Below are 57,671 nucleotides of genomic sequence, written 5' to 3' on the forward strand. Positions count from 1 at the left end.
GGTGTAGTACGAATAGGGCTGAGGCAGGCGGATCCAGTCGGAGACGGTGCCGACCAATCCACCTTTCCGAGGCTCACCTCCTGAAAGTAGTCCCGCATGCTTCCCGTGGGATGGATGCCTCGCGAGAAGAGCAGATCTTCGAATTGTTCTTTGGGCCTGATGCCGGGTCTGTCGTCGAAATCGACGAGACGCACCTTGACCTGAACCTCGCCGATGACCGGCTGCGAGGTGGCCAGCAATTCGGGTCCACCCGGCGTTGCGACAAACTGGGCCGCGTCGTCCATCCCGATGGTGTCGGCAGCCGGATCGACGAACCCGATCGAGACAAGATACTCCTTGAAGCTGAGCTCGCGCTCTCTTCCGGACCGCCTGTAATCCAGGAAGAGATTGGCCATCACGTCTGGAGCGGGAGGAACCCGGCAGGCCAGATGGCTGCTTCCATTGCAGCGGCATCGCCAGCCAAAATTCCTGATGCGTAGCGACATTCGTCCTCTCCCAGGAGCCTGGTTCTCGGTTACGCCCAGCCTATCTATCCAAGCGGCGAAGTTCATTCCGAGGCAAGAATTTTGATCGAGGCCGTGAGCGCACCCTGAAGCAAGGCAGAGCATTTTCGGCCCCTGCCCTGCAGCCCATTGCCGGTCCCCTCGGCGTGCGCACGAAGGCTCCCGGCTATGACCTGAGATGGATTACCCCTTGATGGCTGAGGAAGTCTGAACCTCCATTTCCGCCCTGCCCTCATGACGCGTGCTGCCGATTTCTGTGGAGTGACCTCTCGCGCCCATGCCATGCTTGTATTCCGACGCAAGCAAAGGCTATGGCTGGCATGCTTCAGAGCACCCTCAATGTTCCGCTTGAGGTTAAGCCAGAAAGTTGCAGCCGCCTTTCCGCCCTGATTGAGGCCTTGCGCCAGCGAGAGGACACCGGCCCCTTCGGTCAGCCGGACAATTTTTCTCGCGTCATGCGCGACATCCCGACGCTTCACTTCATGTCCATGAGCGTCTTCACAGCGGCCGAGTATGACCCAATCTTCATCCTGGAAGCCAATTTTGATGGCCAGCCCGGTGTCTTCTGGGGCCAGCTGGAGGCCGCTTTCGGCCCGGATCTGCGCGAGATGTTGCGCTGCTGCAAACGGCCGCTCGACGAAGATGGGCCGCTTTACGACGCAGTCACTGCATCTGATTCACGTGCACCGCTTGCGCCCTATCTGGAGGCGCGCACGCAGCGGCCGAGTGTCTTCCACCACGGCAACCGCGGCCTGACGCGCGACCGCATCCTGCAGGAAGCCGCCCTCTTCGTCGCGGTTCGCGAAGAGCTGGACGATCCCGGCCGGCCCGGCCCATCACCGTATCGAGGGCGCAGTGCCACAGAGGTCCACGCGCTGTTGCGTAAGGCCATGGTCCCCGCTCATCCGTGGCTTGGGATGTCAGCTCCGCCTCGAATCTCAAGGGGCGAGCGGCTGCTGGATATCCTGCGCCTCGTCACTTTCGCCGTCCTCTTGCTGCTTGCCTTCTCCTTGCCAGCCATCGTCGTGGCCGCCCTTATGCCCTGGAAGGCTTATGTGCTGCTCCTGCTGCTGGTGGCCACCGCGACCGGACTGCTGATCTACGCCAAGCGTGCACCGCTGCCCGGAACCGAGACATCAGCGGGACCGAACCTCACAAGGCTTATTCTGCCGAAGGTGCCGGCCATCCTCGGCATCGTCGCCGCCTATGTTGTCGTCGCAGCGCTCGTTCTGACCCCGCTGGTGAGTGCCACGAGCCATCTGCTCGCCTGGCTCGGAGCCGGCAATCTTCCGGCGACCCCCGGCGACGCCTTCTGGCCGGTGGCGCGCGCCGTGCTGCTCGGGCTGCTTGGACTTCTGCTGGTCATCCTTCCGGGGCTGGTGCTCTGGCTGCGTTACCTCGAGCGCCACGACTCGTCGCACGACGCACCCCATGTCGATGAGCGCCTCCTCCGGGAGATGGTGCGACGGGAGGACTGGGTCGCGCAGAACCACATGGGCTCCATCGTGCTCATCAAGCCCGGCGTTCTGCGCTCAATCATCATCCGGGCCGGGCATCTTGGGCTGGGGCTGGTGCTGCGGGTGGTGGCGACCGATGGCTACCTCGGTACGATGCGCACGGTCCACTTTGCGCACTGGGCCTTCCTCAACAATGGCAGCCGGCTTCTCTTCTTCTCCAACTTCGACCACAGCTGGGACTCCTATCTCGACGACTTCATCGAGAAGGCAGCGGGCGGCCTGACCCTTGCCTGGGGTTGCGGCGTCGGCTTTCCGCCCACTCGCTTCCTGATCTACGACGGCGCGCGCCATGGCAGGAGGTTCAAGAACTGGGCCCTGGCCTCCCGCGCGGTGAGCCGCTTCTGGTACAGCGCCTACCCCACCCTCACCGTGGATCAGATCGAGCGCAACAATCGCATCGCGGACGGCCTCCGCCGGCCCGAGCTCAGTGAGGTGGAGGCCCGCGCGTGGATCAGCGACCTGTGACCCGAACGCCGAAGCCGTCCGCCGGCTGGAAGCTCGCGCCCGAGATCGCACGGGAGGTCCAAGGAATTGTGGTGACCGGCTTCGGCAGCTTGCCCACCGGCCGTGCCCTTTTCCTGGAGATTGGCGAGCCGGAGCGGCTCGACCTTGGCGGTGGCGCATGGCTGCGCACGCTCAACCGGGTCGCGCCCGTCACGCCCGCCATCCCACCCTCAGGCGCACAAGACCGTGCCGCGGCGTTGGCCTTCACATGGACGGGCCTCGCCCGGATGAAGCTGCCAGCCAATGCCCTGGCTTCGTTCTCGCGCCCATTCCGGGAAGGCATGTTCCAGGAGGACCGGCTGCGCCGCCTCGGCGACAGGCGCCGCGACGAATGGCAGGAGACGGTCCTTGATGGCGGCCCACTCTGGAGTGCAAACACGCCGCTGCGTGAGCCGACCAGTACGCGCGTTGGCGCCTATGACGTGGCCTTTGAGGGTGAGGAGAAGCATGTCCCAACACCCATCACTGTGCATGCGGTGTTGCTGCTTTACACGCTGGACGACGCCTCAGCGGACGCGCTCGCCCGTGATGTAGAGGACGCATTTCGCTCGCACGGCGTCACGGTCTCCCATCGCCTTCCCCTGGTGCTGGATGTCGAGGCGGCCGGGGTCAGCCGCGAGCATTTCGGGTTTGCGGACGGACTTTCCCAGCCCGCGCCCTTCGATGCAGCCGGTGCCGTCGAGATCGAAGGCCGGAAGGCTACCCAGGCCGAGCCGGTGCAGGGCGTCCCTCTCGGTGAGTTCCTGATCGGCTACGTCAACGGACATCACGAGAAGGCTCCTGGCCCTGTCGTGCCTGGCGAGGAGCACGGCACGGCTGACCCCCGGCCACAGGACGCCGGCCTGCCACCCCATCCGGAAGCTCAGGGCTTCTATGACCTCGGCCGCAACGGCAGCTACCTGGTCGTGCGCGAGCTGCGCCAGGATGTTGCGGCCTTCTGGACCTCGATGGACCGGAACGCCGCCGCCATTCGCGCACGTGATCCGGAGAACTCCGGGCATGTCACGGCCGAATGGATCGCCGAGCGTGTGGTGGGCCGCGACAGGGAGGGCCACCTCCTCTGCCCCGCCGGACGGCGCGCGCCGCATGCATCAGGGATGCCCGACAACAGCTTCCTATTCCATGCGGATGACCCGCACGGGATCGGCTGCCCACCGGGCAGCCATGTGCGCCGGGCGAACCCCCGGGACGCGCTCGCACCAACGCCTGAACAGCGCGAGAGCCTTCTGGCCGCGGCGAACAACCACCGCATTCTCCGACGTGGCCGCAAGTTCGGGCCACGCATTGAAGACGACCGCACGCCGGATGATGCGGACCGCGGCCTGCTTTTCATGTGCCTGAATACCGACATCGCGCGCCAGTTCGAGTTCGTCCAGCAGACCTGGTTGCTCAACTCCGACTTCGCGACGCTCTTCGATGAGGTGGACCCATTGGTTGGCCCGGATGGTCGCATGACAATCCGCGAAGAGCCGCTCCGCCGCAGCGTGCATGTGGAGACCTATGTCCAGATGGCGGGTGGCGACTATTTTTTCCTGCCCAGCCTACCGGCATTGCGCTACTTGGCCTCACTGTGAGCGCACTGCTTTCCCAGGATCCGATCCGGCCCGCAGCGTCTGGCCTCAAGGGAGCCATCCACCGCGCGTTCTTGGCGGCACTGCCGAGCGTCTTCGCCGTGGCGCGGCGTGTCTGGCCGATCCCGGGGTTAGGCTCCTTCCGGGCTGTCACCCGGCACGACGACGTGCGGGAAGTCTTCGGGACCGATACCGCCTTCCGGGTGCCCTATCAGCCAAACCTGAATGTCATCACGGGCGGCGAACCCTTCTTCCTGGGTATGGACGACACACCCGAATACCGTGCAGGTGTCGCCGCCATGCGCCGCGTGGTGCGGGCCGATGACCTCCCTGCCCTGGCACTCCGGACGGAGGAGGCTGCCAGCAATATCCTCTCGCACGCCGGCGGGCGGATCGACGTGGTGGATCTCGCTCGGCGCGTCGCCTTCGACGTTGTCGCTCCTTATTTCGGTGTACCACCGCCCGCACAGGGTCGGCTTGATGTGTGGGCCACGAGGCTCTTCGAGTTCCAGTTCGCGAGCTCGCCAAAGGACATTGCGCTTCGCCGGGAGGTCGACGAGATCGCCCCCGCCTTCCGAGCCCTCATTGACGCCGAGATCGCACGACGCAAGTCAGGCGGCGCCGGGGCTGGCGACGACGTGCTCGACCGCTGCCTGGCGCAGCAGGCGGCGGGTGACCCTTGGTACACCGACCCGCAGATCCGCACCTCGCTGCTGTGTATGGTGGTCGGAGGGCCTCCTCAGTGGCCCATGGTCGTGCCGCAGGCGCTGGAGCAGCTGCTCCAGCGGCCTGAGGCGCTGGAGGCCGCGCGTAGCGCTGCCCAGGCTAGTGATGATGACCGCTTGCGGCGCATCGTGCTGGAGGCGATGCGCTTTGATCCGCTGGGTCCCGGGCTGCCGCGCATTGCCCGACGGGACTGGAGTATCGCGCAGGGGACACGCCGCCAGACGAAGGTCCGCCAAGGAGCGACGGTCTTCGTTGCCTTCTCCTCCGCCATGATGGACGACCGCCGCGTCCCAGAGCCGCGACGGTTCGACACGGACCGCGGCGCACACGAGTACATCCATTTCGGCTACGGCCTGCATGAGTGCTTCGGGAAGCACATCAATCACGCCTGCCTGCCTCGCCTGCTGAAGCCGCTGCTTCGGCACCCGAACCTGCAACGCGCGGCCGGGAAGGAGGGCACGCTCACGAAGAACGGCATCTTTGCAGAACGGCTGGTCGTGACCTTTTGACGCTAACTGCTGTTCAAGGAGCGCCTGCCACTCCCGCCCGCTGTGTGAAAAGCGAGACTGTCTTCGAACCGGAGGCCGGCTTGATCCAAAGGTTCCCGCCTCCTGTCACTCCAGGGCGACCTCAGGCGCCATTCATGGCAAGATCCTTCACCGCCCAAGGTCTGGGAGGATTTCATGTCGAACAATTATGCCTCTCTGCGCCGCGACCTCGCCAAGGAGGACGGCGCGGCCGAACGCTGTGCGTCGCGCCTCCTCGCCATCCGTGAACGCCTAGCGTCCATCCGTGCCCGCAAGAGCGACGGCTCCCTTCTGCTCGCCACCTGGAATATCCGGGACTTCGACTCAAACAAGTTCGGCTGGGGCCCTCGCCTGCCTGAGACTTTCTACTACCTCGCCGAGATGATCGCCTGCTTCGATCTCGTGGCGATCCAGGAGGTGAATGAGGACCTCGGGCCGTTCCGCAAGTTGATCCGCATTCTGGGACGCGAGTGGGACTACATCGTCACGGACGTCACAGAGGGGTCGGGCGGCAACGGCGAGCGTATGGCCTTCGTCTACAACACCGAGAAGGTCTGGTTCCGGAAGGTGGCTGGCGAGATCGTGCTGCCCGACGGCCAGCTCGTCGTCGCGCGCAAGAAGGTCAAACCCAAGGACCAGCCCGACATCCCAGCGACCACCGTCGAGACCAGGCAGCAATTCGCCCGCAGCCCCTTCCTGGTCGCCTTCCAGTCAGGGTGGTTCCGCTTCTCGCTGTGCACCGTGCACATCTACTACGGCGACGAGTCAGGCGACAAACTTCAGCAGCGCATCGACGAGATCCGCAAGCTCATCGGCTTCTTCGCAAAACGGCAGGACAACGCTACCCCTGAATCTGATCAGCCCAGCGCGCCCGAGAGCTACATCCTGCTTGGGGACTTCAACGTCGTCAGCCCGGAGCATGAGACGATGGCCGCCCTCCAAAGCAAGGGGTTCAAGGTTCCCGATGAGATCGATGGCCACAAGGTGCGCCGGATGGGCGATCACTTCTATGACCAGATTGCCGTGCGCGTGAAAGACAAGCGCTTCAAGGTCATGGGCGGAGGCATGGTCGCGCTCTTCGAAGACGTATTTCGGGACGAGGACATGGCCACCTACTCCACTCACGTGCCGGAAGAAGACCCAGAGAAGAAGGCGAAGTTTCGGGCAACGACACCCGAAGGCCGCTACCTGAAGTGGCGGACTTGGCAGATGTCCGACCATGCGCCGCTTTGGATCGAGATCCGCACCGACTTTGCGGACGACTACCTGAGCGAAATCGCGAGCGCCACAGGCTGACGGGAGATATCAGGGAGGGGAAAGACTGTCCTACCTCAGCGGCAGATGGGGAGATACGCGGCCCCCAGTTTCACCGTCCGGCAGCAGCGAGCAGAGCACACGCATCGCCGAACCATTCCGCGGCTCGGTCGAGGTGGTCGCCATGACAGTGTAGTCCCCACGGGTTGCCGGTCCCTTGCCGGACGCTGCCTGCATTATAGGCCGCGGCGACAAGGATAGGGTTTGTTCCGGTCTTGGCCATGCCTCGCCGGATAAAGGCTGCACCGAGGTCAATCGCGATATCAGGCTTATAGATCGGCAGATCTTGGGGAGGTGGTTCCGGCTTGGCGTCGAAGGATGGAAAATCGCTGTCCTCGTAGCCCAGGCGCTCCTTACGGTTCACGTCGCGCGCCGTACTGGCCAGCATCTGCATGGGGCCGGCGCTATAATCGCTGATATGCGCTTCCCAGCGGAAGGTCCGTGGGCCGGTGAAGCCGACGCTGCGGTAGACGCCCACTTCCGTCGCGATGGTCATGACGATCAGTTCGGGCGGAACCCCATGCTTCGCCGAATACTTCGCAATCTGCGGCCCGAACGCCGCAATCACCGCCCCACAGGTTGTGGGGTTGCCTGCGCTGCGGATCGCTCGCTGCCCGCCCTCAAGATCCCGCAGGTAAATGCCATGCCGGTCCACGCGCCACGGACGCCCCTGGAAGGGGTGTGACCAGTCGCATTCCTCGATCGAAGGTAGCTTCCGCCAGTCGAGGGCACTCTCCTCTTGCGATGACGGATCGGCCGGCTTTGCCAGCGGGGCCAAGGGAGGACGCTCAAGTCGGTGCGGAGGCGGAGGCTTCGTCCCGCCCGGCCAGCGTGCGATAGCCTGTGACAGGTTGTCGGCCCAGCTTTCGTCGCCGCCATCAGGATAGCCACCCGCGAGCAGCGTGCGCGTGCTCAGGCCTGCTAACTGAATGTGCGGCTTCTCAAAGCTGAGCGGCTCCAGCCCCTGGTCGCGCGCCAGATCGTGGAAGGCCTGCCACCACCTCGCTGCCTCCGGCGTGCGATCTTCCCACGGGTTCACGCCGGGCATGTCGATCACCATGTCCACGGCCAGGCCATATTGATGGTAGGACTCGAAGGGCTTGGCGTGGGTCACCACGCGCCCGACGATGCGGCCCTGAGCGTCGCGCCCTTTCGCGTAAAGGTGCTGCTGCCGTTCCGGCGCACGGAACGCCTCAAAGACGCGCATCGGCACCGACTGGGCGTGAAGCGCCTCCTGCAGCTTTGCGAGGCGCTGCCGCATCTCGGGATGCAACTTTGCGAGATCCACGTCGCGCGCGTCCGGATTCACGACCATGCGGTCGGTCGCGCGAGGTGTCGGGGCAACCGTGGCCGCTGGCGCCCCGACTCCTTGTGGCGCGAACAAGGCCGACCAGGTGCGTTCGCCTACGATGCCGTCCTGACGAAGCCCACGGGAGCGCTGAAAATCCGTGGCTGCGGCGGCGGTTCGCCGCCCGAAGACGCCGGCGATGTCGCCCACGCGCACATTGGCCCTGTTGCGGGTGAGGTTGGCGCTGCGTAGATCGGCGCAGGCTAGCCCGAGTTCACCGAGGCGCAGCTGCACGGCAAGCACCGCCTCGCCGATCAAGGGTGGGGTCGATACCCTTAGCTGGACGCCGGGATAGGCCGGGCCGGCGGTGCTCACGCGGCGCATCCTCTTGCCCGCCGAGTGGATTCGATGGAGCTTGCCAGCCGTTGGGCCGGAGCCGCATAGGGAGTGCCGTCCGCACGAGCCTCTGCGAGCAGCCGGGCCGCTTCATCGATCCGCGCACAATTACCAGAGGTACCTGCGCGCACGACGTCGCTCATGAGGGCCTCGGCCGCGTGGTAGAAGCCGGCCGGCCGTGCGCTGGGGCCGCGCTGTGCCGCCGCAGCCCGGCGCTGCAGGGCAGCGTTCTGGGCAGCAGCATCGGCGGCACCCTCAGCGGCGTCACGCCGCTGGACGCTCATGTCCAGCAGAGCGATTTCGACGGCGCGGCGGTCCACAAGGGGGTCGGCACGCTGGCCAACTGCCACGAGCGCCGCCTCATAGTTCTCGATCGCGCAGTCGAGGCGCCCGCGGCGCCCGGGACCTGCTGCGCCGGCGACCCGGCGGCAGCTATCCGCCTTGAGATAGTGGAGCTGCGCGCAGCCCTCCTGCGCGGGCATGCAGGAGACTTGGCGGTCCACGACGGCGGCAAAATTTCCGTCAGTGTGAAGACCTTTGATTTCCTGCAGAGAGGCTACGGTCGGGTTCAGCAGTTGCCCGGCGGTCCTCGCGGCCGGATCACAGCCCCCCAGGAGCAGGGCTGTGACCGCCACGGACAACGCGAAGGCCCGCGGCCGGCCGCCGGTGGCGACGGGGTGCTTGATGCCTCTCATGGGTTTGTCCCTCCGGGATGCGCAAGACGAAGAGACGCCACCGGGTCGACCTCCCCTTCGTTCCGCAGCTCGTGCATCAGCTGCACAACTGTCTGCAGCGTTGCGCGGCCCTCTGGGTCGGACTGGACACGTGAGACGGCGTCCAGAAGCTGCGGGGGGCTGGCCCCGTCAGGAAGTTCGGCACGGGGGATGGACGCCGTATCCTCCTCCACCGCCCGGGCAAGGAGGGTGCGCCGCATAGCCTCGAGTCCGCGGTCGAAGGCGGCGCGGTCGCCGCTGAACCGCGCCTGCTCGCGGGACCACAGCTCCTCTGGATCCTCAACCACGAGCCGACCCATTTCGGTGATCGCGGCCAGGTTCTGCTGCTCACGCTCGGCGGCCCATGCGTCGGCAAATTCGGGCGCCCCTTCCATCGCGGCGAGCACCATGGTGGAGGTGAGCGCGGTTGGCTCCAGAAGACCGGGCGCGATAGGAGCTTGCAGCACGCGCGCGACCCATCGCCGGTAGGCATCCTCGCCAAGCCGTGCCCCGATCGCAGCGATGCCGAGGACCATCCCAAGCGGCGGGATCACCGTACCCAGCACCGGCGCCAGTCGGGGCAGCGCTCCGGTCAGCCATTGGCCGAGTGGATTCTCGACGCGGAGCCGCTCGGCAAGGGTCGCGGCCGCGGAGATCCTGGAGCTGACGGGGGCGTCGGAGTCGAGCGGCGCCAGGACCGTTGATATCTCCGAGGATAGCACGCGCGCACGTTCCCCATGCGGCGGCGGCAGCACGCTTGCCGCAGCATTCAGAAGAGGCTTCCACCGCGCCAGTTCGGCGGCCACGCTCCGGGTGGAGCCGCGCTCTGCTGTGGCTGGCGCACCTGCATTGCCGGCTTCTGTTCCCCCGCGGGGTGCCCCGCCTGTCTGTGGCGCCGCGCCGCCTGCCGACGAGCCCGCCTGGGCCGAGGCGCGTCCCCGCGCCTCGCGCAGGCGTTCCTCCAGGCGGTCGATCTGCTCTTGTGCGACCGCGAGCGCTTCGCGCCACTGCCGGTGCTCCGCCTGGAGTTCCTCCACAACGAGGTCGGTGAAGACCACGACCGCCTGTGCGTTTCCGCCGTGGATCTCCGCCGCCACGCGGTCCTGGCTCGCCGCGAGGATGCCGAGGCGCTCTGCCACCCGCTCATAAAGGTCGGCATTTCCGCGGTCACGGAGTAGGTTCTCCCGATCCACCGCGTAGGCCCCCACTGCAGCACCAATCACGCCAAGGACCAGGAGCCATTCGACGCTGAAATTCGCCAGGACAGCGACCGCGGTCGCGCTGGCAAGGGCGGAGAGCGCAAGGGAGATCCCGGTCCACACACCGGTGACACCGGCCGAGGCCCGGTGCTCGCGGGCGCGCCTGACGTAATAAGCGCGCTGATCCTCAAGCAGCTCCTTGCCCACTGCCTCCAGCGCCTCCAGCGCGGGACCGGGGCCAGCGGCCGCGGCGAGCCGCGCGAGGGTGGCGTACTTCTGCCCGCGCGCGACCTCTGCCTCGGAGCGAAGGGAGCGCCAACGCCCAAGCCGGTCGCCTCCGCGGATGAACTGGCCCAGCACGGTGGCGAGCACGCCGCAGACAGTGATCGCAAGCCCAGCGATCCATGTGGCGCGTGCGATGGCGGGTCGCCATTCGGCGACCCAGCCCGTCGCCCGGTCCCCAGCGATCGTCCCGGCGAGCACCAGCCCGCTCAGCACGCCGACGGAGAGGACCAGGAAGTTGATGAGGCGCAACATCCGGAACAGCGACCGTTGCTGTTCGACTGCCTCCCCGTCCTTGTCTTCGAAGGTCCGCTGCAGCGTCGTAAACGCTTGCGAGGCGCGGATATGTCGCAAGTTCTGAACTGGGAGAACGGAAACCTCGGAGTTGGCTTGTGGCCGCATCACGCACGCCACCTGGGCCTGTCGGCTCCGTCTGGGAAGCGCCAGCCGCTCAAGCGGGAGGCTCTCACCTCGCACGCCATTCCATTCGTCTCCCCGAGGCGGCCTGCGCCACCACCTCACTGGACGATAAGCAGTCCGCGACATGCAGTGCAAACACAAACATCTGGTGAGCATGGGTCGAGACCGCCCTGACCCTGCATGCTATCGACGATCCTAGGGACGAGGCGTCCACCTGCAGCCGAGCATTCAGCCCCGTTGCGGCTCCCCAGCCGGCGAGATGCTCGGCCCGACCGCTCCAACTGCGCGCAACACCATCTCCACCAGCTCGTCGGGCCGGTCGGTGCACCCCTGCCCGCCGCGCCGGAGCGTCCCAGCGACGAGTTCAGGCGCACGCGGCCCGGTGTAGATGAAATAAGGAAGGCCGTGCCCTTCGCTTCGCAACTTGGCGAGCAGGGTGAAGCCAGCTTGCTGGTCGGACGGCCGCCGCATGTCGCTGACGACAGTGTCAAAATGTGCGCCCGGCGCGGAAAGCTCGCGCAGCGCCGCTTCGGTGGAAGGCACCTGGGTTACGCGCATTCCATACTCGCGCAGCGCGCTCACCTCGTGGTGGTTCTTGTCGGGCTGGTCATCCACCCAGAGGACGGACCAGCGTTCCGTGGAGCGGGACCGCTCTCGCAACGCACCCTGCAGTCGGGCGCCTGCGACACGCAGGGAAAGATCCGGGCTGTGGTCCGGCGGCGATGGCTCGTCCCCATCAGCGGTCGTGTGGTGGTCCGGCCCGTCCGGCCACGGCGAGAAGGGATCGCTCCCCGGTCCACCGGTCTGCTCAGGGACGGCGCCCCAGGCTCCGGATTCGGTCGTCGCGGGCGGCGAGGGAGGGACCGGGGGCGGCGCCCCGGCAGTCCCTGCCGCCTGGCTCCGCTCAAGCGCCACAGCAATCGCTTCGCAAATCCGGCGCGCTGCTCGGCGCACCTGCACCTCGGTGAGTGGCAACTCTGCCTGCTCACGCCAGTCGAAGCGTTGTCGTGACGCGATCTCCTTTGCCAATGGGTCGCGGTCGCGCAGCTCCGGCTTCTCGAGCGACGGGACCGTGACGAAGTACAGTGGTAGCACCAGATCGTCGCGGCCGAGCGATGCCTCATGCTTCAAGAACATCACCAGTTCGTCCCGGCAGTAGGGGCTCCGGAAGAAAGAGGGAGTCAGGACCGGGATGAGCAGGTTCGCACTCGCGATCCCCTCTTCCAACCGCTTCTCCCACTTCTGCCCAAGTTCGATCGCGTCGCGGTCCTGGAAGATCTGGAACCCCCCCTCACCGGTCACCACGCGCACCCCAAGCTCAAGGAACCGTCGCAGCTCGGTGATCGCGCCACCGAAGAATTCGTCGTCGATATGGGCGTAGCTCAGAAAGCCCCGGGCCTGGTCCATCGAGTGCCGCTCCTAGAGGGTCCGCGGGTCGATGATAGCGGGTTCATGCCCCGTAAGATCACGCACAAGCGAGACCATGTGCTCGGTTCCGCCCGGCCCGTCGCCACCACCACCATCCCAAAGTGTGATGAAGGACACCCTCGCCAGACCCTGCGACAGCGCGGTGTGCATCATCCAGCGGTTGCAGCGCTCGTATTTCCCCACGCCCTCCGGCGCAGGGCCCAGCTCCTCGGGAAGAACGCGGAAAGTGGCATCTGCATTCGCCCGCACAGCCTCGTAGTCGGCCACCCAGCGTGGCCCGGCCCAGGAAACGGAATCCCGCAGGAAGGCCGCTTCCTCCTGGGGCAGCAGCACCCAGAGCCGCATACCGCGACCAAGGCAGGCGCGCGCGAAGAGAAGATCGCCTCCGCAAGCTGCCTGGCAGATACCGAGATCGCCCGCGTCCGCGCCTATGGCATCCAGCTCCGCGCGGATGCGCGAGCCGGCAGGGTCGGCTTTGCCGTCAGGAAAACGCGCCGGCTGGCGGCCGGGCCGGTCCACCATGTGCCCGCTGAACAGCACCACCCGCGCAGGCTCGGAGGGGCGGCCGGGCCGGGCGCCGAGCAGCAGGTCAAGCTGCTTCTCAGCAGCTGTGATGGCCGCCAACGCGTCGGGCACGATGTCAGGCCGGAAGCCCAGGGCAGAGAGGAATCTCAGCTGCTGACCCGTGGAGCCGAGGCCAAAGCGGTCCTTGGTCTCCACCGCCAGCGCCGCTGCCGCCTCAAAAGCTTCGATGGCCGCGTCGGCCTCGCCCTGCACCAGGGCGTGCTCCGCCTTGCTGGCGAGGGCCCAGTAGTCGCGCTTTGCAGTCAGGGCGCAGTCGATGGCCCAGGTGAGCCCCTGCGCGACCTCATTCAGCGGCAGTCTGCTCCGTCGGCCCGTCACATGCTCCCAAAGGCGCCCGAAGGTGAGGGCGTTGATGCCCGGGAAGAAATCCGCCGGCGCGGCGCGGAAGGCCTCGACATACGCGCTCGCCACGTTGGCCAGCGACGGCTGGGTTTCCTTGGCTGCCTTGAGGAAGTCTGAGCCCTGGCTCTGTTGCGCGTCCCATAGCTGACGCCAGCTGTCCTTGCAGGTCCGCGCCAGCAGGCCGAGAGTTTCACCGCTCGGCTGGCCCGCTTCCTTTTGCTCCTCGGCAAGGCGACGCAGTGCCTCCGCCGCCTGCTCGTGCTTCTCGACACGGCCAAGCGCGATCGCCTCGAGCTGCCGAGCGCGCACGTCTTCCGGATTTAGCGACCTGGCACGCTCCAGCACGGCCATGGCGTAGCGCGCCCGGTTCATCTTCAGCAGTGCATCGCCGGCCGTACGAAGGGCCTCAAAGGCGAGCAGGCGGTTGGGCGTCTCCTCGGCGAGCGTCAGGATGTCCCCCGGCCGCTGCTGCCGCCGCGCGATCTCGATGCGGGACTGCCAGTTCTCAAGGGTCTCCCAGAACTCGTTGACTTCGCCAACCCTGAGGGACTTCCAGTCGGGCTCCCTCAGGTTTGGCAGCATCGCATAGACGGGGCTGGCCTTCCGCCCGCGCCACGCCTCAAGCGTTGCGGCGATTGCGGCCGTCAGCACCCTGCGCTCGGCCTCCAGCCGGTCTGGATCCGGCGCGCCGTCCTTCAGCGAATAGCGGATCATGCGCTGATTGTTCAGGTCGAAGGGAAGCCGGTCGCGGAGAGCGTAGGCCAGCACCGCCCCGCTCGCGCGAAGCGCGTGGCGCACGCCGATCTCGTACCAGACATTGGGGTTGTCGATCGTGAGGTCCGCGACCACGAACTCGGCCAGCAGGAGGTCCTGGAACATGTCGCCCTGGATGTTGCCAGCGCGCAGATCGACGTCTGCCCGGTGAGGCCGTAGGCCGGCCGCCTCGATGGCCGGCTTCAGTAGGTCCTTGTAGACCTCGTCGAAGCAGACCGGTGCGCCGTCCGGAGCGGGCTTGATGCCGAAGGGCATCACGACGAAGCAGCGGCCTTTAGGCTCGGGCATCCATGTAACTCCTGCCGTGACGGCGCGGTGGGCGCCATACGCGAGGAACTACCGCGGGGCTTTTCCAGCTGGTCACAGTATGAAGCTAGCCGTGGCGAGAAGGCATAGTAGTGGACTTACCTGTGATGGTACGCGCGACCGCCCCCAGTTGCGCAAGTCTTCCCACGGGATCACCGACGCAAGCCGGGTTTCGGCGTGGTCGGTGGCACAATGTCGTCTCAGTATCTCGACTGGGCGCCGCCTTCTCCCGATATTTCTGCGGGTTCGATCGCCTGTTTCAATCCGGACCCAAAGCGCTCTGCCGACAAAGACGACCCACTCAACGGCTTCTAAGCAGTGCAGACCGGAGCAGGTAGAGAGGTCAGCAATCGTCCTGCCTCCTGTCACGCCCCCTCCGCGTCATCGCGCGTGTCGCTCTCCCAGCGCCTTACGCCTCGGCCGCACATTCCGGCGCGCGGGCACCCTGCGCACCGATGTCTGGTCCCCTTCAAAGCGACTAACCAAGGAGCAAGCAGGGAACGGCGGCTTCCGCACGGCAATGTAGCGGCAGCCTTCACACCAGTCTGATGCCACGCGGAGTCGGTTTTGGCCCGCCACAGTGGATTAATGTTCTGTTCCGCAGCATAGCGCTCGCCGGCACCCTCAAAAGAAGGTCAAGCTCCCCAGCTCACGTGGATCCACATCCGAGCGGAACGTCCGAACTGCGCCGTCCGCACAAATGCCTTTCCTCGCAATCTGGATTCCGCTTTATAGTTTTCTTCATACATAGATGGGTTGCCAGCCGATGTCGGCGAGGATCTTCATCTCTTATCGCCGCGAAGACAGCGCTGGGTGGGTTGGCCGCCTGGTAGATGACATGGGCGAGCATTTTGGCGCAGAGAATGTTTTTCAGGACATTCACAGTATCGCACCTGGTTCTGACTTCGTCGACGCGATCAATGAGACGCTCGAAGTAGCCGACTGCGTGCTGGCTGTGATCGGACCAAATTGGCTGTCTGGTCCCGATCCTAAGAATCGCCGCATCATGCACGACGGCGACTACGTTCGCCTCGAGCTTGCAACTGCGCTTGATCGGAAGTTACGTGTCATCCCCGTGCTCGTTGGCGGCGCGCAGATGCCCGGACCTGATGATCTGCCGGAGAGTATTCGTTCTTTATCACGACGCAACGCGGCTGAACTAAGCGATCGCCGATGGGACTATGACATCGGACGGCTCGTCGAAGTGATTCGACGCACCACCGGGGCTACGCCTCAATCCTCAACCCAGGTGGCGGAGAGTAGACGGAGCGTCGCGTCTGTTTTCTCGGGACCCCGACGTGCTGCGCTGCTCGGCGTGCTCGCCCTGGGCCTCCCAGTCCTTGGACTAGGAGCGTGGTTGATTTATCCAGCCCCTCCCCCTGACGGTGAAGGTGTCGCGGTGGATGCCGCCCGTCGTGCCGGAGGATGGCAGCGCACCGGGGCGCACTCAGTCGCTGATGTGGGCGCGGGAGTGGATGCGCGGATCTGGCTCGTGCAGGCCGATGGTGGAGTTGCCTGGACCACGGACGGCAGGAGTTTCGCGTCGATTCAGGCGCAAGGGTTTGCGAGGGTAGCTGCAGACAGAGGCGGAAGTGCTTGGGGGGTAGGACACAATAAGACGCTGTGGCGCTTTCCTGCTGATGGGGCACCCCACCAGATGGTTCGTTCGCCGCCAGTCGTTGATGTTGCTGTATCCGCGAAGGGCAGATTGTGGCTGGTGGGCGATGATGCAAGCATTTGGTGGACAGATGATGGGCAGACCTTCACACGCGACGCTAGAACTAGCGATTTTGCGAGGATCGCAGCCGGCCCCAACGAAACTGTCGTCGGAGTGGGACGGAATGCCACTGCTTGGATCCTGAGAGACTCGTGGGTTCAGATTCGCCCAGGAGGTATCGCGGATGCTGCTGTGGCGCCAAACGGCAGCGTTTGGCTTCTCACCGCTGATGGCAGGGCAGAGCGGAGCGAAGATGGTCAGCGGTTCGCGCCGGTGGAGAGCGCTGGCTTCCGCAGCATTTCGGTCAGTCGCGACGGAGCAGTTTGGGCAGTGGGAGCAGATGGGACACTTTGGTTGCGCCCTCCTGGGGAGACCAGTCTGGGCCGCATATCGGGCCCCCCGTCTTCAACTGAAGCGGTTACAGCGCTCGTTGTGTTCGGGTCCGATAACAGCTTGTCAGCAGCAAGACCGGAGGTGGAAAGGGCCCGTGGAGCAGGCTTCCCCAGCGCGACGATTTACCGGCGGGAGGGGCTGTACCGTAGTGTCATCGAGTTTCCGACGCAGCAGGCTGCGAACGAGGCCTTGGCCCGGGCCCGCGCCCTGAGCCGATCCGCAAGTGATGCTTATGTTCGGCAAGTCGCGGCCTGGTGTCCGAACGGCACCCGGAGCGCAGACGGCTTCAAGGACTGCCTTTAGCTGTAGCGGCATCTCGCAAGCTCTCTATGGACCCTTCGGGATGTTGTGGATCGGTCATTGGGCGTTGATGCGTTCGGTGAGGTAGTACGACCCCTGCCCTTCGCTGGCGTCTGGTGACGCAGGTAAGGCCGCCGCTTTCGCCCGAGCCACCGCGCGTATCGCGCTTCCACCTGGTGTTGTGCCGCGGATCCTTGGGCAGCTCCTCACCCCGGCCTGTCATTCGCGTCCGATCGGAGCTCCCGTCGCTACAGGAAAGTCTCGGTCTGGCCGAGAAATTGGTACACACTGATGTGACACAACGCTTCTGCGCCGCGCGGTGAGCCCCAGCTTTCCTGCGGTTCCGGCTGGTCTGTTTGGAACCCCTGGCATCACACCTATGCGGTGTTCGGCCAGTACGGCTCCGCTCATCGCAAGGCAGCACTGCGCCGTGACCATGAGGAGCGGTCCAGAGACTGCGTCATTGAACGAAAGGGCGCTAAGTTTGGCTGAGGTGAGGGCGACCTCGACGGGGTCGCGGGCGGCAAGGCCCCGCCGGCCGTCCCCGCATGAGCGAAGGAAGCCCGGCTCCGGCCTCATCCTGTTCTGCCAGGCCGGGGATGATGCCGCCCCATGTCGCAGCCGTCCGTCCGTTCTAATCCGCCTCGGACCTCAGTTGATCCGAAGGTTGAACTCCTGCACCAGCCGGCCGAAGCGCTCGTACTCGGCTGAGTGGAAGGCCGCGAACTCGGCACGGCCGCGAACCTGAATAGGCATGTCCATCCGGCGCAAACCTTCCACAACAGCCGGTGTCGTCATCATGCGCAAGCAGGCCGCCTCGAGGCGATCCAAAACCTCGGTTGGGGTACCGACCGGCGCGTAGAGCCCGGACCAGATAGTGAAAACAAGGTCGTGACCGAGTTCGCGCATCGTTGGCGTGTCGGGGAACTCCGCTGCCCGGGTCTCGCTGAACACGGCGATCGGGTGCAGTCCATATTGACGCACCAGATTGCCCTGGTCGGTGAAGAGCTGAACCTGCCCCCCTGCCATGGCCTGCATCACCTCGCCCGAGCCGCGATACGGGATGTGGTTCATCTCGATCCCGTCCAGCCGCTCGAGCGAGATCATGCTGATGTGCGGCGTGCCGCCGGGGCCGGTGCTCGCATAGGCGAGGCGGCCGGGGTTGGAGCGTGCCCGCGTGATGACGTCCTGCAGCGTGCGCATTCCGGAATCCCGCTGCGTCATCATCACCACGAGCGCGGCACTCACTTGGCATACTGGCGCAAAATCCGACTGGCGGAAAGGCGCGCCGCGGGTGTGCGGCGACAGGACCAGCGAGCCACCCGGCGCGAGAAGGATGGTGTTGCCATCCGGGCGGGAGCGGGCGAGTTCCAGCGCGCCAACGGTGCCATTCGCGCCCGCCGAGTTCTTCACAACGACTTGGACGCCGAGAGCCGCTGACAGCTCGGGTTGCATGACGCGGGCCATGAGATCGGAGGCGCCGCCGGGCGGGTAGCCCACGATCATGGTGACCGCGTTCTGGGCCCTCGCGAAAGGCGCGGTCGCGACCGCGCACACGAACGCGGCTGCAAAAGCGACAATGAAGCGCACTGCGTTTTCTCCCCTGATTTGTTCTCCCGTCATGCTGTGCCGGTTCTTGGGCTGGGCCAAGCCCCACAGCTGACCTCCTGGTCACGAGGAGTGGAAATCTCACGCCCCGGGGGACGCGTCGCGCACGCGCCGTGCCGGCGCCAGGGCGGCGCAGGCCGATGACGGCGCCGGGCGAGGAGAGCGACGTCGGATAGCTCTGTGCCGCTGACGCACCGGACGCCCAGCGGGTTGAACTTACCTTGGCCCCCCCGCATATCGTGCGCCGCTGGAGGCTGAATGGAGGAGCTGGCAGTGAACGAGACCCTGGAACGGCATGAGTTCGGCGCCGAGGTTGGGCGCCTCCTCGATCTCGTTGTTCACGCGCTCTACACCGAGCGCGAAATCTTCCTGCGCGAACTGGTGGCCAACGCCGCCGACGCTGTGGACCGGCGCCGCTTCGAGGCGCTGACCGACAGCACGCTCGGGCTGCCGGCCGAGGCGAAAGTCCGTATCGTGCCGGAGAAGGCCACGCGGACGCTGACCATTTCCGACCCCGGCATCGGGATGTCCAAGGCCGAGCTCGCGCAGCACCTCGGTACGATCGCCCGCTCTGGAACGCTCGCCTTCGCCAGGTCACTGAATGAGGCGCCTGCGGCCGATAAACCGAGCCTGATTGGCCAGTTCGGCGTGGGCTTCTACTCCGCCTTCATGGTGGCGGACCGGGTCGAGGTCACCTCCCGCCGCGCCGGGGCGGAGGAGGCCTGGACCTGGGCCTCGGAGGGCAAGGGGGACTACACCCTTCAGCCTGCTGCACGGGATGAGCCCGGCACCGACGTTGTCCTGCACATGAAAGCCGACGCTGAGGAGTTCCTCGAGCCATCTCGTGTGCAGGCGATCATCCGTAAGTGGGCGGACCACATCACTCTGCCGATCACCGTCGTCCGCGACGGCAAGGACGAGCCCGCCAACGACGGCACGGCGCTCTGGCGGAAGCCAAAGTCGGAGGTGACGGAGGACCAATACGCCGAGTTCTATCACCACGTCGCCCACGCCTTCGACAAGCCCTGGGCCACTCTGCACTGGCGTGCCGAGGGCACGTTGGACTTCTCGGCGCTGCTCTTCATTCCCGGAAGCAAACCTTTCATGGCGGTCGAGGAGGTGCGGGAAAGCCGCGTGCGCCTGCATGTCCGGCGTATGTTCATCACCGACGCAGCCGGGCTGCTCCCTCCCTGGCTCCGCTTCGTGCATGGCGTGGTGGACACCGAGGATCTGCCGCTCAATGTCAGCCGTGAGATGCTGCAGGCCACGCCGATGCTGGCGCGCATCCGAAAGGCTGTGACAAGCCGAGTGCTCTCCGAGCTGAAGGCGAAGGGCAAGGACGCGGAGGCCTATGCTTCGCTCTGGGAGAACTTTGGCCCCATTCTGAAGGAAGGTGTCTGGGAGGACGCCGAGCACCGGAAGGACGTAGCCGGCCTGCTGCGTTTCCGCTCATCGGCCGTGGACGGTTGGACCTCACTCGCGGATTATGTGGGACGCATGAGGGAGGGACAGGAAGCCATCTATGTCCTGGCGGGTGACGATGCTGCGGTGCTGGCCAAGTCGCCCCAGCTCGAAGGTTTTCGCGCCAAGAACGTGGAGGTGCTGCTCCTGGCGGACGGCATCGACGCCTTCTGGCCGCAGCAGCTGGCGGAGTTTGAAGGCAAGCCGATCCGCAGCGTCACCCAGGGCGCGGTCGACCTCTCGAAGGTCGCGGGGGATGAGCCGCCAGGCGAGGCGGCCGATGTGGCCACGCTGTTGCCGCTGCTCAAGGATGCGTTGAAGGACGAGGTATCAGAGGTCCGTGTCACCGACCGGCTGGTGGACAGCGCGGTCGTGCTCGCCGCACCTGAATACGGCCCCGATCTGCAGATGCAGCGCATGCTGCGCCGGGCCGGCCGCAGCTTTGGTGGCGGTCTTCCGGTGCTCGAGGTGAACCCACGTCATCCCTTGATCCGTAAGCTGGCGGAGGGTGCGGCGGCCGATACGAGGCTTGGCGAGAGCGCCGGGCTGCTGCTCGACATCGCGCGGGTGCAGGACGGTGACAGCCCCAGGGATCCGGCTTCCTTCGCCCGACGGGTTGCGGCGGCTCTCGCCTCTGGCTCGGTCTGATGTGACCTCGCCACCCGCGCTCCTTCGGACCGGGCGGCCTAGCTCCGCATGTCGGAGGCCAAAGGGAGGCTCGCGGCGTGGTTGCAGATCGAAGTCAGCCCCGACTTGCGCTGCCGGCATTGGCGGCTGCGCTCCTCATGTGCCTGGCCTCGGCACAGGCGAGTTCCGACACCGCTTGGGAAGAAACGCTGGGGTCTGATCAGGCCGGATACGGGGAGACTAGGCCGCTACCCGAGGAGGATACCGCCTCGCGGCTGCGCCGCTGGAGCAGCGGGTTCGCGGTTCCCTTCGAGGGTGGGGAGGTCGTCTTCGCCCTCGATCCGTCCACCCCAGGCTTCGTCTCCTCCGTGGCGCCCGAATTCGTGGCGGCTTTCTCCGACCCGCCGGGCTTCCTGATCCGCCGTCTCCATGAGCACACCGACTTCGTGTGGGTTGGTCACCGCTCCGGCACGCCGGTCGCGCTGGCCAGCCAGCCGCGCTTCTCGCCTGGGCTTCGCTGGATGCTCTCGGTGTCGCCGTCCGAGGCCGCCCACGTCTTCAGCGGCATCGAGCTGTTCGACGTTGGCGGGTCTCGGCTCCACCTCGCCTCCACGCTTGACTGGAGCCGGCACTAAGGGGCCTTAGCTGGCCACCTTAAGGCTTGTGGCTTGCACGTCATTGCGACCGATGGGCCCGTTTTATTCAAAGGCGCCGCAGTCAACTTCCCGCCCCATCACGCGGCTTCACGTAGCTCCGGGTCAGCAAGACACCGACCACCAGAGCTGGCACGCCGCAGAGCGCAAAGCCTAGGCCGTGGCTGCCTGTGGCATAGAGAAGCGCCGAGTATGCCAGCGGCAAGACCAGCCCTCCAATCTGCCCGTAGGAGAGCACGCCGCCGGTGGCCATTCCGCGCATCCCAGCCGGGGCCAGGCGTGCCGCCTCGGCGAGAAGAACCCCGTGCCAAGACATGGCCGTGGCGCTGAGACAGGACGCCACGATGCCGAGGAACAGGACTGGCCAAGCTGAGGTGTAGAAACCAATGGCCAGGGTGCTGGCCGCCATCCCTAGCGCTAGCCCTCCCAGCATGCTGCGCGGCGAAAGCGAAGTGCTGCCCAACCAGCCCCAAAGGATGCGGCAAGGCACGGCCACGAACATCGCGACGGAAAACACGAAGCCTGCAAGGCTGAGCGAGTAGCCGAGTTCCACCAAGTAGATGATGAAATAGGAGGTGAAAACGGTCTGTAGGCCGTTGAAGGCGAAGCATGCGATCGACAGATTTCGCAGATCCGCCGTGGCAAGAACCGATGTGAAGGTCGTGCGGAAATCCGAGACTTTGAAGCGACGGCTGGGCACGCGGTCCGCGTCGAACTCGGCGCGCGTGCCCTGCAGGAGAATCGCGAAGATCAAGCATCCCGCCGCGGCCACGTTGAGGGTCACGCTCCAGCTGGTCCATCGGGTCAGCGCCGGACCGAGCAGCCCGGCGAGCAGCAGCCCGGCCGGCACGGCCGTCTGCTTCACGGAGAAGACCAGAGGAGCGTATTTCGGCGGTGAGTAGCGTCCAAGCAGATGGGAACTGGCGGGGGTTGAAATCGCAGAACCGCCCCCACCGATGATCGCGGAAAACGCCAGCAGGGCGACCGAACCGGAGGATGCGGCAGTCAATCCAACGGCCAACAGCAGGAGCGCGACTTGGCTCATGCGCAGGGCACCGTAACGGATGATGAAACTGCCGCAGCCCAGCTGAAAAAGGAGAGCGGAAAGCGCGATCAGGCTCACGTAGACGCCGACCCATGTAGCATCCAGTCGGAGGTCGGTGATGATGGCTGGGGCGATCACGCTGGGCAGGCTGCGGCCCAGAGAAGCAAAGGTTTGCTGAAGAAACATAGCGCCGAGGGCCAGAAGTAGAAGGTTGGTCTCGCGGCCTCTGCTAATCATTGTTCGTTTCCCGGATCAGGCGTGTATCGCCCGCTGAACGGCGATGAGGTCCAGCGGCCTCTCGGCGCAGTCTGCCACGTAGTGCGGCAAACTCTGAAACGCAGTGCGCCCACTCAACTCGGCGGACCATAGCCTTCGTCGCCTGGAGGCGCAGCAGGCCAGCGTAAGAACCCGCTTCAGGACGGGGGCAATTGGATCCGAATGAGCTGAGCGGCGGGAGCCCCAGCGTTCGAGGGATGTCCGTCTGTCCTTCGATGCTGCCGATGTGGAAGAGGCGGATGAGCGCCTCGCGCGGGGCGACCTCGCGGCGCCTGTTCAAGCTCTTCACTTTTGCCCCGCTGGCGCTGATGCACATCAGCGCCATGCGATCGCGCTGAGTGACGTCCCTGGGCCGCAACCGGAGCACCTCCTCGATGCCTGCACCACCGTAGAGGGCGAGAAGCGGCGTCCAGTACATGCCGTCCCGGACCAGATGCACCTTCCATCCGCGCCCGCGCGCTCTCGTCCGCTGACCATCCTGTAGAAAATCCGCCGCGAAAAAGGGGCTCGAAGGGAGGTGCAAAGTGGTACACACTAATGTGACAAAATGCCCCTGCGCCGCGCTGTGAAGCAGAGGCTGCCGCGTCCCATGGCCTCCATCCCCCGGTCGTCAGGCACTTACTTCTCCGCCCAAAGGGGTGCGGCGGTTCATTCCCAATACCGCCGCGAAGTTACGTCGCGCTGAGCTATGGTCCACCGGAGGCCAAAACGACAGCCCCTCTCCTCACGCCCACGCTCATCGGAGCGCCATCATGGCGTCTGCGCGGCCGCCTTCGAAGCTGCGGCCGCCTTGGAAGTTGGAGTGCCTTCGCCAATCAAGTGCAGGACAATGTCCCGCCGGTGCGGCGCCACGCGGTGCTCATACAGGTAGATGCCCTGCCATGTTCCGAGAACCATCTCGCCATCTTCAATAGGGACCGAGAGATGGGTCTGGGTCAGCGCGGCGCGGATATGAGCGGGCATATCGTCCGGACCTTCCTCCGCATGCCGGTAGCGGCCCACCCTGCCGTCAGGCACCAGCCGTGCGAGGAAGGCTTCCAAGTCAGCCTGAACATCCGGCGAGGCGTTTTCCTGGACCAGCAGCGAGGCCGAGGTGTGACGGCACCAAAGGGTCAGCAGACCGGTGCCGATGCCTTGGTCCCCGGTCCATTCGCGGACGCGGCCGGTGAGGTCGAAAAGGCCGCGGCCTGATGTCTCGACGCGGAGATGGTGGAAGCGCTGCAGCATCACGTCCTTCCCATTCACGCCCCGCCCCATACCCCTACATTGGCGGCGCTAAGCGGGAACGGTTGATGAAGCCCTCCTGAAAGGTGCATCCGCTGCTGGCTCTGACGCAACAAGTGGCGCCTACTCCAATCTAATTCCAGCGCTGCGGACCACGCCGATCCATTGCACCCTCTCCCGTCCGATGAAGGCCTCGAAGTCCTGGGGCGTTCCACCACCCGGGGTGACGCTCATCTGCGCCAAGCGCTCCAGCACGGCTGGGTCGCGCAGCGCCTCGTTCGCTGCGGCATTAATCGCCGTCACCACCTCTGGCGGCGTGCCACGCGGGCCGAGCAGGCCGAACCAGGAACTCACCTCGAAATCTGGATAGCCAAGCTCGGTCATCGTTGGCACCTGTGGCAGTTGCGGCAGCCGGGCCCGCGCGGTGATGGCCAGCGGCTTCAGCTGCCCGCCCTGCACCAGCGGCAGGGTGGAGGGCGCAACGGCAAACATGAAGTCCACCCGCCCGGCCGCGAGGTCGCGCTGCGCGTCCGTGACCGTACGGTAGGGAACATGGACCACGTCGATTCCGGTAGCGCGACGGAACACTTCCGCCATCAGGTGCGTCAGGTTGCCGTTGCCGGCGGAACCGAAGGTCAGCTGGCCCGGCCGCGCCTTGGCCGCGGTCACGAGGTCCGCTGGGGTGTTCCATGTGTTGGAACCGGGCGCAACCAGGATGCCGGGCGTGCTCGCGATAAAGACGATGGGCTGGAAATCCGTCTCCGGGTCGTAGGGCAGGCGCGGATAGAGCGCGGCGTTGGCGGTCAGTGCGGTGATCGAGCCCTGGATGAGCGTGTAGCCGTCGGGCGTCGCGCGGGCGACCGCTTCGTGTCCGACGATGGATCCGGCGCCTGGCCGGTTCTCCACGACGATGGGCTGGCCCAGCGTCTGCGCCATGCGCTGCGTGACCACGCGCCTAACGAGGTCCGAATCCCCACCAGCGCCAAGGGCCACGATCACCCGGATAGGCCGGTTGGGGTAGCGCGCCTCCTGCGCCTGGGCGGCCGCTATAGGCGCCAGCGTCAGCAACAAGCGGCGCCCAATCACTTGGCGACTTCCTTCCGGGCCCGCTCGGCCTCCAGCTGCGCCACGTAGACCTCTTGCGGCGGCGCCGAGGGCGGGTTCTCGGCCCGCATGCGATAGAGCGGCAAATAGAGGCTGTACTCGTCATGGATACGCCGCAACTCCTCTACGGCGTGGTCGTGGAAGTCTACGCGCAGATCGAGTTCCGGGTGGTCGTCGCGGTGGTGCACCAGCAATGCGGCCGAACGTTCGGGCAAGTGGCCCGTGCCGCCGGTCTGGCCGCCGGCATCGCGGCCGGCTTCGATGGCACGCACCAAGCGCTCCGCAAGGTTGGCGCCCTTGCTGGCGAGGAAGGTGTCCTCCATCGCCGCCAGCACGGCCTCGCCGGTCAGCACATTTCCGAAGACCGCGTAGCCCTGCCCGGTGCGGTGGCCATGCCAAGGCCTGGTCTTGCTGCCGGTATGGGCGGCCGCCACTCCGTTGCGGTCCAGCAGCCCAAGCTGGCGGTAATCAGCGAAGGGGTCGCTGCGCAGGGCCTCGGCAAGCGCCGCCTCGACTCCATAGCCTGCCGACATTAGGTTGAGCCCAAGCCGCGCCAGCCGGGGGTTGGAAAAGGCTTGGCTGCTCACCGCTCCGAGGGAGGAGCGCACCTGCGGGCACTTTCCACCGACGCCGAGCGAGTATGTGGCGATGCCGACGCCGAGGCGCCCTGTCGCCTCGCAGAAGCCGAGGATGGTGTAGGTCATGTGCCTCTCCCCCGTATGCAGCCAGTGCGGCTGCGGAGAGCATGGCGCTCGCTTGCGAGGCTGCCAAGCCGCACAGCCCGGCCTACAGATGCAGGCGGCGCATCACCGTGCTGGCCACCGGCCAGGTCAAGCAGCCGAGCGAAGCATTTGCCGCTTTGCCCGAGCTTGGCTCCCTCGCAAATCTCTTGAGATCGCGCATGCCGCGCAAATAGGCTGCTTGGCTCGCAGGCACCGCGCAGGTCGCGAAGCAGCGGGCCAATGCGACGGCACCACGGGAAGGGAAACGACAAGGATGAATGATCTTGCGACTGCTCAGACAAGCGCCGCGCGCCTGAGGACGGGACGCCGAGGAGCCATGCTCGCCGGTGGCGGGCTCGCCGCCGCGGCTATCTGGCCATCCGAGCGTGCTCTCGCCCAGGTTTCCGACAATGTGGTCAAGATCGGGGTGCTCGACGACATGTCCGGCACCTTCGCAGACCAGCAGGGCATGGGCGACGTCGTCTCCGCACGCATGGCCATCGAGGATTTCGGGGGCCGGGTGCTGGGGAACCCGATCGAACTGATCTACGGCGACCTGCAGAATCGGCCCGATGTCGGAACGGCGCTCGCCCGCCGCTGGTATGACCAGGAACGAGTGGATGCGATCTTCGGCATCGGCAACTCTGCCGTTGCCCTCGCCGTGCAGCAACTCACGCGGGAAAAGAACCGCATCAACGTGGCGGTCGCGGCAGGGACGACTGATCTCACGGGCCGAGCCTGCACCCCGAACGGGCTGCACTGGACCTACGACAACTATGCGCTCGCGCGCGGCACCGTCTCCGCCATGATCAACCAAGGCAAGCGGCGCTGGTTCTTCATCACCTCCGACTACGCATTCGGGCACTCCCTTGAGGCCAATGGCACGGAGGTCGTACGCGCTCTAGGCGGCCAGGTGGTGGGCTCGGCCAAGGCACCGTTGAACGAGACCGACTTCTCCAACCATCTGCTGCGCGCGGCGCAGTCGGGCGCCGATGTGGTGGGCCTGGCCGTCGCTGGTGTGGATCTGATCAACGCCGTGAAGCAGATGGGAGAATTCGGCCTCATCCGGCGCGGCATCCAGCCCGCCGCCCTGCTCTGCCTACTCACCAATGTCAGGGCAATCGGCCTCGAAACCGCTCAGGGCCTCGTCTTCACCGAGGCCTATTACTGGGACCAGAATGACGAGACGCGCGCCTTCGCGGCACGTTTTGCCCGTATCCATGGCCGCCCGCCCACGATGTTCCAGGCGAGCATGTGGGGGGCGGTAACCCACTACCTGAAGGCGGTGCAGGCCGCCGGCACCGACGCAGCGCCGGCGGTCATGGCAAAGATGCGCGAGATGCCGATCAACGATTTCATGACGCGCAACGGCCGTATTCGCGAGGACGGCCGGATCATCCGTGACATGTACCTCATGCGTGCGAAGCGCCCGTCGGAAGCGCGGGGCGAGTGGGATCTGCTGGAGGTGGTCGGCACCATTCCGGGTGATCAGGCCTTCCGTCCGGCCAATGAGAGCGAATGTCCGGCGCTCCGCCGGATTTGAGAGGTCAGGCAGGGCAGATCCTTCGGGTCTGCTCTGCTTCCTCGGGATTCGCGTTTAAATCGGCCCGCTTCTCGCCGCCGATATCCGCGGCTGCTGCGGCCTCGCCCTTGTCGCCTCCTAGCTGGCAGCGACAGCCGCAAGCCGGTTCGCCAGGGCGCCACCTTGCGTAAGGGTGCCCTGCTCGATCCCGGTGATCAGCTCCACCAACTTGTCGGCAAGTGGGGTCGGAACGCCATGCCGCCTGGCTGCCGCACGCACCGGGGCAAGTTGCGCGGCGACGTCGGTCTGCCGCTTCCGCACAGCCAGGTCGCGCCAGATGCCGCTATGCGTCTTCGCTGATCCGCGGTTGTAGGCGACCATCTTCGCGATCGTGGCATCGACCGCAGCCATGTCATTGCCGAGGAAAGGCAGCGGATCGAAGCCATCGAAGCCGAGCGGCACGACCTTCTCCGCTGATGCGACTGCAAGGATCTCCCGCACGAAGGCAAGGATCAGCGCCTTGCGCGCGGGGTCGCCGATGAAGTCCGCGATGGAGTCATTGGTCAGCGCCGATGTCTTGAGGATCGCGCCATACGCTGCCTTGCCCCAAAGATAGCCGAAGATGTTGTCGCTCAGTACCGCATCGGGCTCGAAGACCTGCAGCTGGCGATGCAGGGAAGTGATGCGCGGCGTCCTCGCCCCATCGAGCTCGCCCACCACCACGGCGCCGCGGACGCCATAGAGGATGCGTCCGGGCTCAAGGTAATCCGCACCAAAATTGACGAAGGCACCGATCGTGCGTTCGCGCCCCACGATGTCCGCGATGACGAGTTCGTTCAGCCCGTTCTGACAGGAGACGACGGCACCATCCTCCGCCAGGTGTGGGGCAAGGGTGCGCGTGGCCGCCTCGGTGTGATGGGCCTTGACCGCCAGGATGATGAGCTTGTGCTTGCCCGTCACGTGCTCGGGCATGACGGCCCGGCCACCGGTCGTGAACTGCGAGATCGGCCCCTCGATCGTCAGCCGGCCCGCCTCAATCGCAGCGACATGCTCCGGGACGACGTCAACGAACGTCACCTCGTGACCCGCGCGGGAAAGATACGCGCCGATCGTGCCGCCGATCGCGCCCGCCCCCCATATCACGATCGGTTCCGGCATCTCGGCTCTCCTGTTCATTCCTTGTCAGTCATTCAGATTGACTAAGATCAGACAGGGCGGCAACGTCGCCAATGCCTTCCGAGCCCGCTGGCGCGCCCGCGGTGTGGCCGCAGGAACAGGAGAGGATCACCCGTGGATCTCGACTTCAACGGCCGCATCGTGGCGATCACCGGTGCGGCGACCGGCTTCGGTCAGGCCACGGCGCGCGCCTTCGCCCGTCGCGGGGCTCGTGTCTTCGCGGTGGACCTGGATGCGACGGGCCTCGCCGAAACAGCTTCAGGCTTGCCCCCCATTCGCAGCACGGCGCTGGACCTGACCGACCATGAGGCGGTCGCCGGCTGGGTCCGCGGCATCGAGGCCGAGGCTGGGCCCATCGGGGTTCTTGTGAACAATGCGGGCGGCGTGCTCGGCCGGAGTTTCGCGCCGATCGAGGAAGCCAGTTATGCGGACTGGCGGGCGATCCTCGACGTGAATCTCGATGCCGCCTTCGCAATGGTGAAGGCGGCGACCCCGGGGATGAAGCGCGCCGGAACCGGCCGCATCGTCAACATCAGCTCAGGCGCAGGTCTTCGCGCCTCGCGCACTGGGATCCAGGCCTATACGAGCGCGAAGCATGGGATGATCGGCTTGACGCGGCAACTCGCCCAGGAACTCGGGCCCTTCGGCATCACCGTGAATGCGGTGGCGCCCGGCCTGCTCGCGGTTTCCCCTGGCACACGCAAGCAGTGGGACAGCTACGGCGCGGAAGGCCAGAAGCGCGTCATCGAGGGCCTCGCCCTGCGTCGCACGGGCGAGGCCGAGGACATCGCCAAAGCAGTCATGTTCTTTGCGTCGAACCTGGCGGACTACGTCACTGGCCAGGTGCTTCCCGTCAATGGCGGGTCGTTCTGACGATTTGCTTGCGGCAGAGGCCACGGAACGCTTCTCTTTCTCTCGTTCTCTAGTCTGAAGGACCTTGGCGATGGCGCATGCACCCTCTGCGGCACCGACACGGCGTCGCATCCTGGCCGGCGGCGCGGCAAGCGCGCTTGGGCTCCCCGCGGTCGCGCAAGGCACTTGGCCGAACCGCCCGATCAAGGTGATCGTGCCCTTCGCCACCGGTGGCGGCACGGACGTGACCATGCGCCTCCTCGCCCCCAAGCTGGGCGAAGTCCTCGGCCAGAACGTCGTCGTCGAGAACCGCCCTGGCGCAGGAAGCACGCTTGGCACCGATTTCGTCGCCAAGTCGGCACCGGATGGCTACACCTTCGCGCTCGCCACGCTTTCCTCGACCGGGATCGCGGCCACGCTCTACCCGAACCTTCCTTATGACCCGGTGCGCGACCTGACGGCCATCGCGCCGACAGTCTTCATCCCGACCAGCCTCGCCGTCGCCACCCGCGGATGGAATGTCCGGACGCTGGATGCCTTCGTGGCCGCGCTGAAGGCGCGCCCGGGCGCATACTCCTATGGCAGCTCCGGCATCGGGACGACTGGCCATATCGCCAGCGCGAACTTCCTGAGCCACGTCGGCGCGCGGGCCGAGCACGTTCCCTATCGCGGTGCCGGTGCCAGCTTCACCGCGCTCATTGCTGGCGAGACACAGTTCACCCACGATATCCCGTCACTCCTGAAGCCGTTCCACGAGGCTGGGCAGGCAAAGGTGTTGTTCGTGAACCAGGCCGAGCGCTCGGTGCTGCTGCCGGATGTGCCGACCGCAGCCGAGGCAGGGCTGCCGGACTACAAGGCCTATTCGTGGTACGGGATCTTCGGTCCGGCCCAGCTGCCCGCGCCGATCGTCTCGCGCATGGCGGGGGCAATCGAACAAGCAATGTCCGATCCCGCGCTGTCCGCCCGCTTCCACGAGATGGGCACCCCACCGATGCTGGGATGGACCCCGGAGCGCTTCGCGCGATACGTCGCGGATGAGGTCGTGGCCTGGGCTCCACTGGTCCGCGCCTCCGGCGCGCGGGTCGAGTAGCGAGCTGGAAACGCGGAGGGAGCTTACCCACTCCAGCTCGGTCGGCCATGGACCGGCGCCGCCAGGCACCTACGCTTAAGCCTTCTAGCTGAGTGAAGCGTCAATCTGACTTCCTGTGATCAGGGCAAGGCAGGCCCGTGACGCGGGCTAATCGCATTAGCGCGCAATGTCTGACAAACTTACGAGATGCTTGTCACCTGTCTGACGACCGATTAGGTTTGCTGATAGGGCTCGACCTTGTCCGGGCCTGGGGACGTCTGAGTGGAGAGTGAGACAATGCCCATGCCAGCATGCGGCCTGCCGCAGATCGCCTCGTTTCGTCTGGTGCTCGGATGACTGCTTCTGCCTCTCGCAAGCCGCGTTCCGATGACAATTCGATGCGCTTCGGCACGTTTTGGCCGAAGGCGAAGACCATGCTGCCATCGGCCAAGATCGCATCGCTCAATCCCGATGCCATGGACCTTGCGAACCACATCGCCCTCGCCCATGCGTGCGAGGAGGTCGGGCTGGATCTGACCTTGATCGGTGATGGCTATGCGCCAAGCTCCGAGGAGGCGAGCGGGTTCGGCTTCCAGGACCCATCACTGCATGCCATCGTGCTCACGGCGCCGCTGATGCAGGCAACGAAGCATCTGGGCATCATCACCACGCTGCACACGCAGTTCTTCCATCCCGTGCAGATCGCACGCTTCGGCTCGCACTTCGACTGGCTGAGCGGCGGTCGCTGGGGCTGGAACATCGTCAATGGCTATCGTGACTACGAGGCGAGCCTGTTCGGCATCGACAAGCTGCCCGACAGCGCCAGCCAGTATGATGCGGCCGAGGACGCGGTGCAGATCATCGAGGGTGTGTGGAACGGCAAGGGCCGTGTTGACTACGACGGCGAGCATTTCCGCGCGCATGGCAAGATGCGCGGTCCCTTCCCTCCCGAGCGCCCCGTCTTCGTCTGCGCAGCGGCGTCCGAGCGTGGCCGGCGCTTCACCGCAAAGCACTGCGACTTCCTGTTCGCTTCGCCCTCCTCCATGGCAGACATGCCGGGGGTCAATGCATCCCTCGCAGAGCACACGAAGGAGGCGGGACGGGAGACACCCCCGCGCGTGCTGGCGCTGGCGGACATCCTGGTGCGCGATGAGCCCGGTGAGGCGGCGCGGCTGATGGAAGACCTGCTCGGCAGCATGGAGGGCGAGGCCGGCCGGAAATGGGCGGCGCAAATGGCGCTGCTGCGCAAGAACCCCGACACGCCCAGCAAGTTCCCCTACTTCGCCGGCACCGCGGCCGAAGTGGCAGAACAGATTATCGCCGCAAACCGCGATCACGGGGTGAACGGGCTGCTGTTCCGCATGCCGCTCTGGTCAGCGGAGGAGATGCTCCGGCTGAAGCCCGTCTTCGCACTACTCGAGAGGGCCGGAGTTTGGACCCCGCCGGCCGCCCGCGGCTATTGCTGGTAAGGGCAACGAGAATGGATATCCGGTTCGACGGACGTGCCGTGCTCGTCAGCGGCGGCGCCCAGGGCATCGGGCGGGCGATCTGCGTCGCGTTTCGCGACAGCGGCGCCCGCGTGCATGTGGTCGATCGCGATCCCCGTGTGGAGGAAGCCGCGCGGGAGATGGGAATCACCGCGCATGTCGCCGACCTGACGGACCAGGCGGCGGCTGCGGCGGTGGTTCAGGACGTCGTCGCGCAGGAGGGCTGCCTCGACGTGCTGGCCCTCGCCGCTGGCGGGCCGCTCGGATTCAGCGGACTCAGCCTGGCCGAGATCACGGACGAGAACTGGGACCGCATCATGGATGCGAATGTGAAGTGCGGGCTGTGGCTGTCGCAGGCCGCTGCACCCGTGATGGCAAGGGCCGGCTGGGGGCGGATCGTGCTCATCTCCTCGGGTGCGGCGATGCGCGCGAGCCGCACCGGGCTACACGCCTACACCGCTGCCAAGCACGCCGTGATCGGCTTGACCCGTCAGCTTTCGGTTGGGCTTGGGCGACAGGGCATCACGGTGAACTCCGTGGCTCCCGGGTTGATCCTGTCTGGTCCCGATGCGCGCAACCAGTGGGACGGCTATAGTGAGGAGAAGAAGGCACAGCTCCTCTCGGGTCTCAGCACCGGGCGGCTCAGCCGGGCTGAGGATATTGCCCATGCGACGCTGTTCCTGGCCAGCGAACAGGCGGCCTCGATCACCGGCCAAGTCCTGGCGGTCGACGGAGGGCGCATATGAGCCTCGGTCCCGTCCTCGCCCATATCGACGCCAACCGGGATGGCTTCGTGCGGCGCCTGATCGAGTATGTGCGGCATCCCTCGATCAGCGCGCAGAATATCGGCATTCAGGAGGTGTCGAAGCTCCTTGTCGGAATGCTGAAGGGTCTCGACCTGGCCGCGGAGGTCATCCCGACCCATGGGCATCCCATGGTGTTCGCTCGATGGGACGGCGCACCGGGCAAGCCCACCGTGCTCCTCTACGGTCACTACGACGTGCAGCCACCCGAACCGCTGGAGAAATGGACCTCCCCGCCCTTCGAGCCGACGATCCGCGACGGCCGGATCTATGCTCGCGGTGTTGGGGACAACAAGGGGCAGCATTTCGCGCAGTTGATGGCGATCGAATCCCACCTCGCCGTGCATGGGCGGCTGCCCTGCAACGTCGTGATGTTGCTGGAAGGCGAGGAGGAGATCGGCAGTCCTCACTGCGCCGAGTTCGTGCGCGCCAATCGCGACCTGCTGAAGGCGGATCTGGTGATCACGGCGGATGGGCCGATGCATCCCTCAGGCGTGCCGATCATTTCCTTCGGCGTGCGCGGCGTGGCGAAGTTCGAGTTGCGGGCGCGCACCGCGAAGCGCGACGCGCATTCGGGCAATTTTGGCAACATCCTGCCCAACGCGATCTGGAAGCTCGTGCATCTTCTCGGCACCATGAAGGATGCCACCGGCACGATCACGATCGACGGTCTTCACGACAACATCGTGCCACCGACCGACCTCGATCGGGCGGCAGTTGCACGCCTGCCGCTCGATCTGCCGGCGCTACAGGAAGAGCTAGGGTTCACGGAACTCGATGCGCCGCAGGACCGAGGCTTCTACGAACGCCTGATGTTCCATCCGACGCTAACCATCAACGGCTTCCACGGCGGCTATGGAGGGCCCGGACCCAAGACGGTTCTGCCGGCCGAGGCGACGGTGAAGTGCGACATACGCCTGGTGGAAGGGCAGACGCCGGACGATGTCCTCGCCAAGGTCGCCGCGCATGTGCGCAAGCACGCGCCGGATGTGACCTTTATCCCGGGCGGCGGGATGCTGCCCTCACGCGTTCCACTCGACATGCCTTTCGCGGCGAAGCTGCGCGAGGCTGTTGCGGTCGGACAGGGCGCGGAGCCGCTGATCTATCCAAGCCTTGGCGGCAGCCTGCCCGACTATGTGTTTACGAAAATCCTCGGCACACCAGCGGTGCAGATCCCTTATGCCAACGCCGACGAAGCGAACCATGCTCCGAACGAGAACCTGACGCTCGACTGCTTCCACAAGGGGATCCGCACTGGCGCGGCGCTGCTGGCGCATCTGGGGGATGGCGCGACCTGAAGAAGACGGGGGAGGTACCAGGCCCCTCCCCCTCCAGACTTTCCGCAGCCAGGAGGGGGACTGACCCCGCTCCTGGCACCGTCACTCGGCCAAGGCGCTCAACGCCTCCCGCAATGAATGCGCCACGCGGTTCCGGGCCTGCCGGGCCGACACCGCATACAGCCTTGCCTCATCTGTTCCCGGTGTCGCAGCCGCCAGGCGCCTGAGCGGTTCGAGCACAGGCCAAGCAGGCAGCGGCATTGCGGGGTCATGAGTGAAGCGGTCACCATTCGTGTAGTCGAGCGGCACGAGCGCGCGCGACAGCCGGATCAGCGCTGCGTTCAGGCGATCCTCAGGCCAAGTCGCATGGGCCCGAGACAGCGCCTCCACCAGCTTCGCGACGGCCGCCTGTAGCCCATCGATGGGCACGTCACGAATCGCCGCCGCGCCAAGCTTGCCGAGCTCCACCTGAAGTGCAGCGAGCTGCGCGGCATGGTCGATCGGCAGCACCGCATCGGTCAGCAGGTGATAAAGGATCTCGAGGTAGATGCGTGCATCGCGCGCGAGGTTTTCGGGATCGATCTTGTCGAGCAGATCATCCGGCGTGTGCCACCACCAGCCCAGCGCATGGCGCAGCTTTACCTTGCCTGGCATCTGCTCGCTGAAGGCCATGAACATCGCCGGGATGCCGATGCCCCAGAAGCTTTCGTCGCCGCCACGACCGATGCGCTTGGCGCGCAAGGACTGACCCGACTGCCTCGCAATGACGTCAGCGGCAAGCGCGTGCAACTCGATTGCCGTCGGGGCCTCGGAGAGGACGCTGGCGCCGGCCGCACCCACGCTGTCGATGTTCACATGCGCAGCGCAGCGACGCTCGAGTTCATCCCAATGCGTATCCGCATACCAGGCAGAGCTGGAGTAGCGGCCGTGGGAATGGCCGGACCAGAAACACAGCCGCAATCCGCGGCGCCAAGCCGTCCGCGACTGCGCACAAAGCCGCGCCACCTCCATCATGGTGATGTTGGCGGTGCCGTTGTCCATCACTCCGTGGTACCAGGTGTCGTGATGGCCAGAGAACAGGATGAAGGGCTCATCCTTGGCCGTTGGATCGGCGGGCAGTTCCGCAACCAGGATCGGCGTCTTGCGCCAGCCGGTGTCGACCTCCGCGAAGAGGATCACGGCAGGAGCTTCGCCTCGCTCCAGCGCCTCGCGCAACGTACTGCCATCGGCCTCCGAGACGGTACAGGCGATGGTAGTCGGCAAATTTGCAACGGTCTGGTCGGACGGATTGCCCCAGACCGGGGAAAGGCACATCTCGTGCAGATGCTCGTGCGGGCTGATATTCAGCTGACCGATAGCGCCAGCGCGCGAGGCACGTAGCGCCAGCGGCGGCGTCGCGATGCCCTCGGCGAGCACGATGCATCCCCGCACATCCTTGCCACGGAAATCCGCCTCGCTTCCCTCGCCGACATAGACCAGGGGGCCGGTCACGCCACCTGCCGGCGAGGGACGCGACATGGAATGCGTGATGGCCTTCAGCTCACGGCCATCGGCAAGGACACGCGCTGGGCCAGGCAGGCTGATATAGGCGTCGTGTTCGACCAGCGTGGTGGCAAATCCGTAGCCATCCATCACCCGACGGATATAGGCGAGGCTCTCGGCCTCTTCGGCTGTGCCGCTCAGCTTCACATAGCGCGCGATATGCGTCAGGTGACGCATCATCCCCGCTGCGTCCACACGATCGGTCGCCACGGCGCGCGTGGCCGCGGCCACAGTGCTGGCCATGCTGTGTCTCCTCAAGATAAGTCCTGCGGCCTCAGCCGCGTTACGTCAGACGAGAGGAAGGGCCGATGCGTCCGTGCTGCCGGGCAGCCGATAGCCGGCCTCCACGATGCCGCGCGCGCGCGTGCCGACCGCAGCGAGATGCTCGGTCCAGAGCCGTTCGGTGAGCGCCTCGTCCCCTGCGATGATGGCTTTCATCATGTTGCGCAGCGCTGCGAAGGTCATCCGATTGCGGCTGCGCTCATGCAGCGAGATGAAACGGATCAGCGCGATGCGGTTGTGCAGCGCCTGGAGGTTCTCCGCGAGATACGGATTGCCACTGCCCGACGCCACGGCGCGGTAATAAGCGCTGCCGGCTTCGAGAAGCTCGAGCGGAGTGCCGCTTTCGCGCAGATCCTCCAGCCGCTTCATCGTCGCCTTCAGGGCAGCGACGTCCTCCGGGCGGCGCAGCCGGGCGAACTGGCGCGCGGCGAAGCTCTCGAGCACGCCGCGCAGCGCATAAAGATGGTCCACTTCCTCGGGCGTCAGCACGGCAACGACGGGCCCACGATGCGGCATGGTGGAGATCAGGCCTTCCGCCTCCAGCACGCGCAGAGCCTCGCGAAGCGATGGGCGGCTGACGCCGGTCAGTTCGCACAGCTCTCGCTCGCGGAGCTGCTGCCCAGGACGGAACCGGCCGGTGATGATGGCGAGGCGCAGGCGATCGGCGACAAGCGAGCGCAGGCTGACGGCCTGCCCAGCGACAAGCAGCGCGCCGTCCTTCATGCCTTCGAGCTGATCTGCCGGTCCGTGCATGAACGCCCCTTAGCCGACTGCTCCGGAGACTGATACCCCGCGCGCCCTGTAAGATTGTCCTACAAACTTCAAATATGCTTGTCAATCTGTTGCGGCGACCCTAGCGTGCATCAATGCTGGATCACAAGCGAAGCGACCTGCCATGACTCGGTCCTACGGGCGCCTGCGCATCGGGTCCTTCGTGCAGCGATGGATTTTGGCGACATGCGCGAAAGAGCGCCTTCAGGGAGCGCCGGCCGACTGCGAGGCCAAGTGAGGAGACCCGAATGACCAAAGCGAGAATGCAGCCGGGCCGGCGCCAGGCTCTGAAGGGCGCCGCGGCGATGATTGGTGGTGTGGTATCTCAGCCTGCCATCGCACAGACCGACGAATTCCCGAGCCGTCCGATCCGTCTCGTGGTTGCCTATCCGCCCGGCAACGTGTCGGACCTTGTTGCCCGCTTCGTCGCCGAGCGGATGATGCCGGTCCTTGGACAGCCGGTGGTGGTGGATAATCGCGGTGGCGCCGGCGGAACCATCGGAACCGAGCACATCGCGCGCAGTGCGTCCGACGGCTATACAGTCGGCATCGCCAATGCCGGGCCGCTGACCATCGCGCCCAGCCTCTACCCCAACCTCCCATACGATCCGGTGCGCGACTTCTCGCAGGTCGGGCCGCTCGCCATCGGCGCGCATCTGTTCGTCGTGCATCCCTCCCTTCCCGTGAACGACATCCAGGGGCTGGTCGCCTATGCGCGGGCCAATCCTGGGCGGATCTTCTATGGGTCCTCGGGCAATGGCTCGACGCAGCATCTGGCCATGGCGCTGTTCCAGACGCTGACGGGAGTGGAGCTGACGCATGCGCCCTATCGCGGCTCGGCCGCTGCGATGAACGACCTGCTGGCCGGCCAGCTTCAGCTCGCCTCGGATACGCTTTCGGCGACCACGGGGCTTGTGCGGTCGGGCCGCCTCCGCGCCCTGGGCGTGACATCGAAGCAGCGCTCAGACTTCGTGCCGGACATCAAGCCAATCGCCGAGCAAGGTGTGCCGGACTATGACTTCTATGGCTGGATCGCGCTCATGGGTCCGGCTGGCCTACCAGCCAGGGTACGCCAGAAGCTGGCCGACGCCGTGGCGGCGGTGACCCGGCAGCCCGATTTTGCCGAGCGCATGGCGCAGTTCGGCCTTTCGCCGATGACGCAGTCGCCTGAGGAACTGGAACAGTTCATCCGCTTCGACGCAGATCGCTGGCGCCGGGTCATCACCACGTCGGGAATTCGGATCGACGGCTGAGGATTGAGGAACACCTTCCGCGCCAGATTCCGTGAGTTTGCAGCTCGTTGCTTCGCAGGACGCCGTGAAGCGCCGACGACGCAGCTGAGCGGACGGAGAACCTGACCATCCCGTCCTGGCCGTATTGGCAAAAGGGCGATCGTCAGAACACGGCTCCGTTCAGGGCTTAGGGCTGGAATTCCAGCCCCGAGCGATCCGGCATCAGTCCAGCGTATTGATCACTCAGATGCGAAATCAGACACGCCACATCTTGCCGCGAGGAAGTCCCGAAAGGCCCGTACCGGGGGGCTGAGATCGCGCTCTGGTGTGGTCACCGCCGCAATGGCCCGCGTTGATCGCGGGCGCAGAGGCACGGTTCGGCACCCGGCAAGGTCCAGCCCACTGAGCGCGGTACGTGGCAGAATGGTGGCGCCAATCCCTGCCGCGACCATCGCGACGACGGATGGGTTCGCCACCATCTCCTGTACAACACGGGGCATCAGGCCTGCTTCACGAAACAGGCCCTCGAGTGCCTCGCGCATCTCAATCCCCCGTGGATTAAGCACCAAAGGACGCTTAGCAACGTCGACGAGAGCCATGTGCCTGCTCCGCGCAGCGCCGTCGCCAGCTGGAAGCACGACCAGAAGCTCTTCATCGAAGAGCGGTGTGACGAGCAGCCCCTCCAGCCCATGACCGTGGGGCAGCAGCGCAATGTCCGTCCCGCCTCGCCGCAGCATCGCCAGGGCCGTGACGGAATCGGCGTCGCGCAGCCGAAGCTCGATCCCGGAATACTTGGCAGAGAACTCCAGCGCGAGGCGCGGCAGCAAGCTCGCCGCCAAGGAGGGCAGGACCACCACCGAGACCAGGCCGCGCTGCAGCGATGCCTCCTCACGCAGACCGGCCATGAGCCGCAGGAGGTCGCCACAGACGCGGCGCAGCGGCTCTCGCATCGCCTCACCTTGCGGCGTCAAGGTGACGCTCCGTGTGGTGCGGTAAAGCAACGCAACCCCTAACGCCTGCTCCAGCTGCCGGACGCGTGTGCTGAGTGCCGACTGTGAAATGCTCATCCGCTCAGCCGCGCCGCGGAAGCTGCCAACCTCGATGACCGCCAGAAATGTGGCAAGGTGGCTGAGGTTGATATCGCGGAACAGCCGCGGGAGATCTGCATCGGACATCGATCACAATTCCAGATCAATCTGCTCGAATGTAGCGTTTGACGCGACCCTCGTGCCATCCCTAGCCTGCCGAAAACCGCCCTCCGAAAGGGCGGATGGATGAGGGCAACGTCAGACACAGCCATGCACGCTCGGTTCCCACGAAGGGGCCTTCCGGGCCTCGCGCTCCTCGCCGCGACGGCGCCGGCTCGGGCTCAGAGCCCTTCCCAGGCGGGGCGGCCCATTACGATCATCGTGCCCTTCGGCGCGGGGTCCAGCACCGATATCCTGGCCCGGATCATCGCACGCCGCATGTCGGCCGAACTGGGCCAGACGGTGCTGGTCGAGAATCGCGCCGGTGCGGGAGGGACGCTAGGCAGTCTTGCCGTCGCCCGCGCTGCGCCGGATGGGCACACGCTGGTCATGGGCACCATCGCCTCGCACTCCATCAACGCATCGCTGATGCGAGACATCCCATACCGCGTACTGGAGGATTTCACACCCATCTCGCTGGTGGCGCAGTTCCCGAACCTGCTGGCGGCTGGACGGGACCTGCCGGCGGGCAGCATCCCGGAACTCGTGGAGTTGTCGCGCCAGGGACGTGGCTTGAACTTCGCCACCGGCGGCGTGGGCTCCTCGGGGCAGATGGCGGGCGAGTTGCTGCGGCTGCGCACAGGCGCGCACCTCAACCACGTTCCCTACCGCGAGGTCGGGCAGGCGATCAGCGACACCATTGCCGGCCACGTTCCGCTGCTGATCTATCAGGTGCCGGCGCTAGTCTCGGCCGTGAATGCCGGGCGCATCAAGGCATTGTCCGTGCTGGCTCCTCAGCGGACCCCGCTCCTGCCCGAAACGCCCACGCCGCGCGAGCAGGGTCTGGAGGATTTCGACGCGACGGCCTGGATGGGACTGTTCGGCCCGCCGCATCTGCCCGACCGCATCACCACCCTGCTGCAAGGCTTGGTCGCCGGGGCGGCGCGCGACGAGGCGCTGCAGGCGCAGCTGACACAGCAGGGCTTCACCTTCGTCGGCAGCGATCCGGCTGAGTTCCGGCGCTTCCTCCAGGCCGACATCACCAAATGGGCCGAGGTCGTTCGAGCAACGGGAGCAAGCAGTGATTGAGGATTCCATGCGAACGGTTCCGCTGCGCGACATCGCCCATGCGCGCTCCGGTGAGAAGGGCGACAGTGCGATGGTTTCCGTCATCGCTTTCGAGGAGGCGGATTATCCTCTCCTCGCCGCGCAGGTGACGGTGGAGGCGGTGCGGGAGTTGTTCGGGCCCATCGCCCATGGCGCCATCATTCGCCACGAGGTCCCGACACTCGGCGCCCTGAACTTCGTGCTCGACGGCGTCTTGGAAGGGGGACGTTCCCGCACATTGGCCTTCGAGGAGTCGGGGAAAGCGCTGTCCTCTTTGATGCTCACCCTGCCGGTGCGGGTTCCGGCCGGGCTTCCGCCCCGATGCGCCGTGCCACCCATGCCCGTCCGCGCCCCGCCACTGACAGGTCGATCGGTCCGCCTCGGGGCAGCCACCGCATGGTCGCGCGACCGCTTCGAGCACGCTACTGCGCTCGTGGAGCGGGGGCGGCTGGACTATTTGTGCTTCGAAAGCATGTCCGAGGTGACAATGAGCGCCGCCCAGGCTGCGTTCATGGAGGACGCGACCGCGCCGCCCTATGACCCCTATCTTGTGTCGCGGCTGAAGCCAATTCTGAGTCGATGCAAGGATCGCGGTATCCGCATCATCAGCAACCAGGGCTGGCTTGATCCTCGCGCCGCCGCCCGGCGCGTCGCCGCGCTCGCACAGGAACTGGGGATTGAGGATCTTCGTGTCGCGGCGGTGACCGGCGGCCTCCTCACCGATCAGATCGCCGATCTGGACCTCGCCTTCCAGGAAACCGGACGACCAGTCGCGGAGAGCCGGGAGGCGATCGTCTCGGCAGAGGCCTATATGGGAGCCGAGGGGATTGCGGCAGCCCTGGCCGGCGGCGCCGATGTGGTGCTTACCTCGCGCGTCGCCGATGCCTGCCTTTATCTCGGTCCTCTGATGCATGAGTTCGGTTGGACGGCGGACGACCCTGACCTCATGGCGCGAGGCATGATCATCGGCCACCTGATGGAATGCGGGACGCAGATCTGCGGCGGCTATTTTGCCGATCCCGGCCGGAAGGAGGTTCCGGACCTCGCTGATATCGGAAGTCCGATTGCCGAGGTGACAGAAGACCGCGTCGTGCTGTCGAAGCTGCCGGGCAGTGGCGGGCTGCTGACGCCAGCTACCTGCAAGGAGCAGCTTCTCTACGAGGTGGGCGACCCCGCCAATTATCTCTGCCCGGATTGCGTGGCCGATCTGACGCAGGCCCGCTTCGTGCAGCGTGCCCCTGACGAGGTCGAGGTCCTGATCGGCCCGACCCCCGGCAAGCCACGGCCGGCGACATTGAAGGTCCTGGTCGGGCTGCGCGAAGGCTTCATGACCGAGGAAATGGTGATCTTCGCGGGCCCCGCCGCCCTGGCGCGCGCTGAGGCCACACGCGCCCTACTCGAGGAGCGTTTCCGCCGCGTCGATCTCCAGGCCGAGGCGCTGCGCTTCGACCTGTTGGGCCTCAACGCCGTGCACCGGGAGGCGACGCCGCCCGCAACACACGAGCCCTACGAGGTCATTCTCCGCGTCGCTCTAAGGACGACGAGCCGCCAGGAAGCGGAGAAGCTGCGCCGTGAAGTGGACCCGCTCGCGGTGAACGGTCTGGCCGGCACCGGAAAATGGGCCACGAGTGCCTCGGGGTCCCGTATCCGGCCAGTCGTTGGGCTGCAATCCTGCCTGGTCCAGCGAGACGTGCCTCGGTGGGAAGTGACGACGATCTCTGTCGCGAAGGAGGCCGCATAACCATGCTTCGGCGAACGCTGCTGGCTGCGCTCACGCTCGGTGCGGGGCCTGCCTTAGCCCAGCCAGCCACCAATGCTTGGCCTGCGCGCCAGCCTATAACCATGATCCTGCCTGCTGGCCCTGGCGGCTCTTCGGACCCTTTGGCGCGGCTCCTGGCGGAGGAAATCGGCAAGCGCATCGGCCAGAGTATCATCGTGCAGAACCGGCCGGGCGCCGGCGGCAATATCGGCATGGCGCAGGCGGCCCGTTCGCGGCCCGACGGCTATACACTGGTGATCTCATGGACCGGGCCGCTGGCAACCAACCTCGCCCTCTACCGCGACGTGGGTTACGACCCGCGGCGCGACTTGGCGCCGGTGGGGATGGTGGGCTGCACACCTAACGTGCTGGCAGTGAGCGCCACATCACCTGCACGAGACCTTTCTCTTTTCATGGAGGGCACGCGTGACCGTGGTTCGCAGGTCTCCTACGGCACCACCGGCGTTGGCAGCTCCTGGCACATTGCCGGGGAGATGGTGAATCTGCGGATCGGCAACCGCCTCACTCACGTGCCCTATACAACCCCTTCCGCTGCGCTCAGTGATCTGTTGGGGGGGCGCCTGGATGCGATTTTCCCGGTCGTCCCGATGACGGTGCCACATGTGCAGGCGGGGACGATCCGGGTGCTGGCGGTCTTCTCGGAACGCCGCTCCAGCGTGCTGCCGGAAGTACCGACCACCGCCGAGTTGGGGCATCCCGAGCTGGTCAGCGAAACCTGCTTTGCCCTCCTGGCACCCAACGGGACCCCAGCGACGTTGATTGAGCGCCTGAACCTGGAGCTGAATGCCATCCTTGCCGAGCCCGACATGCGCGCCCGTATCGAAGCGATGGGCGTTTCGGTCTCCGGCGGCCCGCCGGCGGACCTGTCTCGGTACTTGGAACGTGAGATCCCGCGGCAGGCGGAGATTGTAGCGGCATCGGGTGCCAAGGCAGACTGAGGGCGGGCAACGCGGCATTCATGCTCCGCGGGGGTCATCGCCTTGGGGACGTCGTTCGGAGCAAGCGTGACCTAACCCACGCAGGATGAGCACCACTTGCGAGCCCTGCGGTGCAGCTGTGGCATTCGGTTGCGGTGCTTGAGCGCAGGCACTTATGCTCGTCCAGCGCCTGCAGCGCCGCATGTATACTCAGTCAGACCTTCTTTGTGATCCGCATGTGACCGAAGGAGCACCCGCATGATCGCACGCCGCCTCGCCCTTGCCCTTCCGCTCGCCCTTCCATCGGGCCGGGCTTCCGCGCAGGGAGGGGGCTTCGGACAGCGGCCTATTCGCCTCATCGTGCCGCGCGCGCCGGGCGGGGGCTCGGATATCCTGGCGCGGACACTCGCTCCGTCCCTTTCGGCCGAGTTGCGGCAGACCATCGTCGTGGAGAACCGGCCCGATGCGACGGCGATCATCGGTGCGGAGCACGTCGCGCGATCGGCCCCGGATGGCCACACGATCTACCTCGCGGACAACTCCTTCTACTTCAATCCATCCATCAATCCCCGCCTTCCCTACGACACGATCAACGACTTCAGCGGCATCACCATGATGGCCCACGCACCCGTGGTGCTCATCATCGGGCGGCAGGTGCAGGCGACCAACCTCCGGGAACTGATTGCGCTGGCAAAGGCCAATCCGGGGCGCCTCAGCTACGCCTCAGGCGGAGTCGGAGCCTCCACGCATTTCGCCGGGGTGCTGCTGGCGCTGCGCGCGGGGATCGAGCTAATCCATGTCCCCTATCGCTCCTCCGGTCCCGCGCTCACGGCGCTCATGTCGGGCGAGGTGACCATGAACTTCGGCGGCTTTGCCGCGGCGGGTGAACTGATCCGGGCAGGCACCGTGCGCGCCATCGCGAAAACCACCGAGGGCGTCGACCCGTCCATTCCCACCTTCGAAGCCGCGGGGCTGCCGGGCGTCGATGTCGCCAGCCTCTGGGGTCTGCATGCCCCCGCCGGCACCCCCCTCCCCCTGCGTCAGACGATCCGCGACGCGGTGAACAAGGTAATGGAAGATCCGGAACTACGCGCGCGCCTGAACCAGATGGGCTACCAGCCGATCAACAACACGCCCGAGGAACACGATGCGCAGACGCGCGCCATTGTCCAGCAATGGGTCGAGATCGGACGCCGGGTGAACCTGCACCAGTAACCGGGTCAGACCGTCTTCGACATGAAGCCGCCATCCACAAGCAGCTCCGTGCCGGTGATGTAGCGGGCCTCGTCGGACGCCAGGAACAATGCGGCGTACGCCACATCCCAGGCATCACCGCGGCGTCCCATCGGCACACGCCGGCGTGCCTCCTCCTGGATGGCATTGGCGTCGCCGCGGTTTCCCTGCCGCGCGATGCGGTGCGCGATGAGCGGCGTGTCCATCATGCCGGGGATGATCGTGTTGGCCCTGATCCCATCCGGCGCATGCCGGACCGCGATCTGCCGGGTCAGCTGAACCAAGGCGGCCTTCCCCGCCGAATAGCCGGCATGGTCATGCCCAAGATGGCGTAGCCCGCCGATCGAGCCGACGGTGTTGATCACGCCGCGCCCCTGGCGGACCATGACCGGCAGCACTGCCTTGCTGCCGATGAAGACGCTGGTGCAGTTGATGTCGAGCTGTGCCCGGAAGGTCTCGACCGACATCTCGATCGGCCCGCCCGGTGCGCCGCGGCCGACGTTGCAGTGCAGTATGTCCAAGCGGCCATGCCGGGCCACCGTCTCTGCCACAATGCGGTTGGTCTCCTCCTCATCCAGCACGTCAAGCGCTGCGACATCGCAGGCGCCGCCCTCCTCGCGGATGAGTGTCGCGGTGGCCTCCGCGGCGGGAAGGTCCCGGTCGGTCACCACGACATGGGCGCCGGCGCGGGAGAAGAGGACAGCCGTCGCGCGCCCGTTGCCCCATCCTGGCGCACAGCTGCCGGCACCGGTCACCAGGGCGACGCGGCCTGCGAGACGCCCAGTCACCGGCATGTCAGGAGGGTTCATGGTGCAGTCTTCCTTGGGGAGCGGATTCAGGATGCTGCCTTCGCCCGCGTGCGGAACTCCTGTTGCACCTCGTCGAGGGTCAAGAACTCGGCACCCTGCCGCGTGAGCTCATCGATCAGCTTCTCAAGGATCAGCATGCGGTGGCCACGCCCGATGACGTAGGGATGGAAGGTGTAGACGAGCATCCCCCATTCGGTCGTCCGGCGCATGTACTCGAAATCCGCGATCCAGTTCTCGAGCACTGCGTTCGCATTGGCGAGGCCTGGAAGAATCTGCTCCTTGGTCCGGATGAACTCGAAATGCGGGTGGTCATCGAGGCTCCAGGAGATCGGCATCTCGACCAAATCAATGGTCTCGCCAAACACCATGGGCTGGTCAGGCTCCACCTTGTCGCCACGCCGGGCGAAGTAGGGCTCGCAATCGTGCCCCATCATGGAGCTGTCATAGCTGCAGCCATGCTTGAGGCAGAGGTCGAGGGTGCGGTCGCTGATATCCCAGGCGGGCGACCTGTAGCCCTGTGGCCCCTGCCCCGTCAGCTCCTTGATAGCGGCGACCGCGCGCTCGAACTCCTCGGCCTCGCGCTTCGCCTCGAGCTGGGCCGGCGGGACATGGCTCCAGCCGTGATGGCCGATCTCATGCCCTTCGCGCACCAGGCGCTCGCACGCCGCGGGGTAGGTCTTGATGACGACGCCGGGGACGTACCAGGAGGATTTGAGACCCCGGCTGCGGAGCAGGTCCAGGATCCGTCCCGCGCCGATCACGCCGAACTCGCCGCGCGAGATTGGCGTGGGTGTCGTCATGCCGCGCGCCGCGAAACCGGACCAGGTGTCGAAGTCGAATGAAAGGCAGGCGATGTGACGCGGCATTCGCGGAGCCTCCTGGGGTGCGGGGACTCGCCGCCGCTTGCAGTCATGTTACCGTTCCCGAGGATGACTCCGCGCCACCACCCCTGCAAGGCCCCGCATATCGTCCAAGGAGCAAGCCACACGTGACCAAGCCCCGCCTCCTGCTGGTGAACGCCTTTCAGCTTTCCCCTGGTTCCGGCTACACGCTGCGCCCTCCCAGCGGCGACCGCGAGACGCTGGTGATGGACTATGAAAATGTCGCCCATCACCTCGCCGATGTGGATTGGGATGCGCATCCCGGCGCACCTGCGAGTCACGGCGACCACCCGGTCGAAACGCGGGAGGAGTTCCTGATCGTTGGCGCCAACCGCATCCGTGTCGTGCGCGAGGCCTGCGAGAAGGGCGGATGGGACGCCATTGTCCTCCTGGGTGGTGGCGATCCGGGCTTCACGGAGAGCGTGGAGATCGGGCGCCGCTTCGGCATCCCGGTGACAAGCTGCGCCCATGCCCAGATGCATCTTGCAACGATGCTGGGCCACCGCTTCGGCATCGTGGATATCTCCGAGACGCACAACGTCCAGATGGCGCGTCTGGTGGTCGAATACCGCTTCACCGAGCATTGCTCTGGCATCCGCAACATTGACTTCCCGCTTCCACGCCCGGCCAACAAGGGCCGCCCGAGCATTTCAGAAGAGCGCGCCAAGGCCCTGCGCGGCGAAGCCTCCGCAATGCTGGACGCGGCGGTCGCCGCCGCCGAGGCCGCTATCGAGGAGGACGGGGCAGAAAGCATCATCCTTGGCTGCTCGGCCGCATATTGGATGCGGCCTTTCCTGCAGAACCGGTTGACGGAAGCAGGCTGGGACGTGCCGGTCCTCGAAGGCTATTCCAGCGCCATCGAGATGGCCAAGCTTATGATACGCATGAAGCTGACGGCAAGCGGCCTCGCCTATCCGATGGACCCGCCGAAGCGGTCCCGCCGGCGGAAGCTCGTCTAAGGCTGCGCCCGCGGGCGGCATCGCCCAGCCCTGATGGCACGCAGACAATCATGGAGGCTCGTTCAAGCGGCCTCCGTGCTGAGGCGAAGCGCCCTGGCCGATGGCGCCGTTCGTCGGGCCGAGCACATCCGAGCCCATCGAGAGCCCCCCGCAGACGAAGAGCGTCTGGCCCGTGATGTAGCCGCTGCGCGGGTCGAGCAAGAAGGCGACAGCGTGCGCCACCTCCTCGGGCCGGCCCAGACGCTGGGCGGGCACGCCGCGCGTCAGGCGCAACACGTCCGGCGAGTTTGGCGGGTTGTTGCGGCGGAACAGCTCCGTGTCGATCATGCCCGGCCCCACGGCGTTCACCGTGATGCCATCGGCCGCCAGCTCCCGCGCCCAGCTTCGGGTCATGGAAGCCAACGCCGCCTTGGTCGCGGCATAGGCGCTCCGCGTCTCGCGCCCGAAGACGGCCCGGCTGACGAGGTTCACCACCCGGCCGGAGCGGCGCGCACGCATGCCAGGCAGCACGGCCTCCAGTGCCGCCACGGCGCTGCCGATGTTCAGCCGGTTCAGCCAGGCCTGGCTGCTGCCGTCGCTCTCCGCCACCATCTCCCGCTTCGATGAGCCGACATTGTTGACCAGCCCGCTCACTTCGGCCTGGGCCGCGACCAGCTCGGTGATGACCGCCCTCGCCTCCTCCACGTTGGAGAGGTCCGCCTGGCGGAACACGGAAATCCCAGGGGGCGGGTCGTCCAGCATGTCGAGGCCGATGACGCGGTGCCCATCGGCCACAAGGCGCTCGCAGATGGCACGACCGATGCCGCGCGCGACGCCCGTCACGATCGTGGTGGGCTGGCTCATGGAGGCATGCTCCCGGCTGACCGGCCGCCGCAGACGGCCAGAACCTGACCCGTGATTGGTAGCGCAAGCGGGTCGCAGAAGAAGGCAACGGCGTGCGCCACGGCGGCCACATCCGGATGGGCGACCAGCGCATCAGGACGCGGCATCCGCGGATCCTCCGGCAGCGGCCCGGTGAGAATGACATTGGCGGTGGCGCCGAGCGGGGCAAGCTCGAGTGACCACGAGCGTGCAAGGCCAATCATCCCCGCCCCGACCGCGCCGGCGGCGCCAGCCTCGGCGAGACCGCGGGCGGCCCAGTCCGTCAGCACCACGATGCGCGTATCGGCAACGGCATGGCGCGCCACAAGGTCCCGTACAACCAGTCCTGCCGTGATGAGACTCTCATCCAACGCCGCAACCATCGCCGCCGCATCGAGGGCGTCCTGCCCCCGTCCGGGGCGCGAGGGAGGCGCGAGAACGAGCGCGGATGGCGGCAACTGCGATCTGAAGGCCTCGCTGTATACGAAGCGACCGGTCGCGGCGAGGAAACCGTCCTGCTCCATGCGCTTCGCGATCGTGGCGAGCCAGGGCTCGGCCTCTCCAAGCAGGAGCGCTCGCCGGCTCGTCACGGCAGCGGTCCGATGGACGGGGGGTAGAGCGGCTCGGCGAGTGGAAAGTCAAACCGCCCAAGTGGAACCGATCGTGATCTCAAGCGCATGGCATCGTCACCTTCGCCTCTGCATTGAATGGGATGCCTGCTGCGCCAGCAAAGCCACTGCCACGGAAGTGTCGCCTCGCGATTGAACGACTAGACATTGCCACCTCAGCCCCGAGCACAGCGATAGGGTCAATTTGTCAGAGCGCAGTGCGGCATCAACACTAGGCTTAGGCAGATCTCCGCCTGCACGCGCAATGCGACACCCACGCTAAACCCTGGCTGCGAACTCTATGCACCATGCCAGCGAGCCGCCGCGTGCGCCCACGGCCCTCACGCCGCCTTCACCCCGGCGAAGCGCAACTCCGTGTCGTGATCCAGATGACGCGGGCGACCTCCTCGCCAGGATTGTCGAACATGTGCGGGACGGAAGAAGGAAAGCGGAAGGTGTCGCCTGGGTCCAGCAGCTCCACCACGCCGTCCAGCGTCAGCCGCAACCGGCCCGCCAGCACGTATCCGGCCTTCTCGCCCTCGTGCTGCATGAAGTCGGTGCCGGAGGCGCCACCAGGATTCAGCGCCAACTCGTACATCTCGAGCAGGCCCTTGCCGGGGGGCAGCAGCGCCTCCTTCAGTACTCCGCTGCGGGTCAGCCTCAGCAGCCGCCGGTTCCCGCGCCGCACCACGTAGCGAGCAACCGCATCCTCCTCTCGCGCCTCGAAAAAGTAGGAGACGGGGACGTCGAGCGCGAGGCCGAGCAGGCGCAGGGTTCGCAGCGATGGCGTGGCGCGGCCGCGCTCCAGCAGGCTCACCATGGCGGTGGAGAGCTGCGCCCGTTCCGCGAGGGCGCCGATGGTCAGCCCAGCCCGGCGGCGCAGCAGGCGGATCGCCTCGCCCAGCCGGCGATCGTCCTCCCCCTCGTCGGGGCGGGCCAGAGCCTCTCCATCCACCGTATGCTCCATCCCGCGTCCCTCCGACCCTCTCACGCCTATGCCCCGCCCAGAAAACGTAATCCAGTTAAACTTGCTTGCAATGATGCGGAGCTTGCTTAACACTCAGCCTCAAATAAGACTTCGCATTGGGGGCGAGCATGGTTGATTTCCGCATCGATCGTCGTGCCGTGCTGGGGCTCGGGGCAGCCGCTGCGCTCGCTCCTTGCACCGGGCAAGCCCAGCCCCGGCCGCCGGAGCGCCCGCGCGGGCAGGTGATCGTCGGCCTTTCACAGGAGCCCACGGTCTTCAACCCGCTGATGCCTGGCATCGAAGTGGACCAGGGCGTCTGGTGGAACCTGTTCTCGCCGCTCTGGTACACTGACCCCGAGGGCAATCTCGTTCCCGACTTGGCGAGGGAGGTGCCGACGCTGGACAATGGCGGCATCTCCACCGACGGTCTGACCTGGACTGTGAAACTGCGCCAGGGCGCCACTTGGCACGACGGCACGCCCTTCACGGCCGAGGACGTGAAGTTCACCCTCGAACTCATCAACAACCCATCCTTCCGTGCGCGCTCGCGCATCGGCCATCAACTGGTGCGCGATATCCGCGTGACGGCTCCTGATGAGATCACCTGGCGGATGGAAGCGGCCTATGCGCCCTACCTCTCCATCCTGTCGTTGACCTTCATGGTGCCCCGGCACTTGCTCTCGGGCGTTGATCCGAACACGGCGACCTTCAACAGCGCGCCCGTGGGCACCGGCCCGTTCCGCTGGGGCGCGCGCCAGCCGGGCGACAACATCACCCTGACGGCTAGCCCGGCCTATCACGGGAACGGGCCGTTCCTGGAGCGGGTGGTGTTCAAGTACATCCCCGACCTCACGGTGCTCTACACGCAGTTCCGCACCGGGCAGGTGGATCACACCTCCATCCAGGGCATCTCGCCACCCTTCGTGCGGGAGGCGCGGACGCTGCGCGGGCGGGTGATCCACGTGAACCCCTCTGCCTCCATCGAGCACATCGCGCCCAACCTGGAATTTGGCCCGCTAGCCGACAAGGCCGTGCGACAGGCGCTCTACATGGCGGTGAACAAGCGCGCGCTGATCGACGCCATCTATTACGGCCTGCCTGCGCCCACGGAATCCTTCCTGCCGCGCCAATCCTGGGCCTTCAACGCGGACTTGCCAGCACACAAGCACGACCCCGCGGCGGCGAACGCCCTGCTGGACCAGGCGGGCTGGCGCCGCGGTGCAGGTGGCGTGCGTGAGAAGAACGGGGTGAAGCTGGAGTTCACCAACAGCACCACCACCGGCAACCCCGTGCGCGAGCAGGCGCAGCAATTGCTGATGCAGGACTGGCGCGGCATCGGCGCCACCATGCGCGTGCAGAACATGCCGGCGGCCGTGATCTGGGGCGAGTTCTGGCAGCAGTCGCGCTTCCAGTCAGTCATGGTCGGCGTGAACTTCACCCTGGGCGCCGACCCGGACGTGACGCCGCGCTTCCACTCCTCCGCCATCGGCGCCAAGGGCGGGCGTGGACAGAACAACTACCAGTTCGTCAATGCGGAGGTGGACGGCCTGCTGGTGCAGGGCGCGACGCAGTTCAATCAAGCACAGCGCAGGGCGACCTATCAGCGCATCCAGGCCTTGGTGCGAGAGGAGCTGGCCATCCTTCCACTATTTCAATCAGCCGCCGTGGAAGGGGTGAAGGAAGGGCTGAACGGCTATCGGCCCAACCAGAACACCTCCTCCAATTGCTGGAACATCCGCGAGTGGTTCTGGACCGCGTGAGGTGAGCGGCTTCCTTGCCCGCCGCCTCGGGCAGTCGCTCGTGCTGCTGGTGCTGGTCTCGATGGTGGGCTTCGCCATCCTGCACCTCGCACCGGGCGGGCCGATGTCGCAATTCGCCAGCGGCTCCGACATGACCCAGGAGGATCTGGACCGCATCGCCGAGCAGCTTGGGCTGAACCGGCCGCTGCCGGTGCAGTATGCCGAGTGGTTCTGGCGGATGCTGCAAGGCGACTGGGGCCGCTCCTACCGCGATGGCGAGGCGGTGCTGAACGTCATCGGCTCCCATCTGGGTGCCACGCTGCAATTGATGCTGACGGCAACTTTGCTGGCCATCATCATCGGCGTCGTGATCGGCACGCTGGGGGCTATCCGCCGCCATTCGATTTTCGACACGCTGGCGACGGTCGGCGCGATGATCGCGCTGTCCATCCCCACCTTCTGGTTCGGGCTGGTGGCGATCTACGTGTTCTCGGTCTGGCTGGACTGGCTGCCCTCGGGCAACCGCTTCACTCCCGGCGATGGTTCGCCATTGGACCTGCTGCGCCACCTGATCCTGCCGGCCATGGTGCTGGCGCTGGTGGAGACAGCGATCTGGAGCCGCTTCATGCGTTCCTCCATGCTGGACGTGGTGAACCAGGACTACATCCGCACCGCGCGCGCCAAGGGCGTGCCGGAAGCGCGCATCCTGCTGCGCCACGCCTTCCGCAACGCCGCCCTGCCGATGATCACCGTGCTGGGGCTGCAACTGCCCACCTTGCTCGGCGGCGCTCTGGTGACGGAGACGGTGTTCACCTGGCCGGGCATGGGGCGGCTCTTCCTCGATTCCATCTCCTACCGCGACTACCCGGTGGTGATGGGCATCCTGATGTTCAGCGCCACGCTGGTGCTGCTGGGCTCGCTGCTGGCAGACCTGCTGCACGCGGTGGCCGACCCGCGGATCCGCCTCGGATGAGCCTCGCCCTTTCCGCCCCGGCCTTCCGCCGCTTCCGTCGGCACCGGCTGGCCGCCTTCGGCGCGGCCACTATCGTCCTTTTGACGCTGGGCTGCTTCCTCGGCCCCTTCCTGCTGCCCTTCGACGACACCACCATCGACGTGATGAACCGCTTCGCCCCGCCGCTCTCGGGCGCGCACGTCCTGGGCACGGACGAGTTGGGGCGGGACATGCTGGCACGACTGATGATGGGTGGGCGCGTGTCCCTCATCGTCGGCTTCACCGCCATGGCCATCGGCATGGCGCTGGGCATCCTGGTGGGCGCCGTCGCCGGTTTCCATGGCGGCTGGCTGGGCGCGGCGCTGATGCGCTTCGTGGATGCGGTGCTGTGCTTTCCCACGATCTTCCTGCTGCTGGCGCTGGCCGCGCTGGTCTCGCCCGGGCTGCTCTCCATCATCATCCTGATCGCCGCCACCTCCTGGATGGACGTGGCGCGCATCGTGGAGGGTCAGGTGAAGTCCCTGCGCGAGCGGGACTTCGCCGTGGCGGCGCAGGTGCTCGGCGCCTCGGATGCGCGCATCATCGTGCACGAGCTGGTGCCCAACGCCGTGGCACCGATCGTGGTGGCAGCGACGCTGAACGTGGCACGCGCCATCCTGCTGGAAAGCTACGTTTCCTTCCTCGGCTACGGCATCCAGCCGCCGGTGCCCTCCTGGGGGAACATGCTGAACAACGCGCAGATCTACCTCACCTCCGCCCCCTGGCTCGCCATCCTGCCGGGGCTGGCCATCACCCTCGCCGTCACCTCCTTCAACTTCCTGGGCGATGGGCTGCGCGACGCGCTGGACCCGCGGATGCGCGCACGATGAGCGGCGCACCCATTCTCGACGTTCGCAACCTATCCGTCCGCTTCCGGACGGAGGGCGGCGATGTGCCAGCGGTCAGCGACCTGTCCTTCACCCTTGATCGTGGTGAGACGCTGGCGGTGGTGGGGGAAAGCGGGTCGGGCAAGTCCGTCACCTCGCTTGCGCTGATGCGTCTGCTGCCGAAGGACTCCGCCGTGACGGTGACCGGCCAGGCGCTTCTGGAGGGGCGTGACCTCCTAGCGATCCCGGAGCCCGAGATGCGCAAGCTGCGCGGCGGTGCCATCTCCATGGTGTTCCAGGAGCCGATGACCTCGCTGAACCCCACCACGCCCGTCGGCGCCCAGGTGGCGGAGGCCGTGCAGTTGCATCGTGACCTGGACCGCCGCGCGGCGCGCGAAGAAGCAGCGCGGCTGCTGGATCTGGTGGGCATCCCGGCGGCACGGCAGCGCATGGACGACTACCCGCACCACCTTTCGGGCGGGATGCGCCAGCGGGTCATGATTGCCATGGCGCTTTCCTGCGACCCCGGCGTGCTGATCGCCGACGAGCCGACCACCGCGCTGGACGTGACCATCCAGGCACAGATCCTCGACCTGCTGAAACGGTTGCAGGAGCGCACCGGCATGGCGGTGGTCTTCATCACCCACAATCTGGGCGTGGTGGCGGAGATCGCTGACCGTGTGCTGGTGATGTATGGCGGCCGCGCCGTGGAGCAGGCACCGCTGCGCCCGCTCTTCAGCCGGCCACTGATGCCCTACACCGCCGGGCTTCTGCGCTCCGTGCCGCGCATGGAGTTGGCCGGGCGGCGCGCTGGTCCGCTGCCAGCGATTCCCGGTAACGTGCCGGACCCGCGCCACATGCCCCCGGGATGCGTCTTTCACCCGCGCTGCGCACACCACCAGCCCGGCCGCTGCGACGCCGCCGCCCCCGTGCTTGAAGCGGCGGACGAGGCGCGCGAGGTGCGCTGCCTGCGCTGGCGGGAACTCGCCGCATGACCGCCCTGGTGGAGCTGCGCGAACTGCGAAAGTGGTTCCCGGTCGGCGGCGGGCTGTTCCGGCGCAAGCAGCAGGTGAAGGCCATCGACGGCGTCACGCTGGATATCCGGCGGGGCGAGATCCTGTCCCTCGTGGGTGAGAGCGGCTCGGGAAAGACCACCGTGGGCCGCGCCATCCTGCGCCTGCTGGAGCCCACCAACGGCACCATTCGCTTCGACGGGCAGGACATCACTCACCTGGGCCGCGCCGCCATGCGCCCACTGCGACGTAGGATGCAGCTGGTCTTCCAGGACCCGTTTGCCTCGCTGAACCCGCGCCACACGGTGGAGCGCATCGTCGCCTCGCCCCTGGCCATCCAGGGCGAGAGCGGCGGGCGCGAGCGGGTGATGGAGGCGCTGGAGATGGTGGGCCTGCAGCGCCACCATGCCGCGCGCTACCCGCATGAACTGTCCGGTGGGCAGCGCCAGCGCGTTGGCATTGCCCGCGCGCTGATCCTGCGGCCCGAGCTGCTGGTGGCCGACGAGCCGGTGAGCGCGCTGGACGTCTCCATCCAGGCTCAGGTGGTGAACCTGCTGCTGGAGCTGAAGGAGCGGCTGGGGCTGACCATCCTGTTCATCTCCCACGACCTGTCCGTGGTGGGGCATATCAGCGACCGCATCGCAGTGATGTATCTGGGCCGGCTGGTGGAGGTGGCCGAGACGCGCGACCTGTTCCGCACCCCGCGCCACCCCTACACGGAAGCGCTGCTCTCCGCCGCGCCAGACCCGGATCCGGATGCGCGGCGCCGGCGCATCATACTGCAGGGCGACATTCCGAGCCCGCTGGACCCACCGCCGGGCTGCGCCTTCGCCGGGCGCTGCCGCTTCGCCCTGGACGCGTGCCGTGCCGCGCCGCCTCCCCTGCGGCAGGTCGCGCCGGGGCACCTTTCCGCCTGCATCCGTGACGACATCCACCTGCAATCGCCCCTCGACGAAGGAGCCACCCATGTCCCCGCCGGTTGACCGCATCCCCAGCGACGAACGCCTACCGGAGGCCGCAGACGTCGTCATCATCGGGGGCGGCATCATCGGCGTCTCCGCCGCGCTGCACCTCGCGCGGCAGGGACGCTCGGTCGCGCTGATCGAGAAGGGGCAGGTCGGCGCCGAGCAATCCTCGCGCAACTGGGGCTGGTGCCGCGTCCAAGGGCGCGACCCCGATGAGATCCCGCTCGCCCAGGCCAGCCTGCGCCTATGGGGCGACATGAACGAGGTGATCGGCGGTGAGTCGGGCTTTCGCCGCACCGGCATCATCCGCGCCACGCGCGACCCGGCGCAGATGGCGGAATGGGAAGGCTGGGCTGCCGAGGCGCAGGGAATGCAGCAGCACACGCGCGTCCTTTCCGCCACCGAGGTGAAGGAATTGCTGCCCGGCAACACGGAAGACTTCATCGGCGGGCTGCACACGCCGACCGACGGCCGCGCCGAGCCCTCCATGGCCGCGCCCGCCATCGCCGCCGGCGCGCGCAAGCTGGGAAATGTTTCCATCCACCAGAACTGCGCCGCGCGCGGGCTGGAGACGACGGGCGGGCGCGTCAGCGCGGTGGTGACGGAGAAGGGGCGCATCCGAACCGATGCGGTGATCCTGTCCGGCGGCGCCTGGTCGTCGCTCTTCCTCAAGCGCCATGGGGTCACGCTGCCGGCGGCGGTGGTGAACGCTACGGCCTTCCGCACCCAGCCGGGCCTCGATCTCACCGAGGGCAACCTGTCGACCTCCGCCTATTGCCTGCGCCGGCGCTTGGATGGCGGCTACACGGTGGCGCTGAGCGGCGTTGGCACGCTGGAACTGACCCCCGAAAATCTGCTGAACGCGCGCGCCTTTTGGCCGATGTTCCAGAAGCGCCGCAAGAATTTGCGCTTCCGCCTGGGCCGACGCTTCCTGGACGGGCTGCGTCAGCGCGCCGACTGGGCCATGGACGCGCCCAGCCCCTTCGAGGCCGAGCGCGTGCGCGACCCTGCGCCCGACCCCGCGCTGGTGAATCGTGCGCTCTCCTCGCTGCGCGCCGCTTATCCCGGCCAGCGCATCGAGGTCGCGGAGGCCTGGGGCGGCGCCATTGACAGCACGCCGGATGCGGTCCCGGTGATCTCCCCCTGCGAGGGTTTGCCCGGACTGACGCTGGCCACGGGGTTCAGCGGCCATGGCTTCGGCATCGGGCCCGCCGCCGGCACGCTCGCGGCGAACCTCGCCACCGGGGAGGCGCCGATCGTGGATCCACGCGCCTTCCGCCATTCGCGCTTCCTGTCCGGCGAGCCGATCCGGGCGTCGCGCTCGCTCTGATGGCCTTCGTCTATAAGGCTGACCCGGCGCGCGGCGAGGTGTGGAAGCGCCACTTCGCCGAGCGACGCCCGGACCTGCCCTTCCACCTCTGGCCCGAGACGGGCGACCCGGCGCAGGTGCGCTACCTATGCGCCTGGATGCCGCCCGAGGATATTCCCGGCACCTTCCCGAATCTTGAGATCCTTTTCTCCGTCGGTGCCGGGGTGGACCAGCTTCCGCTGGACAGCCTGCCGCCGGAGTTGCCCGTCGTGCGCATGATCGAGGAGGGGCTGACCGCCGGCATGGCGGAGTACTGCGCCGCCGCTGTGCTGGCCCTGCACCGCGACCTGCCTCTGTACCGCGAGCGCCAGGCGCGGGGCGAATGGACGACGGAGCCGGTGCGCCTCGCCATGCAGCGCAGCGTCGGGGTGATGGGGCTGGGGGTTCTGGGGCAGGCCGTGCTGGGGGCGCTACGCCCCTTCGGCTTCCGCCTGCATGGGTGGAACCGTTCACCACGCGCCATCGCAGGCGTCACGGTGCATGAGCGCCTGGAGGACATGCTGCCGCAGGTGGAGATCCTCATCTGCCTGCTTCCGTTGACCGAAGAGACGCGCGGCATTCTGAACGCACGGCTGTTCGGAATGCTGCCGCGCGGCGCGAGGATCGTGAACGTGGCCCGTGGCGGGCACTTGGTTGAGGCGGACCTTCTGGCAGAGCTGGATTCCGGCCAGCTCGCCGCCGCAGTGCTGGATGTGGCGGAGCCGGAGCCACCGCCGCCCGGCCACCCCTTCTGGACGCATCCGCGCATCTGGCTGACGCCGCACATCGCCAGCATGACTCAGCCCGAGACGGCGGTGGAGGCGGTTTTCGCCAATCTGGAGCGCCACGCGCGCGGCGAGCCACTGGTGGGGCTGGTCGAGCGTGGCAAGGGGTACTGAGACGTATCCGTTGCCGTGATGCGCCATCCCCAGCGTGTCCTCTTCCTGTCTGGTCGCAACGTGCCTTCCTGTGAATGTGCTTTGACTTTCGCCAGTCAGCACCTCCATTGCGCGTGTTCTGATGCCATCGCGTTGATCCGCGCAAAGGAAAGCGGCTGACCTGGTTTCGCATCTGCACAGCGGTTTGTTGCAGGGCGAACGGCAAACTCGGCAGGGTTTGGCGAGATCAGAGGATGCTCGCGATGACATTGCCACGCCGCGTAACCCTGCTGGCCGCCCTCGCCGCCCCGTCGCTGGCGCTGGCGCAGTCCCGCTTCCCCAGCCGGGCCTTGCGCGTCTTTGTTCCCTGGACACCGGGTGGCGCGACCGACTTGCAGATGCGCGCGGTCTGCGAGGTCGCCTCGCGCCATCTGGGCCAATCCATTGTTGTCGAAAACAAGCCTGGCGCTTCGGGCACGCTGGGCGCGCAGATCCTGGCCCGTGAGGCGCGGCCGGACGGGTACACGCTCAGCCAGATGCCCAACGGCGTCTTCCGCATGCCCGCGATGATGCGCGCCCAGAACATGACGCCACCCTTCGACCCGATGACCGACTTCACCTGGATCCTACGCATGGTGGGCTACATGGGCGGCGTGGTGGTGCGGCCTGATGCGCCCTGGCGCAGCATGCCTGAGCTTATCTCACATGCCCGCGCAAATCCGGGCACGCTCTTCTACGGCACGCCCGGCGCCAACACGACCGACGTGACGATGACGCGCCTCGCCCAGCTTCTCGACATCCAGTGGACCGCCGTTCCCTTTCGAGGCGCCGCGCCCAATCTGCAGGCCCTGCTTGGCGGGCAGATCGATTTCTCGGCCGAAACTTCCGCCTGGGCCGACATGGCGCTGGAAGGGCGGGTGCGGCCCCTGGCGCTGTGGATGGCGTCGCGTGCGGCGCGCTTCCCGGATGTGCCGACCTTCCGCGAACTTGGACACGACATCGTCTCGGAGAGCGCCTACGGGCTTGCCGCGCCGCGCGGCACGCCCCCGGCCATCGTCAAGAT

At 66.5% G+C, this 57,671-nt stretch carries 47 protein-coding genes (1 of these 47 running past the window's edge); 27 read left to right on the forward strand and 20 right to left on the reverse strand.

The annotated features are described in order from the left end of the window. The coding region (locus JTJ31_RS08690; protein ID WP_207538260.1) for a hypothetical protein at window positions 1-485 on the reverse strand (485 nt) is incomplete at its 3' end. Window positions 486-823: 338 nt separating this feature from the next. On the opposite strand from JTJ31_RS08690, the gene JTJ31_RS08695 reads away from it, so the two are divergent. The 4 genes from JTJ31_RS08695 to JTJ31_RS08710 all read left to right on the forward strand — a co-directional run bounded on the left by JTJ31_RS08695 (window position 824) and on the right by JTJ31_RS08710 (window position 6,644). Beyond that, on the forward strand, window positions 824-2,485 hold the full coding sequence (locus JTJ31_RS08695) for a hypothetical protein (RefSeq protein ID WP_207538261.1): 1,662 nt from the start codon (window positions 824-826) through the stop codon (window positions 2,483-2,485). A gap of 266 nt (window positions 2,486-2,751) precedes the next feature. Continuing rightward, window positions 2,752-4,098, forward strand: a complete 1,347-nt coding sequence (locus tag JTJ31_RS08700) for a Dyp-type peroxidase (protein ID WP_207538262.1) — start codon at window positions 2,752-2,754, stop codon at window positions 4,096-4,098. A 71-nt stretch (window positions 4,099-4,169) separates the two neighbouring features. Beyond that, window positions 4,170-5,330 carry a cytochrome P450 gene (locus JTJ31_RS08705; protein ID WP_207538263.1) on the forward strand — a complete coding sequence of 387 codons (1,161 nt, stop codon included), beginning with the start codon at window positions 4,170-4,172 and terminating at the stop codon, window positions 5,328-5,330. Between the two features lie 174 nt (window positions 5,331-5,504). Then, window positions 5,505-6,644: an endonuclease/exonuclease/phosphatase family protein gene (locus JTJ31_RS08710; RefSeq protein WP_207538264.1), complete on the forward strand. Its 1,140-nt coding sequence runs from the start codon at window positions 5,505-5,507 to the stop codon at window positions 6,642-6,644. A 70-nt stretch (window positions 6,645-6,714) separates the two neighbouring features. On the opposite strand, the gene JTJ31_RS08715 is transcribed toward JTJ31_RS08710, so the two are convergent. From JTJ31_RS08715 to JTJ31_RS08735, 5 genes are all read right to left on the reverse strand, one after another. Next, a complete protein-coding gene (locus JTJ31_RS08715; RefSeq protein ID WP_207538265.1) occupies window positions 6,715-8,325 on the reverse strand; it encodes a D-alanyl-D-alanine carboxypeptidase family protein in 1,611 nt (536 codons plus the stop codon). Continuing rightward, entirely contained in the window at window positions 8,322-9,041 is a 720-nt protein-coding gene (locus tag JTJ31_RS08720; RefSeq protein ID WP_207538266.1) for a hypothetical protein, read from the reverse strand. Before JTJ31_RS08720 ends, JTJ31_RS08715 begins: the two co-directional genes overlap by 4 nt. After that, window positions 9,038-10,795 carry a hypothetical protein gene (locus JTJ31_RS08725; RefSeq protein WP_207538267.1) on the reverse strand — a complete coding sequence of 586 codons (1,758 nt, stop codon included), beginning with the start codon at window positions 10,793-10,795 and terminating at the stop codon, window positions 9,038-9,040. The genes JTJ31_RS08720 and JTJ31_RS08725 overlap by 4 nt, the downstream gene beginning before the upstream one ends. A 393-nt stretch (window positions 10,796-11,188) precedes the next feature. Beyond that, window positions 11,189-12,367 (reverse strand): TIR domain-containing protein, encoded by a 1,179-nt coding sequence (locus tag JTJ31_RS08730; protein WP_207538268.1) that lies wholly within the window; start codon window positions 12,365-12,367, stop codon window positions 11,189-11,191. 12 nt (window positions 12,368-12,379) lie between these two features. Then, entirely contained in the window at window positions 12,380-14,377 is a 1,998-nt protein-coding gene (locus JTJ31_RS08735) for a tetratricopeptide repeat-containing protein (protein ID WP_207538269.1), read from the reverse strand. Window positions 14,378-15,161: 784 nt separating this feature from the next. Here JTJ31_RS08735 and JTJ31_RS25345 point away from each other — a divergent pair. After that, a complete protein-coding gene (locus JTJ31_RS25345; RefSeq protein ID WP_207538270.1) occupies window positions 15,162-16,808 on the forward strand; it encodes a TIR domain-containing protein in 1,647 nt (548 codons plus the stop codon). Between the two features lie 648 nt (window positions 16,809-17,456). On the opposite strand, the gene JTJ31_RS08745 is transcribed toward JTJ31_RS25345, so the two are convergent. Next, window positions 17,457-18,455 (reverse strand): Bug family tripartite tricarboxylate transporter substrate binding protein, encoded by a 999-nt coding sequence (locus JTJ31_RS08745; protein WP_207538271.1) that lies wholly within the window; start codon window positions 18,453-18,455, stop codon window positions 17,457-17,459. Window positions 18,456-18,671: 216 nt separating this feature from the next. On the opposite strand from JTJ31_RS08745, the gene htpG reads away from it, so the two are divergent. Beyond that, window positions 18,672-20,522 carry a molecular chaperone HtpG gene (htpG, locus tag JTJ31_RS08750; protein WP_207538272.1) on the forward strand — a complete coding sequence of 617 codons (1,851 nt, stop codon included), beginning with the start codon at window positions 18,672-18,674 and terminating at the stop codon, window positions 20,520-20,522. Between the two features lie 137 nt (window positions 20,523-20,659). Continuing rightward, the gene (locus JTJ31_RS08755; RefSeq protein WP_207538273.1) at window positions 20,660-21,136 is read left to right on the forward strand and encodes a hypothetical protein; all 477 of its coding nucleotides are present in this window, start codon (window positions 20,660-20,662) and stop codon (window positions 21,134-21,136) included. 82 nt (window positions 21,137-21,218) lie between these two features. On the opposite strand, the gene JTJ31_RS08760 is transcribed toward JTJ31_RS08755, so the two are convergent. The 4 genes from JTJ31_RS08760 to JTJ31_RS08775 all read right to left on the reverse strand — a co-directional run bounded on the left by JTJ31_RS08760 (window position 21,219) and on the right by JTJ31_RS08775 (window position 25,507). Then, window positions 21,219-22,436 carry an MFS transporter gene (locus tag JTJ31_RS08760; protein ID WP_207538274.1) on the reverse strand — a complete coding sequence of 406 codons (1,218 nt, stop codon included), beginning with the start codon at window positions 22,434-22,436 and terminating at the stop codon, window positions 21,219-21,221. Between the two features lie 789 nt (window positions 22,437-23,225). Next, complete coding sequence (locus JTJ31_RS08765; protein ID WP_207538275.1) at window positions 23,226-23,702, reverse strand: secondary thiamine-phosphate synthase enzyme YjbQ; 477 nt, start codon at window positions 23,700-23,702, stop codon at window positions 23,226-23,228. Between the two features lie 120 nt (window positions 23,703-23,822). Further along, a complete protein-coding gene (locus JTJ31_RS08770) occupies window positions 23,823-24,785 on the reverse strand; it encodes a Bug family tripartite tricarboxylate transporter substrate binding protein (RefSeq protein ID WP_207538276.1) in 963 nt (320 codons plus the stop codon). Continuing rightward, a complete protein-coding gene (locus tag JTJ31_RS08775; protein ID WP_207538277.1) occupies window positions 24,782-25,507 on the reverse strand; it encodes a DUF1028 domain-containing protein in 726 nt (241 codons plus the stop codon). The genes JTJ31_RS08770 and JTJ31_RS08775 overlap by 4 nt, the downstream gene beginning before the upstream one ends. A 355-nt stretch (window positions 25,508-25,862) precedes the next feature. Between JTJ31_RS08775 and JTJ31_RS08780 the strand changes: the two genes are divergently transcribed. Next, entirely contained in the window at window positions 25,863-27,068 is a 1,206-nt protein-coding gene (locus tag JTJ31_RS08780; RefSeq protein ID WP_207538278.1) for an ABC transporter substrate-binding protein, read from the forward strand. Between the two features lie 117 nt (window positions 27,069-27,185). On the opposite strand, the gene JTJ31_RS08785 is transcribed toward JTJ31_RS08780, so the two are convergent. Continuing rightward, a complete protein-coding gene (locus tag JTJ31_RS08785) occupies window positions 27,186-28,205 on the reverse strand; it encodes a ketopantoate reductase family protein (RefSeq protein WP_207538279.1) in 1,020 nt (339 codons plus the stop codon). Between the two features lie 132 nt (window positions 28,206-28,337). Between JTJ31_RS08785 and JTJ31_RS08790 the strand changes: the two genes are divergently transcribed. The 5 genes from JTJ31_RS08790 (at window position 28,338) to JTJ31_RS08810 (ending at window position 33,732) form a co-directional block, all read left to right on the forward strand. Next, the gene (locus JTJ31_RS08790; protein ID WP_207538280.1) at window positions 28,338-29,096 is read left to right on the forward strand and encodes an SDR family NAD(P)-dependent oxidoreductase; all 759 of its coding nucleotides are present in this window, start codon (window positions 28,338-28,340) and stop codon (window positions 29,094-29,096) included. A 70-nt stretch (window positions 29,097-29,166) separates the two neighbouring features. Next, a complete protein-coding gene (locus JTJ31_RS08795) occupies window positions 29,167-30,165 on the forward strand; it encodes a Bug family tripartite tricarboxylate transporter substrate binding protein (protein WP_207538281.1) in 999 nt (332 codons plus the stop codon). A gap of 377 nt (window positions 30,166-30,542) precedes the next feature. Next, window positions 30,543-31,613, forward strand: a complete 1,071-nt coding sequence (locus tag JTJ31_RS08800) for an LLM class flavin-dependent oxidoreductase (RefSeq protein WP_268957033.1) — start codon at window positions 30,543-30,545, stop codon at window positions 31,611-31,613. An 11-nt stretch (window positions 31,614-31,624) separates the two neighbouring features. Further along, window positions 31,625-32,377: an SDR family NAD(P)-dependent oxidoreductase gene (locus JTJ31_RS08805; RefSeq protein ID WP_207538283.1), complete on the forward strand. Its 753-nt coding sequence runs from the start codon at window positions 31,625-31,627 to the stop codon at window positions 32,375-32,377. After that, complete coding sequence (locus JTJ31_RS08810; protein ID WP_207538284.1) at window positions 32,374-33,732, forward strand: M20/M25/M40 family metallo-hydrolase; 1,359 nt, start codon at window positions 32,374-32,376, stop codon at window positions 33,730-33,732. The genes JTJ31_RS08805 and JTJ31_RS08810 overlap by 4 nt, the downstream gene beginning before the upstream one ends. Before the next feature lie 81 nt (window positions 33,733-33,813). On the opposite strand, the gene JTJ31_RS08815 is transcribed toward JTJ31_RS08810, so the two are convergent. Together JTJ31_RS08815 and JTJ31_RS08820 are read right to left on the reverse strand one after the other, a co-directional pair. Next, window positions 33,814-35,496, reverse strand: coding sequence for a M28 family peptidase (locus tag JTJ31_RS08815; RefSeq protein WP_207538285.1), 1,683 nt, complete (start codon window positions 35,494-35,496; stop codon window positions 33,814-33,816). A gap of 45 nt (window positions 35,497-35,541) precedes the next feature. Beyond that, window positions 35,542-36,288 carry a GntR family transcriptional regulator gene (locus JTJ31_RS08820; RefSeq protein WP_207538286.1) on the reverse strand — a complete coding sequence of 249 codons (747 nt, stop codon included), beginning with the start codon at window positions 36,286-36,288 and terminating at the stop codon, window positions 35,542-35,544. Between the two features lie 266 nt (window positions 36,289-36,554). Between JTJ31_RS08820 and JTJ31_RS08825 the strand changes: the two genes are divergently transcribed. Continuing rightward, complete coding sequence (locus tag JTJ31_RS08825; RefSeq protein WP_207538287.1) at window positions 36,555-37,559, forward strand: Bug family tripartite tricarboxylate transporter substrate binding protein; 1,005 nt, start codon at window positions 36,555-36,557, stop codon at window positions 37,557-37,559. A 218-nt stretch (window positions 37,560-37,777) separates the two neighbouring features. Here JTJ31_RS08825 and JTJ31_RS08830 read toward each other — a convergent pair whose 3' ends face one another. Next, a complete protein-coding gene (locus tag JTJ31_RS08830) occupies window positions 37,778-38,713 on the reverse strand; it encodes a LysR family transcriptional regulator (protein ID WP_207538288.1) in 936 nt (311 codons plus the stop codon). A gap of 123 nt (window positions 38,714-38,836) precedes the next feature. Between JTJ31_RS08830 and JTJ31_RS08835 the strand changes: the two genes are divergently transcribed. The 4 genes from JTJ31_RS08835 to JTJ31_RS08850 all read left to right on the forward strand — a co-directional run bounded on the left by JTJ31_RS08835 (window position 38,837) and on the right by JTJ31_RS08850 (window position 43,744). Then, a complete protein-coding gene (locus tag JTJ31_RS08835) occupies window positions 38,837-39,814 on the forward strand; it encodes a Bug family tripartite tricarboxylate transporter substrate binding protein (RefSeq protein ID WP_207538289.1) in 978 nt (325 codons plus the stop codon). A gap of 7 nt (window positions 39,815-39,821) precedes the next feature. After that, complete coding sequence (locus tag JTJ31_RS08840; RefSeq protein ID WP_207538290.1) at window positions 39,822-41,573, forward strand: acyclic terpene utilization AtuA family protein; 1,752 nt, start codon at window positions 39,822-39,824, stop codon at window positions 41,571-41,573. Between the two features lie 140 nt (window positions 41,574-41,713). Beyond that, entirely contained in the window at window positions 41,714-42,550 is an 837-nt protein-coding gene (locus tag JTJ31_RS08845) for a Bug family tripartite tricarboxylate transporter substrate binding protein (protein WP_207538291.1), read from the forward strand. A 237-nt stretch (window positions 42,551-42,787) separates the two neighbouring features. Continuing rightward, on the forward strand, window positions 42,788-43,744 hold the full coding sequence (locus JTJ31_RS08850; protein ID WP_207538292.1) for a tripartite tricarboxylate transporter substrate-binding protein: 957 nt from the start codon (window positions 42,788-42,790) through the stop codon (window positions 43,742-43,744). 5 nt (window positions 43,745-43,749) lie between these two features. Here the strand turns inward: JTJ31_RS08850 and JTJ31_RS08855 are convergent, their stop codons facing one another. Continuing rightward, entirely contained in the window at window positions 43,750-44,571 is an 822-nt protein-coding gene (locus JTJ31_RS08855; protein WP_236020034.1) for an SDR family NAD(P)-dependent oxidoreductase, read from the reverse strand. A 26-nt stretch (window positions 44,572-44,597) separates the two neighbouring features. Next, the gene (locus JTJ31_RS08860) at window positions 44,598-45,437 is read right to left on the reverse strand and encodes a polysaccharide deacetylase family protein (RefSeq protein ID WP_207538293.1); all 840 of its coding nucleotides are present in this window, start codon (window positions 45,435-45,437) and stop codon (window positions 44,598-44,600) included. A 122-nt stretch (window positions 45,438-45,559) separates the two neighbouring features. On the opposite strand from JTJ31_RS08860, the gene JTJ31_RS08865 reads away from it, so the two are divergent. Further along, window positions 45,560-46,411, forward strand: a complete 852-nt coding sequence (locus JTJ31_RS08865) for an aspartate/glutamate racemase family protein (RefSeq protein WP_207538294.1) — start codon at window positions 45,560-45,562, stop codon at window positions 46,409-46,411. A 48-nt stretch (window positions 46,412-46,459) separates the two neighbouring features. Here the strand turns inward: JTJ31_RS08865 and JTJ31_RS08870 are convergent, their stop codons facing one another. The 3 genes from JTJ31_RS08870 to JTJ31_RS08880 form a co-directional block, all read right to left on the reverse strand. After that, window positions 46,460-47,254, reverse strand: coding sequence for an SDR family oxidoreductase (locus JTJ31_RS08870; protein WP_207538295.1), 795 nt, complete (start codon window positions 47,252-47,254; stop codon window positions 46,460-46,462). Continuing rightward, window positions 47,251-47,862 (reverse strand): SDR family oxidoreductase, encoded by a 612-nt coding sequence (locus tag JTJ31_RS08875; protein WP_207538296.1) that lies wholly within the window; start codon window positions 47,860-47,862, stop codon window positions 47,251-47,253. Before JTJ31_RS08875 ends, JTJ31_RS08870 begins: the two co-directional genes overlap by 4 nt. Window positions 47,863-48,232: 370 nt before the next feature. Beyond that, complete coding sequence (locus JTJ31_RS08880; protein WP_207538297.1) at window positions 48,233-48,847, reverse strand: helix-turn-helix domain-containing protein; 615 nt, start codon at window positions 48,845-48,847, stop codon at window positions 48,233-48,235. 128 nt (window positions 48,848-48,975) lie between these two features. Between JTJ31_RS08880 and JTJ31_RS08885 the strand changes: the two genes are divergently transcribed. The 8 genes from JTJ31_RS08885 to JTJ31_RS08920 all read left to right on the forward strand — a co-directional run. Beyond that, a complete protein-coding gene (locus JTJ31_RS08885) occupies window positions 48,976-50,607 on the forward strand; it encodes a peptide ABC transporter substrate-binding protein (RefSeq protein ID WP_207538298.1) in 1,632 nt (543 codons plus the stop codon). A 1-nt stretch (window position 50,608) separates the two neighbouring features. Further along, window positions 50,609-51,559, forward strand: a complete 951-nt coding sequence (locus JTJ31_RS08890; protein ID WP_207538299.1) for an ABC transporter permease — start codon at window positions 50,609-50,611, stop codon at window positions 51,557-51,559. After that, entirely contained in the window at window positions 51,556-52,407 is an 852-nt protein-coding gene (locus tag JTJ31_RS08895) for an ABC transporter permease (protein ID WP_207538300.1), read from the forward strand. The genes JTJ31_RS08890 and JTJ31_RS08895 overlap by 4 nt, the downstream gene beginning before the upstream one ends. Then, entirely contained in the window at window positions 52,404-53,399 is a 996-nt protein-coding gene (locus tag JTJ31_RS08900; RefSeq protein WP_207538301.1) for an ABC transporter ATP-binding protein, read from the forward strand. The genes JTJ31_RS08895 and JTJ31_RS08900 overlap by 4 nt, the downstream gene beginning before the upstream one ends. Continuing rightward, window positions 53,396-54,400 carry an ABC transporter ATP-binding protein gene (locus JTJ31_RS08905; protein ID WP_207538302.1) on the forward strand — a complete coding sequence of 335 codons (1,005 nt, stop codon included), beginning with the start codon at window positions 53,396-53,398 and terminating at the stop codon, window positions 54,398-54,400. Before JTJ31_RS08900 ends, JTJ31_RS08905 begins: the two co-directional genes overlap by 4 nt. Beyond that, window positions 54,384-55,712 carry an NAD(P)/FAD-dependent oxidoreductase gene (locus JTJ31_RS08910; protein WP_207538303.1) on the forward strand — a complete coding sequence of 443 codons (1,329 nt, stop codon included), beginning with the start codon at window positions 54,384-54,386 and terminating at the stop codon, window positions 55,710-55,712. The genes JTJ31_RS08905 and JTJ31_RS08910 overlap by 17 nt, the downstream gene beginning before the upstream one ends. Then, the gene (locus JTJ31_RS08915) at window positions 55,712-56,629 is read left to right on the forward strand and encodes a 2-hydroxyacid dehydrogenase (RefSeq protein WP_207538304.1); all 918 of its coding nucleotides are present in this window, start codon (window positions 55,712-55,714) and stop codon (window positions 56,627-56,629) included. The genes JTJ31_RS08910 and JTJ31_RS08915 overlap by 1 nt, the downstream gene beginning before the upstream one ends. A gap of 242 nt (window positions 56,630-56,871) precedes the next feature. Continuing rightward, window positions 56,872-57,671 carry the 5' portion of a tripartite tricarboxylate transporter substrate binding protein gene (locus tag JTJ31_RS08920; protein WP_236020035.1) on the forward strand. Its footprint extends 175 nt past the window's final position, so 800 of the gene's 975 nt are visible here — the first part of the coding sequence; the start codon lies at window positions 56,872-56,874; its stop codon lies off the right edge, out of view.

The organism is Sabulicella rubraurantiaca, assembly GCF_017355885.1.
In the GTDB taxonomy this organism is placed as follows: domain Bacteria; phylum Pseudomonadota; class Alphaproteobacteria; order Acetobacterales; family Acetobacteraceae; genus Roseococcus; species Roseococcus rubraurantiacus.

Bases quoted from the DNA above. Each gene is read 5' to 3' on its own strand.
- JTJ31_RS08695 (WP_207538261.1), top strand. From the start codon at position 824: ATGCTTCAGAGCACCCTCAATGTTCCGCTTGAGGTTAAGCCAGAAAGT.
- JTJ31_RS08700 (WP_207538262.1), top strand. From the start codon at position 2,752: ATGAAGCTGCCAGCCAATGCCCTGGCTTCGTTCTCGCGCCCATTCCGG.
- JTJ31_RS08710 (WP_207538264.1), top strand. From the start codon at position 5,505: ATGTCGAACAATTATGCCTCTCTGCGCCGCGACCTCGCCAAGGAGGAC.
- JTJ31_RS08720 (WP_207538266.1), bottom strand. From the start codon at position 9,041: ATGAGAGGCATCAAGCACCCCGTCGCCACCGGCGGCCGGCCGCGGGCC.
- JTJ31_RS08725 (WP_207538267.1), bottom strand. From the start codon at position 10,795: ATGTTGCGCCTCATCAACTTCCTGGTCCTCTCCGTCGGCGTGCTGAGC.
- JTJ31_RS08730 (WP_207538268.1), bottom strand. From the start codon at position 12,367: ATGGACCAGGCCCGGGGCTTTCTGAGCTACGCCCATATCGACGACGAA.
- JTJ31_RS08735 (WP_207538269.1), bottom strand. From the start codon at position 14,377: ATGCCCGAGCCTAAAGGCCGCTGCTTCGTCGTGATGCCCTTCGGCATC.
- JTJ31_RS25345 (WP_207538270.1), top strand. From the start codon at position 15,162: ATGTCGGCGAGGATCTTCATCTCTTATCGCCGCGAAGACAGCGCTGGG.
- htpG (WP_207538272.1), top strand. From the start codon at position 18,672: ATGGAGGAGCTGGCAGTGAACGAGACCCTGGAACGGCATGAGTTCGGC.
- JTJ31_RS08755 (WP_207538273.1), top strand. From the start codon at position 20,660: ATGTGCCTGGCCTCGGCACAGGCGAGTTCCGACACCGCTTGGGAAGAA.
- JTJ31_RS08760 (WP_207538274.1), bottom strand. From the start codon at position 22,436: ATGATTAGCAGAGGCCGCGAGACCAACCTTCTACTTCTGGCCCTCGGC.
- JTJ31_RS08765 (WP_207538275.1), bottom strand. From the start codon at position 23,702: ATGCTGCAGCGCTTCCACCATCTCCGCGTCGAGACATCAGGCCGCGGC.
- JTJ31_RS08775 (WP_207538277.1), bottom strand. From the start codon at position 25,507: ATGACCTACACCATCCTCGGCTTCTGCGAGGCGACAGGGCGCCTCGGC.
- JTJ31_RS08780 (WP_207538278.1), top strand. From the start codon at position 25,863: ATGCTCGCCGGTGGCGGGCTCGCCGCCGCGGCTATCTGGCCATCCGAG.
- JTJ31_RS08785 (WP_207538279.1), bottom strand. From the start codon at position 28,205: ATGCCGGAACCGATCGTGATATGGGGGGCGGGCGCGATCGGCGGCACG.
- JTJ31_RS08795 (WP_207538281.1), top strand. From the start codon at position 29,167: ATGGCGCATGCACCCTCTGCGGCACCGACACGGCGTCGCATCCTGGCC.
- JTJ31_RS08800 (WP_268957033.1), top strand. From the start codon at position 30,543: ATGCGCTTCGGCACGTTTTGGCCGAAGGCGAAGACCATGCTGCCATCG.
- JTJ31_RS08805 (WP_207538283.1), top strand. From the start codon at position 31,625: ATGGATATCCGGTTCGACGGACGTGCCGTGCTCGTCAGCGGCGGCGCC.
- JTJ31_RS08810 (WP_207538284.1), top strand. From the start codon at position 32,374: ATGAGCCTCGGTCCCGTCCTCGCCCATATCGACGCCAACCGGGATGGC.
- JTJ31_RS08815 (WP_207538285.1), bottom strand. From the start codon at position 35,496: ATGGCCAGCACTGTGGCCGCGGCCACGCGCGCCGTGGCGACCGATCGT.
- JTJ31_RS08820 (WP_207538286.1), bottom strand. From the start codon at position 36,288: ATGCACGGACCGGCAGATCAGCTCGAAGGCATGAAGGACGGCGCGCTG.
- JTJ31_RS08825 (WP_207538287.1), top strand. From the start codon at position 36,555: ATGACCAAAGCGAGAATGCAGCCGGGCCGGCGCCAGGCTCTGAAGGGC.
- JTJ31_RS08830 (WP_207538288.1), bottom strand. From the start codon at position 38,713: ATGTCCGATGCAGATCTCCCGCGGCTGTTCCGCGATATCAACCTCAGC.
- JTJ31_RS08835 (WP_207538289.1), top strand. From the start codon at position 38,837: ATGCACGCTCGGTTCCCACGAAGGGGCCTTCCGGGCCTCGCGCTCCTC.
- JTJ31_RS08840 (WP_207538290.1), top strand. From the start codon at position 39,822: ATGCGAACGGTTCCGCTGCGCGACATCGCCCATGCGCGCTCCGGTGAG.
- JTJ31_RS08850 (WP_207538292.1), top strand. From the start codon at position 42,788: ATGATCGCACGCCGCCTCGCCCTTGCCCTTCCGCTCGCCCTTCCATCG.
- JTJ31_RS08855 (WP_236020034.1), bottom strand. From the start codon at position 44,571: ATGAACCCTCCTGACATGCCGGTGACTGGGCGTCTCGCAGGCCGCGTC.
- JTJ31_RS08860 (WP_207538293.1), bottom strand. From the start codon at position 45,437: ATGCCGCGTCACATCGCCTGCCTTTCATTCGACTTCGACACCTGGTCC.
- JTJ31_RS08870 (WP_207538295.1), bottom strand. From the start codon at position 47,254: ATGAGCCAGCCCACCACGATCGTGACGGGCGTCGCGCGCGGCATCGGT.
- JTJ31_RS08880 (WP_207538297.1), bottom strand. From the start codon at position 48,847: ATGGAGCATACGGTGGATGGAGAGGCTCTGGCCCGCCCCGACGAGGGG.
- JTJ31_RS08885 (WP_207538298.1), top strand. From the start codon at position 48,976: ATGGTTGATTTCCGCATCGATCGTCGTGCCGTGCTGGGGCTCGGGGCA.
- JTJ31_RS08895 (WP_207538300.1), top strand. From the start codon at position 51,556: ATGAGCCTCGCCCTTTCCGCCCCGGCCTTCCGCCGCTTCCGTCGGCAC.
- JTJ31_RS08900 (WP_207538301.1), top strand. From the start codon at position 52,404: ATGAGCGGCGCACCCATTCTCGACGTTCGCAACCTATCCGTCCGCTTC.
- JTJ31_RS08905 (WP_207538302.1), top strand. From the start codon at position 53,396: ATGACCGCCCTGGTGGAGCTGCGCGAACTGCGAAAGTGGTTCCCGGTC.
- JTJ31_RS08910 (WP_207538303.1), top strand. From the start codon at position 54,384: ATGTCCCCGCCGGTTGACCGCATCCCCAGCGACGAACGCCTACCGGAG.
- JTJ31_RS08915 (WP_207538304.1), top strand. From the start codon at position 55,712: ATGGCCTTCGTCTATAAGGCTGACCCGGCGCGCGGCGAGGTGTGGAAG.